This is a genomic window from Clostridium saudiense, from assembly GCF_000577815.1.
Taxonomy (GTDB): Bacteria; Bacillota; Clostridia; order Clostridiales; family Clostridiaceae; genus Clostridium; species Clostridium saudiense.
In genome coordinates, this window is sequence record NZ_CBYM010000015.1 from 1 (window position 1) to 57,671 (window position 57,671).

Annotated in this window: 48 protein-coding genes, 1 tRNA gene and 1 other annotated feature (1 of these 50 running past the window's edge); of the genes, 5 read left to right on the top strand and 44 right to left on the bottom strand. The window is 28.6% G+C overall.

Annotated elements, in window-relative coordinates; translation table 11 throughout:
- Positions 1-93 precede the first annotated feature (93 nt).
- The 12 genes from TY07_RS08975 to TY07_RS09030 form a co-directional block, all read right to left on the bottom strand.
- On the bottom strand, positions 94-681 hold the full coding sequence (locus tag TY07_RS08975) for a protein kinase family protein (protein WP_042398394.1): 588 nt from the start codon (positions 679-681) through the stop codon (positions 94-96).
- A 247-nt stretch (positions 682-928) separates the two neighbouring features.
- Entirely contained in the window at positions 929-2,107 is a 1,179-nt protein-coding gene (locus TY07_RS08980; protein WP_042398397.1) for a glycoside hydrolase family 130 protein, read from the bottom strand.
- A gap of 3 nt (positions 2,108-2,110) precedes the next feature.
- Entirely contained in the window at positions 2,111-3,283 is a 1,173-nt protein-coding gene (locus TY07_RS08985; RefSeq protein WP_042398400.1) for an AGE family epimerase/isomerase, read from the bottom strand.
- Between the two features lie 245 nt (positions 3,284-3,528).
- Positions 3,529-4,470 carry a glycoside hydrolase family 113 gene (locus TY07_RS08990; protein ID WP_042398402.1) on the bottom strand — a complete coding sequence of 314 codons (942 nt, stop codon included), beginning with the start codon at positions 4,468-4,470 and terminating at the stop codon, positions 3,529-3,531.
- A 15-nt stretch (positions 4,471-4,485) separates the two neighbouring features.
- Positions 4,486-5,088 (bottom strand): hypothetical protein, encoded by a 603-nt coding sequence (locus TY07_RS08995; RefSeq protein WP_042398405.1) that lies wholly within the window; start codon positions 5,086-5,088, stop codon positions 4,486-4,488.
- 157 nt (positions 5,089-5,245) lie between these two features.
- Positions 5,246-6,136, bottom strand: coding sequence for a carbohydrate ABC transporter permease (locus TY07_RS09000; RefSeq protein ID WP_242833246.1), 891 nt, complete (start codon positions 6,134-6,136; stop codon positions 5,246-5,248).
- A complete protein-coding gene (locus tag TY07_RS09005; protein WP_042398408.1) occupies positions 6,126-7,010 on the bottom strand; it encodes a carbohydrate ABC transporter permease in 885 nt (294 codons plus the stop codon). The genes TY07_RS09000 and TY07_RS09005 overlap by 11 nt, the downstream gene beginning before the upstream one ends.
- 130 nt (positions 7,011-7,140) lie before the next feature.
- Positions 7,141-8,439, bottom strand: coding sequence for an ABC transporter substrate-binding protein (locus TY07_RS09010; protein ID WP_042398411.1), 1,299 nt, complete (start codon positions 8,437-8,439; stop codon positions 7,141-7,143).
- Positions 8,440-8,895: 456 nt separating this feature from the next.
- Positions 8,896-9,606: a GntR family transcriptional regulator gene (locus TY07_RS09015; protein ID WP_042398414.1), complete on the bottom strand. Its 711-nt coding sequence runs from the start codon at positions 9,604-9,606 to the stop codon at positions 8,896-8,898.
- Between the two features lie 38 nt (positions 9,607-9,644).
- Positions 9,645-10,562: an ROK family protein gene (locus TY07_RS09020; RefSeq protein WP_042398417.1), complete on the bottom strand. Its 918-nt coding sequence runs from the start codon at positions 10,560-10,562 to the stop codon at positions 9,645-9,647.
- An 83-nt stretch (positions 10,563-10,645) separates the two neighbouring features.
- Positions 10,646-11,938, bottom strand: a complete 1,293-nt coding sequence (locus tag TY07_RS09025; protein WP_042398420.1) for an ABC transporter substrate-binding protein — start codon at positions 11,936-11,938, stop codon at positions 10,646-10,648.
- Between the two features lie 9 nt (positions 11,939-11,947).
- Positions 11,948-13,216: a response regulator transcription factor gene (locus tag TY07_RS09030; RefSeq protein WP_042398422.1), complete on the bottom strand. Its 1,269-nt coding sequence runs from the start codon at positions 13,214-13,216 to the stop codon at positions 11,948-11,950.
- A gap of 99 nt (positions 13,217-13,315) precedes the next feature.
- Between TY07_RS09030 and TY07_RS09035 the strand changes: the two genes are divergently transcribed.
- Complete coding sequence (locus tag TY07_RS09035) at positions 13,316-15,082, top strand: sensor histidine kinase (protein WP_042398425.1); 1,767 nt, start codon at positions 13,316-13,318, stop codon at positions 15,080-15,082.
- 79 nt (positions 15,083-15,161) lie between these two features.
- On the opposite strand, the gene TY07_RS09040 is transcribed toward TY07_RS09035, so the two are convergent.
- The 4 genes from TY07_RS09040 to gpmI all read right to left on the bottom strand — a co-directional run bounded on the left by TY07_RS09040 (position 15,162) and on the right by gpmI (position 23,889).
- The gene (locus TY07_RS09040; RefSeq protein WP_052330667.1) at positions 15,162-18,608 is read right to left on the bottom strand and encodes a CIA30 family protein; all 3,447 of its coding nucleotides are present in this window, start codon (positions 18,606-18,608) and stop codon (positions 15,162-15,164) included.
- Positions 18,609-18,928: 320 nt separating this feature from the next.
- Positions 18,929-21,115, bottom strand: a complete 2,187-nt coding sequence (locus tag TY07_RS09045) for an alpha-galactosidase (protein ID WP_042398427.1) — start codon at positions 21,113-21,115, stop codon at positions 18,929-18,931.
- 233 nt (positions 21,116-21,348) lie between these two features.
- Positions 21,349-22,215, bottom strand: coding sequence for a DegV family protein (locus tag TY07_RS09050; protein ID WP_042398429.1), 867 nt, complete (start codon positions 22,213-22,215; stop codon positions 21,349-21,351).
- A gap of 141 nt (positions 22,216-22,356) precedes the next feature.
- Positions 22,357-23,889, bottom strand: coding sequence for a 2,3-bisphosphoglycerate-independent phosphoglycerate mutase (gene gpmI / locus TY07_RS09055; protein ID WP_042398437.1), 1,533 nt, complete (start codon positions 23,887-23,889; stop codon positions 22,357-22,359).
- Positions 23,890-24,197: 308 nt separating this feature from the next.
- On the opposite strand from gpmI, the gene TY07_RS09060 reads away from it, so the two are divergent.
- Positions 24,198-25,259: a CHASE3 domain-containing protein gene (locus TY07_RS09060; RefSeq protein WP_042398439.1), complete on the top strand. Its 1,062-nt coding sequence runs from the start codon at positions 24,198-24,200 to the stop codon at positions 25,257-25,259.
- A 51-nt stretch (positions 25,260-25,310) separates the two neighbouring features.
- Here the strand turns inward: TY07_RS09060 and tpiA are convergent, their stop codons facing one another.
- The 18 genes from tpiA to TY07_RS09150 form a co-directional block, all read right to left on the bottom strand.
- On the bottom strand, positions 25,311-26,057 hold the full coding sequence (gene tpiA / locus TY07_RS09065; RefSeq protein ID WP_042398442.1) for a triose-phosphate isomerase: 747 nt from the start codon (positions 26,055-26,057) through the stop codon (positions 25,311-25,313).
- A gap of 134 nt (positions 26,058-26,191) precedes the next feature.
- On the bottom strand, positions 26,192-27,370 hold the full coding sequence (locus TY07_RS09070; RefSeq protein WP_042398445.1) for a phosphoglycerate kinase: 1,179 nt from the start codon (positions 27,368-27,370) through the stop codon (positions 26,192-26,194).
- Between the two features lie 152 nt (positions 27,371-27,522).
- Complete coding sequence (gene gap, locus TY07_RS09075) at positions 27,523-28,536, bottom strand: type I glyceraldehyde-3-phosphate dehydrogenase (RefSeq protein ID WP_005211699.1); 1,014 nt, start codon at positions 28,534-28,536, stop codon at positions 27,523-27,525.
- 105 nt (positions 28,537-28,641) lie between these two features.
- On the bottom strand, positions 28,642-29,676 hold the full coding sequence (locus tag TY07_RS09080; RefSeq protein ID WP_042398448.1) for a sugar-binding transcriptional regulator: 1,035 nt from the start codon (positions 29,674-29,676) through the stop codon (positions 28,642-28,644).
- Between the two features lie 304 nt (positions 29,677-29,980).
- Complete coding sequence (locus tag TY07_RS09085; protein WP_042398451.1) at positions 29,981-30,817, bottom strand: DegV family protein; 837 nt, start codon at positions 30,815-30,817, stop codon at positions 29,981-29,983.
- Between the two features lie 20 nt (positions 30,818-30,837).
- Positions 30,838-31,299 carry a tRNA (cytidine(34)-2'-O)-methyltransferase gene (locus tag TY07_RS09090; protein ID WP_042398454.1) on the bottom strand — a complete coding sequence of 154 codons (462 nt, stop codon included), beginning with the start codon at positions 31,297-31,299 and terminating at the stop codon, positions 30,838-30,840.
- A gap of 184 nt (positions 31,300-31,483) precedes the next feature.
- Positions 31,484-32,320, bottom strand: coding sequence for an HAD family hydrolase (locus TY07_RS09095; protein ID WP_042398594.1), 837 nt, complete (start codon positions 32,318-32,320; stop codon positions 31,484-31,486).
- A 188-nt stretch (positions 32,321-32,508) separates the two neighbouring features.
- The gene (locus TY07_RS09100) at positions 32,509-33,978 is read right to left on the bottom strand and encodes a VanW family protein (RefSeq protein WP_070098860.1); all 1,470 of its coding nucleotides are present in this window, start codon (positions 33,976-33,978) and stop codon (positions 32,509-32,511) included.
- Positions 33,979-34,519: 541 nt separating this feature from the next.
- Positions 34,520-35,461: a glycoside hydrolase family 25 protein gene (locus TY07_RS09105; RefSeq protein WP_042398457.1), complete on the bottom strand. Its 942-nt coding sequence runs from the start codon at positions 35,459-35,461 to the stop codon at positions 34,520-34,522.
- A 327-nt stretch (positions 35,462-35,788) separates the two neighbouring features.
- Positions 35,789-36,700 (bottom strand): D-alanine--D-alanine ligase, encoded by a 912-nt coding sequence (locus TY07_RS09110; RefSeq protein ID WP_042398460.1) that lies wholly within the window; start codon positions 36,698-36,700, stop codon positions 35,789-35,791.
- A gap of 196 nt (positions 36,701-36,896) precedes the next feature.
- Entirely contained in the window at positions 36,897-37,538 is a 642-nt protein-coding gene (nth, locus tag TY07_RS09115) for an endonuclease III (RefSeq protein ID WP_042398463.1), read from the bottom strand.
- 64 nt (positions 37,539-37,602) lie between these two features.
- A complete protein-coding gene (locus TY07_RS09120; protein ID WP_042398466.1) occupies positions 37,603-38,307 on the bottom strand; it encodes a lysophospholipid acyltransferase family protein in 705 nt (234 codons plus the stop codon).
- 64 nt (positions 38,308-38,371) lie between these two features.
- Positions 38,372-39,346 (bottom strand): tRNA epoxyqueuosine(34) reductase QueG, encoded by a 975-nt coding sequence (gene queG, locus TY07_RS09125; protein ID WP_042398469.1) that lies wholly within the window; start codon positions 39,344-39,346, stop codon positions 38,372-38,374.
- On the bottom strand, positions 39,347-39,940 hold the full coding sequence (gene epsC / locus TY07_RS09130; RefSeq protein ID WP_042398473.1) for a serine O-acetyltransferase EpsC: 594 nt from the start codon (positions 39,938-39,940) through the stop codon (positions 39,347-39,349). It abuts the gene before it with no gap.
- 53 nt (positions 39,941-39,993) lie between these two features.
- The gene (cysK, locus tag TY07_RS09135) at positions 39,994-40,902 is read right to left on the bottom strand and encodes a cysteine synthase A (protein WP_042398477.1); all 909 of its coding nucleotides are present in this window, start codon (positions 40,900-40,902) and stop codon (positions 39,994-39,996) included.
- Between the two features lie 54 nt (positions 40,903-40,956).
- Positions 40,957-41,198 (bottom strand) — a binding site (T-box leader).
- 76 nt (positions 41,199-41,274) lie between these two features.
- A complete protein-coding gene (locus TY07_RS09140) occupies positions 41,275-42,528 on the bottom strand; it encodes a magnesium transporter (RefSeq protein ID WP_042398480.1) in 1,254 nt (417 codons plus the stop codon).
- 252 nt (positions 42,529-42,780) lie between these two features.
- Entirely contained in the window at positions 42,781-43,200 is a 420-nt protein-coding gene (locus TY07_RS09145) for a hypothetical protein (protein WP_052330668.1), read from the bottom strand.
- A 288-nt stretch (positions 43,201-43,488) separates the two neighbouring features.
- A complete protein-coding gene (locus TY07_RS09150; RefSeq protein WP_042398483.1) occupies positions 43,489-44,379 on the bottom strand; it encodes a YegS/Rv2252/BmrU family lipid kinase in 891 nt (296 codons plus the stop codon).
- A gap of 219 nt (positions 44,380-44,598) precedes the next feature.
- On the opposite strand from TY07_RS09150, the gene pssA reads away from it, so the two are divergent.
- Positions 44,599-45,120: a CDP-diacylglycerol--serine O-phosphatidyltransferase gene (pssA, locus tag TY07_RS09155; protein WP_042398486.1), complete on the top strand. Its 522-nt coding sequence runs from the start codon at positions 44,599-44,601 to the stop codon at positions 45,118-45,120.
- A 50-nt stretch (positions 45,121-45,170) separates the two neighbouring features.
- Here the strand turns inward: pssA and TY07_RS09160 are convergent, their stop codons facing one another.
- The 7 genes from TY07_RS09160 to recQ all read right to left on the bottom strand — a co-directional run bounded on the left by TY07_RS09160 (position 45,171) and on the right by recQ (position 53,244).
- The gene (locus TY07_RS09160) at positions 45,171-45,569 is read right to left on the bottom strand and encodes a hypothetical protein (protein ID WP_042398488.1); all 399 of its coding nucleotides are present in this window, start codon (positions 45,567-45,569) and stop codon (positions 45,171-45,173) included.
- A 167-nt stretch (positions 45,570-45,736) separates the two neighbouring features.
- The gene (locus TY07_RS09165) at positions 45,737-46,129 is read right to left on the bottom strand and encodes a hypothetical protein (RefSeq protein WP_042398490.1); all 393 of its coding nucleotides are present in this window, start codon (positions 46,127-46,129) and stop codon (positions 45,737-45,739) included.
- A gap of 13 nt (positions 46,130-46,142) precedes the next feature.
- Complete coding sequence (locus tag TY07_RS09170) at positions 46,143-46,685, bottom strand: rubrerythrin family protein (RefSeq protein ID WP_042398491.1); 543 nt, start codon at positions 46,683-46,685, stop codon at positions 46,143-46,145.
- A gap of 116 nt (positions 46,686-46,801) precedes the next feature.
- Complete coding sequence (locus tag TY07_RS09175; RefSeq protein WP_042398494.1) at positions 46,802-48,172, bottom strand: SpoVR family protein; 1,371 nt, start codon at positions 48,170-48,172, stop codon at positions 46,802-46,804.
- A complete protein-coding gene (gene yhbH, locus TY07_RS09180; protein WP_042398497.1) occupies positions 48,172-49,347 on the bottom strand; it encodes a sporulation protein YhbH in 1,176 nt (391 codons plus the stop codon). Before yhbH ends, TY07_RS09175 begins: the two co-directional genes overlap by 1 nt.
- A 5-nt stretch (positions 49,348-49,352) precedes the next feature.
- On the bottom strand, positions 49,353-51,275 hold the full coding sequence (locus tag TY07_RS09185) for a PrkA family serine protein kinase (RefSeq protein WP_042398500.1): 1,923 nt from the start codon (positions 51,273-51,275) through the stop codon (positions 49,353-49,355).
- Positions 51,276-51,489: 214 nt separating this feature from the next.
- Entirely contained in the window at positions 51,490-53,244 is a 1,755-nt protein-coding gene (recQ, locus tag TY07_RS09190) for a DNA helicase RecQ (protein WP_042398504.1), read from the bottom strand.
- A 126-nt stretch (positions 53,245-53,370) separates the two neighbouring features.
- On the opposite strand from recQ, the gene TY07_RS09195 reads away from it, so the two are divergent.
- A tRNA-Leu gene (locus TY07_RS09195) sits at positions 53,371-53,457 on the top strand.
- 27 nt (positions 53,458-53,484) lie between these two features.
- Here the strand turns inward: TY07_RS09195 and TY07_RS09200 are convergent.
- Positions 53,485-55,443: a sensor histidine kinase gene (locus TY07_RS09200; RefSeq protein WP_052330669.1), complete on the bottom strand. Its 1,959-nt coding sequence runs from the start codon at positions 55,441-55,443 to the stop codon at positions 53,485-53,487.
- A gap of 100 nt (positions 55,444-55,543) precedes the next feature.
- Positions 55,544-56,380 carry a PHP domain-containing protein gene (locus TY07_RS09205; protein WP_042398508.1) on the bottom strand — a complete coding sequence of 279 codons (837 nt, stop codon included), beginning with the start codon at positions 56,378-56,380 and terminating at the stop codon, positions 55,544-55,546.
- A gap of 253 nt (positions 56,381-56,633) precedes the next feature.
- Here TY07_RS09205 and fba point away from each other — a divergent pair, with 253 nt between their 5' ends.
- Positions 56,634-57,497 carry a class II fructose-1,6-bisphosphate aldolase gene (gene fba / locus TY07_RS09210; RefSeq protein ID WP_042398511.1) on the top strand — a complete coding sequence of 288 codons (864 nt, stop codon included), beginning with the start codon at positions 56,634-56,636 and terminating at the stop codon, positions 57,495-57,497.
- A 42-nt stretch (positions 57,498-57,539) separates the two neighbouring features.
- Here the strand turns inward: fba and TY07_RS09215 are convergent, their stop codons facing one another.
- Positions 57,540-57,671: the 3' portion of a hydroxyethylthiazole kinase gene (locus TY07_RS09215; protein WP_042398514.1), read on the bottom strand. 687 nt of this gene lie beyond the right edge of the window; the window shows 132 of its 819 coding nt (coding positions 688-819); its start codon lies off the right edge, out of view — the gene reads right to left on this strand; the stop codon is at positions 57,540-57,542.

Genomic DNA, 57,671 nt, shown 5'->3' on the forward strand with positions numbered 1-57,671 from the left:
TAAAAAAAGCTAAAGTTAATAACTCTTACAATTTTAATCTACATATATTTTTTTACAAGAAAAAGGGGCTTAATAATTAATAGCCCCATAATTTTATATCCTAATTTTCTTAAAATATTGATCTATTTTTTTATTCCATTCTTGTGCTGTTTTTTTATCAATACTATATATCCCACTTAAAAATATTTCCAAACAATCTATTCCTTCAAGCCCTTTCATTAAATGCCTTGGATAATCAACCTTTCTTTTATAGCATTGTTTTGGGTCTATTACCTTTACTCTTTCATTTTCATTTACATATATATCTCTACATCTCGCATCAAGCTTTGTAAACTTTAAAGCTTTAAATTCATTAATTAATCTATACAAATTATAGATTAATTGCTGACTTAATCCATTTTCTTGAATGTAGTGGTCAAGCCTTTTACCATTTACCATTTCTCTTAATATATAATACTCCCCATTTTTATATATCCTAGGAAAATACTTAGACTTTTTGACTTTATATAATATATCTGCTTCGCTTTTACAAATATTTTTATCAGTAAATATTTTTATTGCTTTATTTCCTGGCACTTCATAAACAATACCATTATGACCTTCACCTAATAACTTAGCATCTTTAAATAGACTTTCTAACTCTTTATCAAAGTCTGCTGAATATGCATATGTCCTAGCCATTGTCCCCTACCCTTTATTAATATTTATACTATTATATTAATTAGTGTATGCATTTATAACAACTATTGCTAGTTACGTATTTTCACCTTTCAAATTTATAACGAAATAAATAATAAGTAAAAATAATTAAATAAAATTTTCAATTTTATTTTTCATTATCCATTACTATTTATATATTCATATTTAACTTATTACAGAAATAAAGGCAACTCCATTTCTGTAATCGCCTTTATTTTTGTTAGATATATTATTTTTCATTCTTTAGCAGCTCTTCATTTTTGTTTATAAGCTCCTGTCTTTGTGCTGTACAAAGAAGTGCTCTATAAGGATCTGCTGGTGTATTGAATGTATAATCTATTAATTTATCTACTGTAGTTGTAGCAACATGTAATCTAGTATCACTTGATGCATAGTAGATATTTACATTATTATTTTCATCAACTGTAAGTCCATTACAGAAGATTACGTTAGAAACATCACCAACTCTTTCATCATCATAAGGAGCAATAAAATGACCTCCTGGTAATGCAATAATCTTTGTTGGATCTTCTAAATCTGTTGCAAAAGTATAAAGAACATATCTTAATCCTGCAGCAGTATTTCTAACGCCATGTCCTACATGTATCCATCCCTTTTCAGTTTTAATTGGAGCTGGGCCTTGTCCATTTTTCACTTCATAAACTGTATGATATTTCTTCTCATGCATTATTTTTTCTTCACTAACAACAGGATTAGTCATATCATCACAATATCCGTAAGCAATTCCTCCACCTGATCCTGTAGAAATAAATCCATCTTGTGGTCTAGTGTATAAAAGGTATTTACCATTTACGAATTCTGGATGTAATACAACATTTCTTTGTTGTGGAGATGGAGTTTTTATATCTGGTAATCTTGTCCAAGTTTTTAAATCAGTAGTTCTTACTAAACCTGCTTGGGCCACTGCTGAAGATGTATCTCCTGGTTCTGCATCTGGATCTTTCCTTTCAGAACAGTAAATTCCATAGATATACCCATCTTCATGTTTAACAAGTCTCATATCATAAATATTAGTTTCTTCTTTACAGGTATCTTCCCATTGTATTAATGATTCAAATCTAAAATTGTCTAAACCATTTTCACTTGATGCTAATGCAAAAATAGATTTTCTATCTAAACCTTCAGTTCTTACAACTAAATAATATCTTCCATTTAAATAAATAGCTCCTGCATTTAAAGTTGCATTTACTCCTAATCTTTCCATGAAGTAAGGGTTAGTTTCTTTATTTAAATCAAATCTCCATTCAACTGGTACATGATGTCTAGTTATTACTGGATATTTATATCTATCATAAACACCGTTATACCAAGTTGTATCTATCTCATTTTTTCTTGTTATTAATTTTTCTTGTTCTTCCTTTAATGCATAATATTTTTCATGTATCATTTCTTATTCTCCTATTCTCTTCATAAATTCTAAACAAAATCTTCCATTGTGATAAGGTGTTTTCCAAGGTTCAATAACACTTCTTTCAGTTGGCTTACCATTTGGTTCTATAGACCAATACCATTCTCCACCTTCTCTTGGATCAACCATATTTTTCATAGTATATGTCATTAAATTATTAACTATATTTAAGAATGATTCATCATGAGTTCTTTCATAAGCATTTAAATATCCTACCATAGCTTCAACTTGAACCCACCAAACTCTTGTATAATCTTTAACTCCATTTTCTGATTCATTAATTAAAGAACCATCCTCTTGAATTTGTGCTTTAATGTTATAAGCTATGTCAATTATCATTTTTTCAATAGATTCATCTTTTAAATTTAATGCCTTATAAGCATCATCTATAAGCCAGCTTGCCTCAATATCATGACCATATGATTTAACATCAATAATTGTATTCCATTCACTATCAAAGAATATCTTTAATAGGTGTTGCTCTTTATCATAAATTTTATTATAGAAAGTATATATAAGTTCCTTTAATCGCTCACCTACAACTCTATTATTAGTTACAGAATAAAGATTAGTATAACCTTCTAAAACATGTAAATGTGTATTAGTTGTAATTTCAGCGATGACACCATTTTCACTTAACATTTCATTTGGAGTTATATTCCACTCTCTATCAAACTCTTCTAAATACGCTGAATTTTCTTTATTGAACCCAATATTTTCAACTAATGAGAATAAATTCATTGCTAAATCTAAGGCTTGTTTATCTTTTGTTGCTTTATAATATTCACTTAACGCATATATAGCAAATGATTGACAATATACATGTTTTCTAGTGTCTATAGGATTTCCTAAGTAATCAACCATCCAATACACACCTTTGAATTCTTTATCTATTAATTTATCTCTTAAAAATTCGTAAGCATGTGTTGCAGCTTTTTTATATTCTTCATTTTTTGTTGCACAATAAGCCGCTGAGAAGAACCATAATATTCTTGATGTTTGAATTCCACCTTTTTCACTTGTCTTATTAACTTTAAGATCATAAGTTACTTCTCCGTAGAATCCACCATTTTCATTATCAATTAACTTAAGCCAAAATGGTCCTAAATTATTTAATAATTCTTCTTCTGCCTTCTTCCTTAAATCGTAAATCATTTAAATATCCTCCACTTCCTATATATTAATTTTGAAATAATTTTCTTTCAAAATAAACTCACTATATAGTGGGTTACACAATTATAATATGTTAACATTTTCATCTATTCAATTAATCTATATTAAAATCTTATTAATTGCTAATTTTTAATAATATTTGTATGTTTTTTATTTTTTATAAATAAAAAAAGCTATAAAATCAAACCTGTTTATTGATTTTATAACCTCCATACTATTATATTAATTTATTCACTAAAATACTGAAAAATCAAATTTTCAGCTTTCTTAAACTTAACATTATAATCTTTTTCATATTTATCCTTTGCATTTTGAGGTGACTTAATTGGCCAATCCCACAAACAAAAGCCTTTGATAAATCCTCGTCTAGAACTTTCTTCAAAAAGTTCTTTAAAATAATTATATTGATTTTCTTCACAAACTTCTCCTGTTTCAATCAAAAACCAATCATTAGGCATCTTCGAAGCACCTTTAACTGATGGACATCCTGCCTCTGTAAATATAAAAGGTAGGTTAAATTTTTTACATACTTCTTCAATTCTATCTAATTCCTTAGAAATTGTACCTACTGGATAATATCCCGATGATGAAATATAATCTAATGCATCCCACCATTTAACATTATGCTCCTGATATTTATCACAATTATATGTTAATGCTCCATTATATATTCTCCTTATATTTTTCACTAAGGATTTCCATTCATCACACCTATGATCAGTTCCTACTAACTCACAACCTATTATTAGAATATCAACATTATTCTTTTGACAAAATTGAGCATAATGAATTATATACTCACCATAACTTTTAAACCACTCTTCCCATTTTGGTTCACATGGAACATCCTCATCAAAAAATCTAATATATGCTCTCCAATATCCATCAGAAACATTTAACATTGGCTTAACTAATGTCTTTAATCCCTTATCTTTAGAGTATTTAATTAGATCTTCTAACTGATTATCATTAGGCATATGACTGCCTGTCCAATCTATTGTTGTTGAATAACAATGATCTTGCTGTGCTGCAAAAGCAAAAGTTACTGCATTTATATTACAATTTAAAATTTGATAATCTATTTCTCTCTTTGCATCTTCTAAATTAAAATCATTCTTCCAATGCCATGTTATAAAGTTAAAACTTTTTATGTCAAATTCTAAGTTCATAAAAATCTCCTTAATTTATCTATTTATCTTTACTGCATCTATAGTACTTCTATTTATTTTTACAAACATAGCTGAAATAATAGCAATAGCTAAAATAACTAAAAATTCTTTTCTAAATATTCCTACTGCCATAAATAAAGCAAATAAAACTGTTGTTGTAAATAATTTTTTAGGTTCCATAAACATTATTGCTAATGCATCAATATATTTAATAGGTCTTTCTTTCGCAATTACATATAAAGAATAATATCCCCAGTACATCGCTATAACTATATATAAGTATACAAAGAAATAATTTAATGTACTTGCAATCGGTGAATCTATTCTTCTTAACATAAATATTGCAATTACTAAACTCAATGTGTATAAACCTGTTATTATTGCAGGTTTTTTATTCTCTTTAAAATATTTTTTCATTCCTGTGTTAAATATTTTTAAAACACCTGAATATCCATCAATTTCATCATTGAATAACATTATTGAAATTTCTATGTTAGTAAAAACTACTGGAACTATTGTTAATGCAAATAAACCTATTGCAAGATAGCATATAGATATTATATTGGTTATTAGTAAAACATATAAAATATGAACGAATCTAAATGTCTTTTCCTTCACTGTTATCACCTCTAAAAATTAGTTTAGAGTTAGTAGTTTTTAGTTAATAGTTAAGGATGAAACTACTAACGCAGTTTCTAAAAATATATTTTTTCTAAATTCAGCTAAAGCTAAATTTACCCCTTAACTACTAACTCCTAACTCCTAACTATCAAAGCTATTTTACCGCTCCTGCTGTAAATCCGTTATAGATATATTTTTGTAATGATAAGAATACTATCAATGTTGGAATCATAATTAAGATAACTCCTGCACAAATAACATTCCATTGTCCACCATATGGTCCCATGAACTTATAAAGTGAAGTTGCAAGTGTTCCCATATTATCACCTGGCGCATATAAGAAAGGTGTATAGAAGTCATTATAAATACCAACTCCACGAATTATTATAATTGTAGCTATAGCTGGCTTTAATAGTGGAACTATTAACTTTCTAAATATATAGAAGTATGATGCACCTTCAAGCATTGCTGCTTCATCATTTGAATATGGAATAGAATCCATAAACTGCATCATTATGAAAATACTCATAACATCTGCTCCTAAATATAATACTATTGGAGCCCAAAGACTATTATATAATCCAAGTTTACTCATTATTTGGAATGTAGCAACTTGAGTAGTTACCATTGGTAAAAACATTGGTACCATGTAAACAAGTAATATTGCTTTCTTTAACTTAAAATCAAATCTATGCAATACATATGCAACCATTGCTCCAAGTAAAATTGTACCTGTTAATGAAATTACCATTATGAATGCTGTATTAAAGAAACCTCTCATCATTCCACCTTGTATGAATGCAGTTTTGAAGTTATCTAAATTTAAAAAACTTTGTGGTAATGCTAACTTGTTTGAAGAGTAAAATTCATTATATTCCTTAAATGATGCTAAAAATATAGTTACTATTGGAAGAAGAAATACAATTGATGCTACTATTAATGATAAATATTTTAATGTTTTAAAAAATATACTTTTTGCTCTTAAAGCAAGTACTTCCTTATCCATCCTTGCTTTTGTTGCATTTATTTGAGTGCTACTTTGCATACTCTTTTTCCTCCTTAAAGAATATATTTTGAATTAATGCTACTGCTGCAACTATAAGCATTACTATAACAGCCATTGCTGATGCTTTACCTACTTTATTATAAGTAAACGCTGTCTTAATTGTTTCAATAACAAATGTTGAACTTCCATTTGATCCACCAGTCATAATATATGGTATTTCAAATACTGAAATTGCTCCTGAAATATTTAATATTAAGTTTAATTGAATAATTCTCTTAACTGAAGGTATATAAATATATCTTATTTTTTGCCAATCTCCTGCACCATCTAGGTCTGCTGCTTCTAAAACTTCATCTGAGATTGATTGTAAAGCCCCTAAGAATATAATAAAGTTATACCCAAAAAATCTCCAAATTGATGTAAATGCTAAAGAGAAATTAACATAATGAGCATCACCAAGCCATTGTCTAATTATACTATCTAATCCTAACATGCTAAGTACAGTATCTAATGTTCCATTCGGTTGAAAGAAGAATAAAAACATTAATGATATTGCAACACCATTGATTAAATAAGGGAAAAAGAACAATGATTTAAAGAAACTTTTACCTTTAATTTTAGAATTAATTATTACTGCAAAAACGAATGCTAAAGCTAACTGTATTAAACCACCAACAAAATAATATAAACTATTTTTTAATACTGAAAAAACTTCTGGATCACTAAATATATTTATATAATTTTCTAGTCCAATAAACGTCTTAGCTCCATAACCCTTCCAATTAGTAAAACTGTAAGATATCATATTTATTGCTGGTAAATATGTAAATACAAACAGTAATGTAAGTGGAATTAGTAAGAATAGTGCTATTATAAATTTCCTTTGTGTTTTGTAACTTACATTTTTAAACACAGTTTCTCCCCCTTTACGACTTCTTTCCTTTAATATTGCTACTCTCTATTTACATTAATTTAGAGACTTTAATATATAAACAATTTAATAATTAGAGGGGAAATCCCCCCTAAATTATTTATATAAATTATTATTTAGATAATTTTTCTTTGTTAGTATTCCATTTATTGTTATAATCTTCAATAACTTTATCGAAATCTGCTCTGCTCTTCTTAGCAGCTATTACAGCATTTTGAATATATTCACCAACCCAGAATTTAGTTCCTGATTCATTAGCTATTTCAGTAGTTAAATCGCTTGCTGCTTGATCTGCTTCTGCTGGATCTGCAAACATTAATTCAACACCAGATTCTTGATACTCTTTAACAACTGGATTTCCAGAAGTAAGATTTTGGTTAGCAGGAATAAATCCACAGCTATCTAAGTAATCTAAAGAGTTAGCAAAGAATATAGCAAAATCTTTAGCTTCTTCTTTATGTTTAGAATATTTGCTTACACCTAAATAGTTATCTGGACCCGCACCAGCTTTTAATTCTCCTGAGTTAGTTGCTGGGAATGGAGCAATTCCAATATCATCAGCATTTGCTTCATTTGCTTCTTGAATTTGTGATACTGCCCACATACCTAAAGTCATCATACCTATTTTACCGTTAGCCATATCAACTTTTGATTGTTCCCAGTTAGTTGTAGCTAAATCTTCTTCAACCCAACCTTCACTAACAAACTTATAAAGGATTTCTAACATATCCCCTGTTGGCTTTCCAGCTGAGAATGGACTTTCCATTTTTCCCATATCTCTATAGTAATATGGATTTCCGTAAATTACTGAAGAAACAGCATCATATTGGCTTAATGGCCACATATCAGCTGAGTTAATAGCTACTGGAACTACACCTTCTTGTTCATTAATTTTTGCTAATGCTTCATATAATTCATCTAAAGTTTTTGGGAATTCATCATATCCAGCTTCAGCAAATACTTTTTTGTTATAAACTACACCATCTGCTCCTAATCCATTTGGAATACCGTAAACTGTATCAGTATTTAAATCAGCTCTTTCACTTACTCCAACATAATCACTATAATCCTCTAATGATCCTAATGGTTCGAAGAATTCTCCTAATTCTTCAGCTTTGAAAGCTGGTAATATATTTAATACATCTCCGTAGTCTTGAGTATTCATTCTTGTTTGAACTATACTTTCATAATCAGTGATTGCTTCCCACTCTATTTTTACACCTTTTTCTTCATAGTACTTATCTGCAACTGTTTTTAACACAGTATCTTTTATATCTGTTCTATGTGTTAAAACCTTTAAAGTAACTTCACCTTTTCCATCTCCACCATCAGAAGCTGTTGATGAACAACCTGCAAAAAGTGATGTGGCTACTACACTTGCACAAATAACACTTAATAATCTTTTTTTCATTGTAATTCTCCCCCTCGAAAATTTATCTTTTTCTTATCATTTAGCAAACGTTTTCCTGTTTACATTCTTTATTTTACAAACTTTTAATTCACTATTCTATGTTTTTGCCATTACATCATAATTTTGATTTATAAATCGTATAATTTATTTATAATTAAATATTTATCTATTAATTTTTGTTAGTTTTTCTAATAATTCTATTTTTATATGTTTTCAAATCACTTTTAAGTATAAAAAAATAGGTAGAACTTATAATTCTACCTATTTTTATAACAACTCAACTCGTTTTAGTCGCTGAGTACACTAAAGTGTACCTTCAACTAACTAAATCTAAGATTTAAAGTTTCAGGCAAGTTCGATTAACTAAATCAAGATTTAGAATCTATTTTAAGGAAACTCGACTCCTTTCAGTCGCTGAGTAAGTTCGATTAACTAAATCAAGATTTAGAATCTCACTTATATGACTGTTATAGTTTTAAATTCGTATTTATCATATCTATGTCTTGCAAAAGAATATTCAAAAGCCTTTCCATTTTCTAAATAAGCAACTCTTTCAACCTCTATAACTGGTTCATCACTTTTTAGCCTCAAATAATTTCTATCATTTTCATTACTTTTATCTGCCCTAATAGTTGAATGTGCACTTTGTATTTTTAATCCTAGCTTATTTTTAATATATGAATATATTGATCCTTCAACATCATCAATTTTTATACCTGGAATTATATTTATTGGCATATATGTTTTTTCAATAACTATTGGTTCGTCATCAACATACCTAACCCTATTTATTAGATATACAAAACTGTTCTTTTCAATCTTCAACATATTAGCAATCTTATTATCAGCATTAATTACTGTGAATTTTAATACCTTACTTGTAACCTTATGTCCTATATTATTATATGTTAATCCTGAAAATTGCTTTTTATCCATTATTCTATTTATCTCTTTTTCAGTAATATCCTTAATAAAGGTACCAGATCCTCGCCTTTTAACAATTAACCCTTCAGAAACTAATAGATCCAAAGCCTTTTTTACAGTCATTTTACTTACATTATATTTTTCACATATACCTTTTTCAAATGGTAATCTTTTATTAGGTTTATATACACCTTTAAGCATATCTTCCTTAATATCAATTGCTATGATTTCATATTTATTCATTTAGCACTTCCCTTGTAATTATTATTTAAAATAATACCTTATTTAATTTCAATAGGTAGTTCCTGCTTTTGAAGAAAGTTATATAAAGCCCCTAACTTGTTAGCATCATTTCCATAGATACATTTTCTTATTACTGGTATAACAGTTGCATATTCATTAGTATCTAATATCTCTTTAACCTTATTTGTAATATCATCAATTATACCTTTTCTTTCAGAAACTGCTCCACCTAAAATTACAGTTTCTGGATCATATGTGTATTGTATATTAATTATCCCTATAGCCATATAAGTAAAAAATTTATTAACTTCTTCAATGGCAATTTCATCTCCTGAATCATATAATTCAAATGCTTTTCTACCATCAAAGTTATTAATATCTAACCCTTTTCTTTTTGCTATTGCCTTAGCTAGTGCAAAAGTTGATCCAACATCGCTCCATACTAAAAGCTTATTTTTATCTACGTCACAATCAACTATACAATATCCAAATTCACCACCGTGCATATGTGCACCTGTATGTATTCTTTTATTTTTTACAATAGCACCACCAATTCCAGTTCCACAAACAATAAATGCAGAATCATCATTATCTTTAGCTGCACCTAACCAACATTCACCTAAAGCTGCACAATTTGCATCATTTTCTATTTCAACTTTTAGCCCTGTTTTTTCTTGTAATACTTCTTTAAAGTTAATTCCATAAATATATGGTATAGCACTTTTACTCTTTATGCTTCCTTCTACTGAATCAACAGCACCTGGTGCACTTATTGCTATACCTTCTAATAAAAATTGTTCTTTATAAGTTTCAACTAAGGACGCTAATTCTTCAAAAAACTCCTCTAGAGTTTTAGAAATTCCAATTTTACCACTAATCAATATTTGTCCTAAATCTGTTATTACTGACCATTTAACAGCTGATCCCCCAATATCATATACCATATAATTTGCCATTTTTATCCCTCCATAAGTAAACGAAATCATCAACTTCCTTTAATAAGTATATACTTTATTTTTATCGTTGTCTATACTTTTGTTTATTTGTTTATTTGTTCATTCCATTTCAGATTAATTTCATTTATCAATCTATCTATATCGTCTTCAATTATAAATTTCTGAACAAATGCAGCATCTATTCCACATTCTTTTTTTATTTGTAAAAACTCATCTTCTAATCTAGCTACCTCCATTGATTGCTTACTGATATAATCTGAATAAGTTATTATTGGAATATTTAATTCACCTAGTTTCTCTAATACTTCTTTTGCCTCCTTATCTTCTTTCAAAGGAGACATTATGTTAACTGCATTTGCATATCTATTGTTTTCAAATATAAATTTTAAAAATGCCTTTGCTGTATCTGGATTATCAGTCGTATTAGAAACAGCATACATATAATCGCCATAAACTTTTATAGTGTTAGTTTCTGGTATAGGAAACATCCCTAATGAATCTATATTCATACCCATATCTTCTAACTGATATATAAAATCTGAATTCCAAATTGCCATTGCAATTTTTCCTTCACTCATATCATTTTTAAATTGTTGCCAATCATAATTAAATAGATCTTCTTCGGCATACCCTCTATTAACAATTTCACGTACTAAACTTAAAGACTTGTACAATCCGCCATTGCTATCCATTATCTGCCTATTTTCATTCATAACATCATTTGATAAATTATTATCAAACAAATGTGGTATAATATCTGTCCATAAATCCATAGTCCACGACTGTCTGTAATTAATAGCAATAGGAGTTATGCCCAACGCCTCTATCTTGTTACATGCTTGAAACAATTCATCTATTGTAGTTGGTAATCTATCTATATTTGCCTGTTTAAAGATATCCTTATTGTAAATTATCCCTTGCCATGTTATAGATGTGTTTAAGCAATACAAACTATAATCATTACCAGTTCCCATAAAATAATTATAAATATTAGAATCATTAAATCCTAAATCATCTAATGCTAAAAAATAATTTCTATATTCATTTTTTGAAATTGTTGATGGAACTAATGTTACATCTGGTAACTCACCAACCGATGCTTTTCTTTGTAATATAGATTGTGCATCACCAATTAGCTCTAGAGTTACATTAACCTTTGGGTTAATTTCCTCAAATTCTTTTATTAATGCTTCAATTTCTACACTCTTATCAGTTCTATTGCTTACAAAGGTAATATTCCCTTCTAAATTATCACTTACTTTAATTTCAGTGTTAAAATTCATTCCTATAAACAAAACACCCATTCCTATTATTGGAATCACCAAAGCAATTAATATTAAAATGATCATTTTTTTATTATTGCCCATATTAATCATATCTCTACCCTACCTTGCTATACTCTTCTCTCTAGCCTTGTTATTTCTGAAGTTATTTGGTGTTGTTCCTGTAATTTTCTTAAAAGCTCTTCCAAATGTAATAGAATCATTATATCCAACGCTTTCAGCTACTTCATATATCTTTAAATTTGTTGTAACTAATAATTCCTTTGCTCTTTTGACTCTATAGTTTGATAAGAATTCATAAAAACCTTCTCCAGTTTCTTTTTTAAATAGTTCTGATAAGTAATTTTGACTTAAAAATACTTCATCAGCTACATCCTTTAAGGTTATATTATTATTGAAGTTCTTTGTTATAAATTGAATTGCTAATTTAATTGATGTTGCACTGTATAAATTTTTATCATCTTCTAATATATCTGATAATTCATTTAAATCATCAACATAGTACTTTTTTGAATTTTTATTGTATAACATTTTCTCCTTAACTTTTCTAACTAATTTAGAATGCTCTCTTACTTCCCAAATTTTATTAGTACATTCTAATATAAATACGCTTATTCCATTTTCTATAAATACATTAGATTTCTCATCAATTAGATTTGTTACATCGCTAATATTACTTATTTCATTTCCATTAAAATAGAAAACTATATAAACGTTATCATTATAAAGAAAATATATATATTCAATTTTATTATTATTAGAAACTTCTTTAAAATAACTATTTAATAATTTATTATTAAACTCTTTTTCTTCTTTATTTATCGGAAGTACGACCATTTGATAGTAATAACCTTCATCTAATTGAATATTTTCTAATAAACTTTTATCTGTTCTTATATTAATATCTGAGTTTGAAAATAATAAATGTTTAAAAAAATCCTTCTTTATGACTTCAATAGATTTAGTCATAATTTTATCTTTTTTCTTTAATTCTTCAATTTTTATTTCAACTTCTTCTACAACCTTTTTTAATTCATCCTTTTTGATTGGTTTTAATAAATAATTAAATGCTCCATATTTCATAGTATCTCTAACATATGTAAATTCATCATATCCACTTAACACTAGAAATATTGGTGGATGCTTTAATTCTTTATTAGCTTTTTCTACGAATTGTATTCCGGTCATAATTGGCATTTTAATATCAGTTATTACTAAATCAACTTGTCCATCATTTTCCTTTAAATATTCAAATGCTAACAATCCATTCTGAAAATCTCCAACTATTTCATGATTTTCAAATAATTTATTCAATATTTTTATTAAACCCATTCTAATAATTTTATCATCATCTACAACAATTATTCTCATAAACCCTCCTAATATTGAATATTTTTGAAATTTCCTATATATTTAAATTAACACAAAATTTATGATATGAAAATATTTTTTTTAATAATAGGGGATTTTATGATTTTAGATAAAAATTTATCAATAAAAAAACTTACAATTTTAACATTTATTATTATGTATTCTTTATTTTTTATAATGACTATAATTAATCTCTATTCATATTCACGCTATGAGTTTAGTAAAAATGATAAGCTTATTAAAAATTTTAATACAACTCTTAGTCAACAGCTTTACGAAAAGTTTAATAATCTTTCTGAAGTATCAAAATACCCTTTAATAATACCAGAAATAGATAAGTTACATTCTACTTTAACTTCAGATGAAAAATATGATATAGCTGATTATAATTATTTAAATTATCTTTGTGAAATGATGCTTATTCAAAGCAAATCAATAAATGGTGCTTTTATTTATAATTTATCTGGTGAAGGTGTTTTTTCATCTAGAAATACAACTAATTCTATAATAAAAAATGCCTCTTCAGAAGAATGGTTTTCTAATGCTTTAAATGATTCTAATGCAATTACATTTTTACCAAATATGAAATCAGAAGATATTTTTCAATATACTTCATCTAATAATAATTCATTAATTGGTGTAGCTCGTCAAATAATTAATTTAAAAACTCAAGAAATTACAGGTATCTTATTATTAACGCTTCCTATAGATGAGCTATTGGATATATTAACTAAAGATTTACCTTATGATAATCAAATTCTTTCTTTATATACTCCTAATGGTGATTTAATAATATCAAATAATTATGAAATCAATTTCACTCAGTATTTCAAAGATTTTAATTTCATTAGCAATTCACCAGTTATTAAAACAATTACTAATATAGATCCATATGTAACTACATCTAATACAATACCTTTAACTAATTGGATACTATTAAGTGCAATACCTAATACATCTGTATATACTATTAACAGTTTATATATTTTCTCTTTTGTTACTAACATTGTATTTTGTTCTATATTGTTTTTAGTTTTATACAATTTATTTATTCAAAGAATATTTAACCCTATTAATTATCTCATAGATAATATGGATAAAAGTAATATTGAAAGTAATTTATCATCCGAATTGTTATATGAAAGAGAAGATGAAATTGGTATTTTGGTTAAATCCTATAATGAAATGAAAAGCCGTATACATGATTTAATAAATATTAATTATAAAAATAAAATAGAACAAAAAGATTTAGAACTGAAACAACTTCAAAATCAAATTAATCCACACTTTATTTACAATACCTTAGAATCGATTCATATGATGGCTGAACTTAATGATGATGAAGAAACGTCTATAATGGCTGAATACTTTGGTTCAATCATAAGATATAGTATGAATAGAAAAGTTAATACTGTTAAGCTTAGAGAGGAACTTAATATAATAGATAATTATATTTACTTACAAAAGATACGCTTTGATCAATTATTTATTATTGAAAACTTAATTACTGAAGATGTAATGGAATGTGAAATAATAAAAATGATTATTCAACCACTTATTGAAAATGCAATTTATCATGGTTTGAGTGAGTGTAGTAGTAATGGAAAAATAATTATACAAGGACAAAAAGTATGTAACCAACTTCTTTTAACTATTTCTGATAATGGAATTGGTATAGACACTGATACTCTTAAAGATTTAAATGACTATATAAATGATAAAAACAATAAATTTAAAGGCATTGCTTTAAGGAATATTAATAGACGTTTAAAGCTTAATTATGGTGAAAAATATGGACTTGAAATATTTAGTGTCTTAGGTAAAGGAACATCAATGGTTTTAACTTTACCTTATATTGTTAAATAAATTACTTTAAAGTTAAAATAAGCTGAGAAAATAAATCTTCTCAGCTTATTTATATATTATGAAATTTTTATGATCTTACTTAATCATTTTTCTTTCTTTTTGTTAACCCAATACCTCCAACTAAAGCACCTAAAGCTGCTACTACAGCTATAGCACTATTTACTCCACCTGTTTGTGGCAATTTATTATTTCCATTCCCATTGTTTCCATTGCCATTATTACCATTATTTCCACCATTATCTGGTTTTACTGGCTCTGTTGGTTTATTTTCATCTTCATCTGGTGTTGGTACTGTATCTTCAACTTTGCTTGAATCAACAGCTCTAATATTATCGAAATAAATTGTTGAATCAACGTCGGCATTATCTACTGTATTACAATAAATTGCAAATCTTTCAATACTACTTGGATCAAAGATTGCTCCTTCATTTTTAGGTGTTAGCTCTTCAAATTTTAATGTTAATTCTTTTGCTTCATTACCAGCAACAAAATCATTTAAATACCATTCAAAGTCTTGTCCATATGATCTTACTTGAATTACTAACTTTTGTCCTTGTCCATCTGGATTAATCCATAATCTTAATGCATCATATTGTGACCAATCATTTTCTAAGTTTTTAGTAATACCTGCATACCCTTCTGAAATCTTCGAAGTGTTAATTTTATAATTAAATGCTAATCCATATGTGCCGTTATTGTGCTCATTTAACTCTGTAGTAAGTGTAGGACTTACTGAACATCCTGCACCTTGATCAGTTGTCCATTTTTGCTTTAATAAAGCTTCCTCTCCCATGTAACTTTCAAAATCATCTACTAAATTTACAGCCTCTTCTGATTCTTCAATATTGAATATAACATTAATAGTATTTAATGGTTCTTTTTCCTTATTACCTACTAATTCAATAGTCCCAATAGTTTCACCAATTTTATCTAATAATTTTTGATCTATATCAGCTTTGAAAACTCCATCTTCTTCTACAGCCTTTAAAGTTTTAATTTTCTTACCTTCGCTGTCTCTTATTACAAAACTTATCTTCTCATCAACATTTTTAACACTTGCTGTTATTGTCGTTGGGTTTAATACACGACTTCCTGATGTAGGAGAAGTAATAAATCCATAGGAATATGCTTCTTCTACCGAAGTATTAGCCTCTGCAAAGTTAGCATTGCCATCTGCAAATATTGATGAATCTTCGTTATAGTAGTCAATAAACTCGTTAATCATTTCATGACCTTTTGTTTCACTTACCATATATGGTGCAAAAACATTTCCTTCATCAAAATTTGCCCATGACATAAAGTATGGCATTGATGATTCTCCAACAATATCTGATACATTTTGGAACCATTGTTTATTTGCATTTCCACTTACAGGCATACATCCATAATTTATTCTTATACCTGTTTCTGATAAAGCAGCCAACTTACCTTTTTCATCTGCAATACCTTGTACAAGTTCTATTGTTTCTTTTAACGTGCTCATCCAAGGATCAGTAGAAGCATCTTCTGATGGATTATCATGATACATATCAAAAGCAATTATATCTATAAATTCATCCCCTGGATATCTTGATAAATAATCTGCCTCATCTACAAATGGCCCATTTGGAGAATAAACATATAAGAAATTATTTATTTCTTTATCATCTCTTAAATATTCAACAGTATATCTAAATAGATTTTTATAAGCTTCTTCATCACAGAATGCTTTACCCCACCAGAACCAACTTCCATTGTTCTCATGAAAAGGTCTAAATAATACTGGAACATCTTCTTTTGCTAATTCATGTGCATATTCTGCTATCATATCTAAATATCCAGTATAAACTTCATTTAAATCCCCACCTGGCATAATTCTTGCAACTACGTTACCTGTCGTAACTCCTGGTGTATATCCATAGTAATCATAATCTCCATTTTCATCCACACCTTTTTCTGCTACTAAAGCAAAGTTTGGCATATGTGCAGACATTGTTATAATTGATCCTTCTTTTGCCGCTTCTGCATTTAACTTAGCTGCCTTTTGTGGCAGAGTAAGTCCTGCAGCTTCCTCTTCTTCAGTTAATTGAAGTTCATTTCCTGTTAATGATAATGTATCTATACCTATCATACCTGAAATTGATCCTGTTAAATCTTTTGTATCAGAATTTGTTAATTTATCCTTTAACACAGCTTTATGATGAGTATCATTTTGATGTCCATAAATTACATTTTCAGTTTTACCAATACCTTTTAAATATGAATATAAATCTGCTGTTGTTTCACTAGCATTAGAATCTACTAACTTAACAGAAGATTTTATATCTAAATCTGAAAGATTTAATTTCTTTTGTTCTGTTGTGACTGCAGTTTTTTCTACATACACCTCATCTTTTTTTACTTGTCCTAATTCTATATTATCAATATAAATATTCCCTTTATAATCTGTATTAGATCCAATAACACTTAATGTTATTCCATCAATTTCAGTATTTTTTGCATTAAATTCAATAGTTACTGGAATTTTACTTAATCCATTACCAATATCCTCTGCAAGTTCCCTGTCCACCTTACCTTCATCATTAGCTACACCATCAATAAATAACTTAGCCTTAAATAATCCAGATATCATTTTATCTGTTTCATAAATTAAATCAAAAGTTATCTTATTATATCCATTAAAATCAAGTTTTTCTTCATTATATTTCTTTTCAATTTTAACTTCACTCCAGCTTAAAGACTTATATTCAGAAAAATCTAAGGCCATTTTTAAAGAACCATCACCTACAGTAGTATCATGTTCTACTTCAACATCTTTTTTATAATCCCAAGTTCCACCAAAATTCCATCCATCTAATCCGTCACTAAAATCAAATTTTAATTTATTTACTTCTGGAAGTGGTGTTTCTTCACCTGAACTAACTTTTCCTGTTACTTTGAAATTATCTATATAAATATAATCACTATAACTACTTGGTTGTCCAATAATAAGTATTAATAACTCTCCAATACCATCAATTTTTGTCTCTATATTTCCTGTAAATGTATATTTAGATAATCCATCACCATTGTCAACAAAATTATCTGCAACAACTGTAGCTATATCTGTTTCTTTCCAATTATATCCGCTATCACTTACTGTTCCTCTTAATTTTAAAGTTCCAAGTGTATCTAGTTTATCTGTTGGAATTAAAACATCATAACTTACAGTAGCTCCTACTAACTTTTCTTCACTATTATATCCAAATTTTAATACCTGCCTATTTTCATCCCATTTATCATCACCTGTAAATGCTGGTTTGAATTTTAACATCTCATTTTCAATCGAGGTTTCTATCTCATCATCAAAGTTTACTGTTGCATTATATGGCTTCATACTATCAACAGAAAAATCATTAGTATAAATTATTTTTCCTGCCTCAGATTGAACCTCATAATTATTAACATTTAAACTATTAGTTGCATAAACTACTGTTTGAAATTGACTTACTGCTACTGAAGTTGCTAATACTAAAGCTGCTAATCTTTTATTTATCGTAAATTTCATTACTTTCTCCCCCTATTTTATGTGTTACTTTAACCCCATATTAAAACGTTATCAAAGATTATGAATAATTATCTATCTATTAAAGATCTACACCTCCCCCCTAAATAATTAGGGTTATATTACTTTAATTCTATTTTCTTATGTAATTATTTACAATCTCAATATATCTACAAATGAATTATCGCTAATAATTAATAATAATTGTTAATAATTCATAAAATTTAAAGCTATTTAAATATTAGCATTATTATTGAAATTTATAATCATCAATATAAGTTTCTAATATATTAAATAGCTTTACTTGTAATTTTTATAATCTCTTATTCAGCAGTTAAATGTATTAACTTTGATGAATAATCTCCATATAAAGAAACATTAATTCCAGCATACATTAATGCTCCTCCCGAAATTACTTCACCACTTTCTTCAACTTTATACATTTTATCTTCCACTAAACCTTTTAGTTTAATTCTTCTACTGTGATAATTTGGTCTTCCAAGAACTTGTACACAAGTTACTAATACTTCATTTTTATCTTTAGATACAACTTCCCAAGCATCAAAGCCATGATTTTCTGAGAAGTTTTCTATACGATAATAATCTCCTCTTCTTATTAAATCATTATACTTATGATACATTTTAACTTGAGACGGTATCATTTCTCTATCTTTTTCTGGTATTCTAGTTACATCTAATTCATATCCAAATGTTCCTGCTAATGCCACATGACCTCTAGTTTCAAAAGGTGTAGTTCTTCCTACTGTATGGTTAGGACAATCACTTACATGTGCCCCCATCACTGAAAGTGGATAAACCATTGAAGTTCCTTCTTGAATTTTTAATCTTTCAATAGCATCGGTATCATCTGAACACCAAATTTGTGGACTATAGTATAGCATACCTGGATCAAATCTTGCTCCACCACCAGAACAATTTTCTAGTAATATATGTGGAAAATCAGTAGTCAATCTATCCATCATTTCATAAACTGCCAACATATATCTATGGAATAATTCACCATGTTTTTCTGGTGACAATGCTAAACTTCCTAAATCAGTTAACTGCCTATTCATATCCCATTTTACATAAGTTATATTTGCACTTGAAAGAACCTTTTTTATACTTTCATATATATAATCTACTACCTCTTGTCTAGATAAATCTAATACATATTGTTCCCTACATAATGCTGGCTCACGGCCTTCAATATGAATACACCAATCTGGATGTTCCCTAAATAAATCTGAATTTGGTGAAATCATTTCTGGTTCAAACCATATTCCAAATTCCATTCCTAATTTATTAACTTCATCTACAAGATTCTTTAATCCACCTTGAATCTTTTCTTCGTTAACTATCCAGTCACCTAATGAAGAATTATCACTATTTCTCTTTCCAAACCATCCATCATCCATAACAAGCATTTCTATTCCTAATTTTGAAGCTTCTTTTGCTATAGATAATAATTTTTCTGTATTAAAATCAAAATAAGTTGCTTCCCAGTTATTTATAAGTATTGGTCTTTTCTTATCTTTAAATTGCCCTCTAATTAAATTATTTCTATATAAATCATGGAAAGTTCTTGTCATCTTTCCTATACCTTTATTTGAATATACCATTACTACTTCTGGTGCTACAAACTCTTGTCCTTCTTCTAAAACCCAAGCAAAATCTTCTGGATTTATTCCCATAACTACTCTTGTTGTATCAAATTGACATCCTTCAACTTGAGTAAGGAAATTTCCTGAATAAACAAAATTAAATCCATAAACATTTCCACTTTCATCAGTAGCATCATTATCTAAAAGAGCTATAAATGGATTATCTTGATGACTTGATTCTCCTCTAATACTAGATACAGCTTGTTTACCATAGCTTATCTTCTTTCTTGAAATATGTCTTTCTCTTGCCCATGATCCATGAAGAGAAATCATATCATAATTTACTCCATCAAAATCCACACAAGTTGATAGCACTTTAGTAAGAGTTACTGGATTATTAGAACAGTTCTTTACTATTATACTTCTAGTTATTACATCTACACTTTCAAATGTTGTATATACTAAAACTACTTCTAAATTTAAATCTTTATCTAAACATGTTATTTCTAAAGTTGTACATTCATTTTCATCTCCAAAAGTAGCAGGAAGTCCTTTTAATGATTTCTTTCCTTTAAATATTTCATGAGATACGTATTGCAGTTTACAAGCTGTATGTCCATTATTATCTCTTACTTGCAAACATGATTCTCTAAAGTCGCCTATACCATGTGTTGAATATTCCATTGGGAAGCTATCATAAAATGATACTCTATCTCTATTATTTTTTGATGGTACATATGGCGGCTCATCTATACGCAATAAATAATTAACGTTTTCATCAACTATCTTATTTCCAAAATAAACATGTCCAACAAATTGTTCCTCATCTACTATTGCTATAATATAAGATGTATCTTTTGAATCTAATTTAAATACTTTATGTTTTTCTATAAATCTTATACTCATACTCTTCTCCCCTAATTATTATATATTATTATCACAAAATTAATTTTCAACTCTAACTTATTATAGTTACCTCCTTAAATCAATATTATTTAAAATCTTATTAATATTAATCGATATTACTGATTTTTTGTTTATATTACCACCAAAAAGCCATTAATAATACCATAATAATTTCATTAAAAACATAAAAAAACTGTATAAAAACTACTTATAGTTTTTATACAGTTTAACTTTTATCTATTACTTCCTAAAAATACTGCTGCTAAAACTCCTGGGCCTGCATGAGCACCTACAACATTTCCAACATAATTTATAATTACATTCTTAAATTTTACTTCTTCTAAAATCATATCTCTTAAAGTTTCTGCTTCTTCTAAGCAATCACCATGACATATATATAATATTTCATTTTCAGTATCTACAGCTTTTTCTCTAACTTCATTTACTAAAAATCTTAATGCCTTCTTCTTACCTTTAATTTTTTCACCTTGAATCAATTTACCTTCATCATCTAAAAATAAAGTTGGCTTAATATTTAAAAGACCTCCAATAGCAGCAGTTGCACCTGAAATACGTCCACCTCTTTTTAAATGATTTAAATCATCTATTAATATGGAATGTATTACTTTTCTCTTATTTTCTTCTAGCCAATTAACTATTTCTTCAGCCCCTATTCCACTATCTCTCATTTCACATGCTTTAGCTACTAGTAACCCTTGACCAACAGAAACACTTAATGAGTCAACTAAATAAATATTTGCATTTGGATATTCATCCATTAAATTATTCTTTGCTATATTAGCACTATTAAATGTCCCACTTAAATTTGATGATAATGATATATATATAATTGAATCTCCATTTTTTATATATTTAATAAATTCTTCTTCAAACTCATGAGCATTTATTTGAGATGTTGTCGGTGTTGCTCCTTCTCTCATCTTATTATAAAAATCTTTATAACTTAAAGTTTCACCTAAATCATCTTTTATTGCTTGTCCATTTAAATTTAATATTAATGACAATAATCCTATATTATTATTTTTTATATAATCTCTTGTTAAATCACATGCTGAATCCGTTATTATCTTTATTCCCATAATTTTAATCCTCCACTAACTTTATAATAGCTGTGTTTTGTTTTGTAAAGAAATTATATATGTAAATATTAAAATTGTCAAATGTTTTGATATTCAAACTATATGCACAAAAAAGAGAGGGATTCCCCCTCTCCTAAAATACTATTTTATTAAAGATTCACCTGACATTTCAGCTGGAACATCTAATCCCATAACTGTTAACATTGTTGGTGCTATATCAGCAAGTTTTCCATCCTTTAAAGACTTACCTTCTGTGTGGTTAGATACCCATACAAATGGAACTGGATCAGTTGTGTGAGCTGTAAATGGATTTCCTGTTGTTAAGTCAATCATAGTTTCAGCATTTCCGTGGTCAGCAGTTATAAATACTGTTCCATCTAATTCTAAAACTTTATCAACTACTCTTCCTAAGCATGTATCAACAGCTTCAACAGCAGCTTTAGCAGCTTCCATTACTCCAGTATGTCCAACCATATCTGGGTTAGCATAGTTTAATATAATCATGTCATACTTATCTGAATCTAATCTCTTTATTAATTCATCAGTTAATTCTGGTGCACTCATTTCTGGTTTTAAGTCATAAGTTGCAACCTTTGGAGATGCAATAAGAGCCCTATCTTCACCTTCGTTTTCTTTTTCAACACCACCGTTGAAGAAGAATGTAACGTGAGCATATTTTTCAGTTTCTGCTATTCTTAATTGATTTAATCCCTTAGAAGCAACATATTCACCTAAAGTATTAGTTATTGCTTCTGGTCTGTAAGCAACTTCAACACCTTCTAAAGTCTTATCGTATTGAGTCATTGTTACAAATACTAAATCTAAAGTTTCTCTTTCAAATCCAGCAAATTCTTTATCGTTTATAGCTCTAGTTATTTCTCTAGCTCTATCAGGTCTGAAGTTAAAGAATACTACTGAATCCCCATTCTTTATTGTTCCAGTTGGAGCTCCATTTTCTTCGATAACGCATGGTAATACGAACTCATCTGATTTGTTATCAGCATAAGATTTTTCCATACATTCAACAGCAGATGTAGCAGTTTCACCTTTTCCAAGTACCATTGCATCATAAGCTAATTGTACTCTTTCCCATCTGTTATCTCTATCCATTGCATAGTATCTTCCTGAAATAGAAGCAATTTTACCTACTCCGATTTCAGCCATGTAGTTTTCTAATTCAACAACGAAGTCTTTTCCTGAACCTGGAGCAACGTCTCTACCATCCATAAAGCAGTGAACATATACATTTTTAACTTCTTGTTCTTTAGCTAATTTTAATAATCCTTTTAAGTGATCTATATGAGAGTGAACTCCACCATTAGATAATAATCCCATTAAGTGTAATGCACTATTATCTTTTTTAGCATTTTCCATAGCTTTTAATAATGCTTCATTTTTAAAGAATCCACCTTCGTTTATTTCTTTAGTTATTCTTGTTAATTCTTGGTATATAATTCTTCCTGCACCAATATTTAAGTGTCCTACTTCTGAATTACCCATTTGTCCATCTGGTAATCCAACAAACATTCCGCTTGCTTGTAATTCTGAGTGAGGATAGTTTGCAACTAATTTATCAAAGTTTGGTTTATTAGCAGCTGCAACTGCGTTTCCATCACCTTCTGGAGCAATTCCAAATCCATCTAATATCATTAACATTACAGGTTTCTTAGCCATAATTCCCTCCAAATATATAAATACTTTTTAGTTTCAAAAAGACTTATAACCTTGTGAGTTTCATCATATAGCTTAAGTCCTCTCTGAATCTCACTCGTCATTAGTATTCTTATTGAACCATTTTTATTATACTATAATTATTATTTCTAAACAATATAGATACTTTTTTGTAAACGATTGTCTAAAAAATTTTCTGATAATTTATTTTTAGCATTTTTATCAATAATTATTTTATTATTTATTAAAGTCACTTAATATTTATTTCTTTTCATATAATGAATTAGAATATCTACAAAGGATGGTTTATTATGAAAAAGCTTTTAATTTATATTATAATTCTAGCAATAACGCTAATTGTGACATTAAATCTCTTTGTATTTTATAACAATTCTTCGCTATCAAATACTTTAAATAATTCAGATAATATTAGGAATACAATAACTGAGCTTGATAACTTTAAAACTACAATAACTGAAATGAGTGATTCTCAAGAATCTTTTATAGTAACAGGCAATTCAAAATATAAAGATGATTATGAAACTAACTTAAACAATGCTTATGATTATTCAGATACACTTTTAAATAATGGAATAATATCAACAGAAGATAAAAATACACTTGTTGATTTAATTAAAGATTATGATTCCATAAATCAAACAATTTTTGATAGTAGTATAACTTATCCTGCTTCAAAAGATTTTGAAACCCTTGTTACCAATTCTAATAATGCTAAGTTAAAAATTCTTCACTCTGTTAGTAATCTTATAGCTGCTCATAGGGATTCTCTTGAAAAATCATCAAATAATATTTCGCAATCCATTGGTAATCAAAAAACTTTTATAAGTTGGATTAGTAGTATCTTTACTGCTTTAATGGCTATTCCTCCACTACTTGCAAAAAAATTCATAAATAACTCTAAGAATATTAGTAATAGTTTTACTTCCTTAACATCAACTAATACAACTAATTCTAATAGTAATGATGAATCTTCAACTTTATCTGATTCAATTAGTACATTAGAAACATTTTTCAACTTTCAAAATAATGCTGAGGAAATAAAAGAAGTACGAAACCAATTAATTCAAAATGCTACATTAATTAATTATTTGAATGTTGTCGACTTTAACAATTTAGAAATGTCAAAAAACTATAATGATTGTAAAAATGAATTATCATCAATCATTAATGAATTTATTAATATTGAAAAGAAATGTTTAGAGAATTCATCAATAGATATATGTAATGAAATAGAATCAATAAAATTAGCCTTAGATCAACTTTCAAATTCTATAAACAATTTATATAACTATAATGAATATATGATTAATATAAGTAAAATACTTCTTAAGAAAACTATTGATTCTAAATAATTTAATAAAAAAAGAAATCCCTAGCAGAGGATTTCTTTTTTTTATTAAATTCTAGTAGTTTACGATTTGAGCAAAATCAGTAGCAACTAAACTAGCTCCACCAACTAAAGCTCCATCGATATCAGATTGAGCCATTTGAGCTTTTATAGTTCCTGGCTTAACTGATCCACCATATTGGATTCTTACTTTGTTAGCAACTTCTTGACCAAACATTTCAGCAACAACGCTTCTTACAGCCATTATTGTTTCGTTTGCTTGCTCATCTGTAGCAGTCTTTCCTGTTCCGATAGCCCAGATTGGTTCGTAAGCTATAACAACTTTTTCTGCTAATTCTGGTGATAAACCTTCTAAATCAGCTTTGATTTGAGCTCCAACAACTTCGTTAGTTGTTCCATTTTCTCTTTGCTCTAAAGTTTCTCCACAGCAAAGGATTGGAGTTAAGTTGTGAGCGAAAGCAGCTTTAACTTTCTTGTTTAAAGCTTCATCAGTTTCGTTGAAGTATTCTCTTCTTTCACTATGTCCTAAAACAACATAGCTAACTCCCATAGCTTCTAACATTCCTGGAGCAACTTCACCAGTGAAAGCTCCTTTTTCTTCAAAGTGCATGTTTTGAGCAGCAACTTTGATGTTTGATCCTTCAACTGCTTTTAATACAGCATCTAAACAAACAAAAGTAGGGCAAACTACTACATCACAAGTAGCATCCTTAACTAATGGTTTTAATTCATTTATAACTTTAACAGCTTCTTCTGGAGTGTAGTGCATCTTCCAGTTTCCAGCGATAATAGCTTTTCTCATTGTATTCACCTCTATAAAAAATTTTTCAAAATTTTAATTAATAATTAAGTTAGAAACTGCTAATGCAGTTTCTAAAAAATATATTTTTCTAAAGTCAGCCAAAGCAGACTTTATTACTTAACTATTAACAGCTCTTATTTATCGTTTAAAGCAGCGATTCCTGGTAAAGTTTTACCTTCTAAGAATTCTAATGAAGCTCCACCACCTGTAGAGATGTGAGTCATTTTGTCTCCGAATCCTAAGATGTTAACAGCAGCAGCTGAGTCTCCTCCACCGATAACTGTTGTAGCATCTGCATCAGCCATAGCCTTAGCAACAGCAATTGTTCCTTTGTTGAAGTTTTCGAATTCGAATACTCCCATTGGTCCGTTCCAGATAACAGTCTTAGCATCTTTAATTGCGTCAGCATATAAAGCTTCTGTCTTAGGTCCGATATCTAATCCCATGAATCCAGCTGGAATGTTTTGATCTTCAGTAACTGTAGCTTCAACATCCTTGAATCCATCAGCAATTCTGTGGTCTACTGGTAATAAGAATTTAACACCGTTAGCTTCAGCTTTAGCTATCATTTCCTTAGCGTAGTCCATTCTATCATCTTCACATAAAGAAGTTCCGATTTCATATCCTTGAGCTTTTAAGAATGTGTAAGCCATTCCTCCCCCAATGATGATTGTATCAACTTTTTCTAATAAGTTGTTGATAACAGCTATTTTATCAGAAACCTTAGATCCACCTAATATAGCAACGAAAGGTCTAACTGGGTTGTTTACAGCTTCCCCTAAGAATTTTAATTCTTTTTGGATTAAGTATCCGCATACAGCTGTATCTACAAACTTAGTAACACCTTCAGTTGAAGAGTGAGCTCTGTGAGCAGTTCCGAATGCATCATTAACGTAGATATCACATAAAGAAGCTAATTCCTTAGATAATTCTTCTCCGTTCTTAGTTTCTTCTTTTCTGCATCTAGTGTTTTCTAATAATACAACGTCTCCGTCTTTCATATCAGCAACAGCTTTTCTAGCATTTTCTCCAACAACTTCTTCATCTCTAGCGAAAACAACTTCTTTACCTAACATTTCGCTTAATCTTACAGCAACTGGTGCTAAAGTCTTAGAAGCATCTTTTCCTAAGTGAGAGCAAAGTATAACTTTAGCTCCATTTTCAACTAAGTACTTGATTGTTGGAAGAGCTCCTACTAATCTATTTTCATCAGTGATAACTCCATCTTTTAATGGAACGTTAAAGTCACATCTTACTAAAACTCTTTTACCGTTAACTTGAACATCTTCAATTGTTTTCTTATTAAAGCTCATTCTTTTCACCTCATAATTTATTCATAATTTTATCTATAATTTTAAAATAGGCCCGGTCTTATAAGTATGCCTTAGAGACCGGACCCATTTTAGGATCTTATAAGAGTGCTTTTGTAAGCATCTAATCCGTATATATAATTATCTATTAAAAATTAAGCTAATTCAGCGAAGTATTTAATAGTTCTAACCATTTGGCTAGTGTATGAGTTTTCGTTGTCATACCATGAAACAACTTGAACTTGGTATAATCCTTCTCCGATTTCAGATACCATTGTTTGAGTTGCATCGAATAATGAACCGTATTTGATTCCGATGATGTCTGAAGAAACTAATTCTTCTTCAGTGTAACCGAATGATTCGTTAGAAGCAGCTTTCATAGCAGCATTGATTCCTTCTACAGTTACATTTTCACCCTTAACAACTGCAACTAAGATTGTGCTTGATCCAGTTGGAACTGGTACTCTTTGTGCAGAACCGATTAATTTTCCGTTTAATTCTGGAATAACTAATCCGATAGCTTTAGCAGCTCCAGTTGAGTTAGGTACTATGTTAACAGCCCCAGCTCTAGCTCTTCTTAAATCACCTTTTCTTTGAGGACCATCTAAGATCATTTGGTCTCCAGTGTAAGCGTGGATTGTTGACATTATTCCTGATTGGATTGTAGCGTAGTCATTTAAAGCTTTAGCCATTGGAGCTAAGCAGTTTGTAGTACAAGATGCAGCTGAAATTATGTTATCTTCAGCAGTTAATATATCTTGGTTTACGTTGAATACAACTGTTGGAAGGTCGTTTCCAGCTGGAGCTGATATAACAACTTTCTTAGCACCTGCTTCAATGTGAGCTTGAGATTTAGCTTTTGATACGTAGAATCCAGTACATTCTAAAACTACGTCAACGCCAATTTCTCCCCAAGGTAATTTAGAAGCATCAGCTTCAGCATATATTCTAACTTCTTTTCCATCAACAGTGATAGAATTTTCTCCAGCAACAACTGTATCACCTAAAGCGTATCTACCTTGTGCTGAATCATATTTTAATAAATGAGCTAACATTTTTGGGCTTGTTAAATCGTTGATAGCAACTATTTCATACCCTTCTGCTCCAAACATTTGTCTAAATGCAAGACGTCCTATACGTCCAAAACCGTTTATTGCAACTCTTACCATTACAATTACCTCCTAAAAATAGATATTATATATTTAAAATTAAATTTTAAATCGTAATTAATATGTTGAAATATCTTAATTAACAAACTTTATTCTAATTAAGTATTATTTATTTAACTTAATTAATTCAGCAATTTTTCTTCCTGCAGCTTCATCTGTTACTAAAACAGCATTTGAATTATTCATTTCAGCTGCAATAATAGCTTCCACTTTATTTTCTCCTGCAGCCACAGCAATATGCGTGTTAATTTTTTTAGCATCATTAATATTTATTCCAATTGGTGTATTTTCTGAAACAACTTCTGAATTTTTATTAAAATAACATCCAAAAGCTTCACCAACTGCTCCTAACTCTTGAAGTTTACTTATATATTCTTCTGACAATCCACGCTTTTTAGCCATATGAATTGCATTACCTATTCCATAAATTAAAATATCAGCATTATGAATAGTATCAATAACTTCTTTTATTTGTTTTTCTTTAAGAAGTCCTTCTAATACTTTATGGCTTACATTTTCAGGAATGTGTAATAATCTATAAGTTCCATCAAGTTTATTTGCTAACGATGCTGCTAGATAATTAGCTTGACTTTCAACTTTTCTTCCCATTCCGCCTCTAGCAGGAATAACAAGAACATCTGAAACATTATTTACCTTTGGAAAAGCTTCAACCACTTCTTTAATTGTGCTTCCTCCAGTTATGGCAATTATATCTTTATCTTTAATAAGATTCTTTATATAGTTAGCTGCTGCTCTACCTAGTTCCTTAATGGTTTCTGGATTTTCATAAACATTTCCTGGAACTATAACAACATCTTTTACGCCTAAAAATGATTTAATACATTGCTCAATATCGTTTAACCCTTTAATTTCATAGATAAATTCTTTTAATCCATCTAATACTTTTTGTCCATCTTTTGTAACTGTCATACCAGGGGTATTAATTTCTATTAAGCTTTGTGATTTTAATAAATCAATTTCATTTCTAACTACTCTTTCGCCAAGATTAAGTTCATTTGCTAGCATCCTTCTTCCAATAGGTTGGTTATAATAAATTGTCCTTAAAACATTATATCGCTTTTCCAGGACTTCCACTAGCTCAGGAACTATCTTTCTTTGCAACTCTAATATTTCCTGCACCACAGACCCTCCTTTGGACTAAAAACGTCCCAGCAATGACTTTTATGTCCCACATTTATTATTATAAAACAGATATCTAAAATTTGAAAGTCTTTCTAGTAATTTTTTTTATATTTTTTTCTTTTTTTTGCTTATAATGAGTTTTTACTCTCACCAAATCTATGTTTTACCAGCTTTCAAAATCATCTTTTATAAGTTTACTATTATATTTTATACTAATTATGTATATCTATTCATTAAATTTTTTCCAATTAATATAAAAAAATAAGCAAGAATAACTATAAAGTTATTACTTGCTATTACATTATTTTTCAATAAAGAAAACTCCACATGCTTTAGTCCCTGAATGTATTCCCACCGTACATCCAACTATTCCATGAATATACTCTATATTTTTTTCTTCAAAATACTTTTTAAGTCCTTCATATATTTCTTCATTTAAAATTTCATCTATTACTATTGGAGAATCAAAATCAACATTTCCATTTTCAAAATCAGAAATAACTTTCTTTAAAGCTTTTTTACTACCTCTAACTTTATCTTTGACAGCCATTTGCCCATCTTTTACTTCTAAAATAAGTCTTAACCCTAAAACACTACCAATTGTTCCTGCTGTTTTAGAAAGTCTTCCACCTCTAACTAAGTTTTCTAGTGATTCAAAACTTAAAGAACTCTTAACCTTTGGAATTAAATTTTTAATTTTTTCTTCAATTTCAAAGATATTATCTCCATTATCTCTAAATTCACATGCCTTTAATACTAAAACACCTAATCCAGATGTTACATTCCTAGAATCAATTACAACTATATCATCACTTTCTAACATATTTTTTGCTATACATGCTGATTGATATGTCCCACTCATTTCTGATGATAATGTTAATGTTACAATCTTATATCCTTCATCTAAATATTTTTTAAATGTTTCTTCAAATCTGCTTGGTGTAACTTGAGCTGTTGTAGGAAGAATATTTTCCTTCTCTATTCTTTCTAACATATCATGTGTATTTATTTCTACTCCATCTAGGTAACTTTCTTCTCCAAAGTTAATTAATAAAGGTAAAACTTCAATTCCCTTTTCCCTAACAAGATCTGCTGGTAAGTCTAAAGTACTATCAGTAATGATCTTAATTTTTTCCATACAAGTACCCCCTATTATTATTATTTCATATTGGGAAAACCAATCTGTTTTAACGCCTCATAAGCTACTATTGCTACCGTATTTGATAAGTTTAAACTTCTTGTGCTAGTTTGTATCATAGGTATTCTTATTCCCATATGTGCATTATGTACTTCATTAGGAACACCTGATGATTCTCTTCCAAACATTATAAAATCTCCCTTTTGGAACTTTTCATCTGAATATATATTTCCTCCGTGAGTAGTAGCTAGAAATATTCTCTTATCTCCATATTTAGCCATGAATTCTTCATATGATTCATGCACTTCTAATTTTAAGTCTTTCCAATAATCTAAACCTGATCTTCTAACAGCCTTATCATCAATACTAAACCCTAAAGGTTTTATTAAATGAAGTGTTGAATCTGTTAAAACACAAGTTCTTGCTATATTTCCAGTATTTTGCGGTATTTCTGGTTGATATAAAACTATATTTAAATTCAAAGATTTCACCTTCCAAAACAAAAAGTAAGATGATATAACATCTTACTTTACACTATTTATATATACTTTATGATACTATATAGTCTTTTAATAGTCAAAGCATTTTACAGTTTGTTAATTTTTGAATAGATAATTATTATTCTTTATATTATATATTATGCTATTATTATAACAATTATTTAAACTATTTTTCTTTTAATATAAATTTATTAATAGCCTTTGCAACTCCATCATTCCTATTAGTATCAGTTATATAATCTGCTATATTTTTAATCTTTGGAATTGCATTCCCCATTGCTATTCCTAGTCCTGCTAATTCAATCATCGACATGTCATTTTCATTATCTCCGATGCAAATCAACTCTTTTTCACTAATATTATACTTATCTATTAATGCTTTAACTGCATTTCCTTTTGATGCATTTCCATAATTAATTTCTAAGCTATGTCCTCCTGATGAAAAACTAACAATATCGTTCAAACTATTTATTTCATTTTTAATTTTTAATATAGTGGACTTAAAGGGGCTTATAACAATGGACTTATCCATATCCTCATTATTAAATATTCTTATCCATTCCTCCTTACTTCTAACATTTATATATTTTACATTTAAATGTTCACAACACACTTGTTTTGTCATATAACACTGCGTCGATACTTTAGTTAACCAATTATTACAGTAAATAGTGTCTTTCGTATTAAATTGAAAGAAAGTATTATATTTTATTAATATCTCAAGTATTTTAATACATTCTTCCTTAGGAATAGAACATTCATATATAACCTCATTAGTTTTTTGATCTATAACAATAGCACCATTAGCTGCTACTACAGGAGAATCTACACCTAAAAATTTCGAAAAATACAATGCATTATTATATAATCTGCCTGTAGTTACAACTATTTCAACTCCCATATCATGCGCTTCTTTTATTGCTCTTTTATTTTCTTCTGAAATTCCCTTTCTTCTCCCTAACAAAGTGCCATCCATATCTATGCATACCATCTTATATTTCATATAAAACTCCTTACCTTCCAACTTTACTCCTTAAAACCATACATTATATTTTATAACTTATACTTATAAAAGGTTTTTTATTTTATAAAAAAAAGTCATAATATAATGTTATTGACTTATATTTCGTCCCTAACATATATTATGACCATTTTATAATTTACAATATTTTATTATGTAAATTTTTTTATTTAATTTGCTGGTGTTTCTTCAGTTGGCTGTTCTGGTGTTGTTTCTGCAGGTTGTTCTACTTGAGCTTCAACCTTTTTCGTACCAACACTAACAACTTCATTTCTTGCTGAGTAAACATCTGTAGATATAAGCTCTTTATTTATTTGAACTCCATTTTCATAAGTTACTAAGTATCCACTTGCCTTACATCCATTTGCTCCTGCTGATTTAACAATTCTTGTTCCTTCATTTAATGAAGCATCTTTAACTTCTTCTGTACCATAATTGTAAGTTTCTAATATTTCATTAACAAGCTCATAAGTTTTTCCACCCATAGCTTCCTTATTCCCAAAAATATTAAATACTACTTGATTTCCTGATAAGTACCCTTGAATATAAACTGGGAAATCATAAGTATTTACAAACTTATAATCTATGTATCCAGCTGCAACTGTGGCATCAAGTCCTGGCTTAGCATATCCAACTGTCATTGAATGATTTCTTCTTTCAGTTGATCTTATATTAGCTTGTATTACTGCTCTATATAGCGTACTTGATACTTGACATACACCTCCACCATATCCTGGGACAATTGTTGCTCCTACATATGTATTTGCTTCTTTATATCCTCTTTCTGGAGTTGTTGGTCCAATAGTATTATTATAACTAAATTCATCACCTGGCATTAATAATGTTCCATTAATATATCCAGTAGCTATTCTTAAATTTTCAACTCTTCCAGAATCTGCTTGGCTAAATGTACTTGAAAATGATGACATTATTCCATTAATTTTATTTAATGCCTCCGCTGTAATCCTTGGAGAATACTCTTGTAACTCAACACTTACTTCTTCTGCCTTTTCTGGATCTGGGTCTATACAACCTTTTATCTCATTTATTAAACCCTCTACATCTATATGCTTTCCATTAGTCTCTTGAGTAACTGATATATTGCTGCCACTAATCGAAATAGTTGCATCTACTGCCTCAACTTTAACTTGATTATTAACGTTGTTTGCAAATTCATTAACTTTTTCTTCATCATAGCTTAATACAGTATCAACATTAACCTCTACACCATTTTCTATCATTTTCTTTTTTTCAAATAATTTGGCATCTTTTCCATATTCTAAAGCTTCTTCCACAGTCTCATCTGCACTTACTGTTGGATTAACATCTGAATATTTTAATTCAAATGAATTATCACCAACTGAAACCTTTATTACTTTATCACCAATTAAAGAAAGTAGTTGAGTATTAATTAAATCTATTGCTTCTTCTTTTGTTTTACCACCTAAATCTATTCCATAAGCTTGTACACCAGGATATATTTTATCATTCCATGCTTCAACTTTGTTTTTGACACTCAAAACATAAGCACCACATATCCCTGTAACCAATACTACAATACTTGCTATTATAATTATTAGTTTCTTATTTTTAGACATAGCAGCTTTTAATTTACCATCTTTCGATTCTTCAGTGTTCACGCCTTCACTCCTCCCACAAAAAATATCTATAATTGCTTATAATTGCATTATATATTAATTATATTCCATTATTTAATTTAATACAATTAATAAAATCATTCCAATTTTTTTAATATAATAAAAAACAACAATAAAAATGGCTTTATTTATCGTTTTACATTCATTTATTATTTGTAAATTCTATTTTTATATGCAAAACAATGTGAAAGCCATTCTTTTTTTAAGGAAAGCTCCTCCTTAACCGTGGGATGAGTACACTAAAGTGTACTTTCAGCTGGCCAAATTGAAAATTTGGAGCTTCAAGCAAGTTCGCTTAACTAAATCTAAGATTTAGAAGCATTTTTCAAATGAAACTCCTCCTCCTAACCGTCGGATGAGTACACTAAAGTGTACTTTCAGCTGGCCAAATTGAAAATTTGGAGCTTCAAGCAAGTTCGCTTAACTAAATCGAAGATTTAGAAGCATTTTTCAAATGAAACTCCTCCTCCTAACCGTCGGATGAGTAAGTTCGCTTAACTAAATCGAAGATTTAGAAGCTCACTTATATTGTAAAACTGCTTCTATTTTTTGATGTTTCACCATCTTTATCAAAGGCTTCAATACTTATTTTTATTGTTCCTTTTACGGTAAATGGTAATTGATTTATATTAATTGAAAAACTAGTATCCTTTGCATCTACTGTTCCTATCCAGTAATTATTTGCAAAAATATTATATCCAACTAAATCAGTGTCAGTATTCTTTTTCCAACTAACATTTAAAATATTTCCTTTTCTACTAACAGTAAGTCCTGCAACATTTCTAGGCTGAGTTAATAAATCTATACTATCTGGTCCCCAATTGGCATCTACTTTACTAGTAACTCCTCCTACTGTAGCTGATTCACTATATTGCCATACTCTCCATCTTGTCCATCCCCCTACATCAGGTGGAACTGGTGCATTGCCAGGAATTGCAGTATAATGAGCAATCCATAAAATCATATTCTTTAATGGATATCCTTCATTAGGTATATAAAAATTATTATACATTTCCACAAAGAATACACCTGTATAAAGCATCAATCTTCTTCTAGTCTTTTTCTCGAATCTTTTTCTAAATCTATCAATCCAATTTATCAATGCTGATGTAGAAATTGAGTTATCAGTAGGTGTTTCAACATCTAGTACTGGAAATAAATCTCCATAATCTTTTTCTCCAAATCCCTCTTGAAGTATATTTATAAAATCATCACATTGAGAATCAGCTGTAGTTAGATCATAACTAGGTACTCCAAAGTGGTATGCTCCAACTGGTATTTTTAAATTTCTAGCTTTACCTGCAAATTCTAAAAATTTCTTATCAACTCTAAACCGTCCTGAGGCTGACCCTGAAGATCTTAGGTATAAAAAGTCTATAGTTGTTGCAAGAACAGAAAAATCCACCCCTTGTGAATATTCATTAATATCTATACCAAATAGACTTTTATCAGTTCTATTTTGCATAAGCCCTCCAATAAATAAAATTCCTTAGTATTATACTATTTTAAAATTTATTTATTGTTACAAAGTTTTGATAGTTAACAGTTAATAGTGAATAATTAATAGTTAAGGTATAAACTCCTAATGGAGTTTTTAAAATATATATTTTTTAATTCAACTTATCTAAATTTACTCATTAACTACTAATTTAAAACCCATCTACCTTGGCCGCTAGAATCTTTCCGGAACCACAGGTCTGACCTGTGGTATTCTAAATACAATAAAAAAACTAGAATCATAAAAATATGATTCTAGTTTTTTTACTTAATTAACTCAAAACTATTAACTATCTTAATGACTTCTTTTTACTTTCATAGATGTTTCTATAATCTTATCTAATAATCCAGAATAACTAATATTTATTGCTGCAGCACTCTTAGGGAAAAGACTTGCTGGAGTCATTCCTGGTAAAGTATTGACTTCTAATATATATGGTATTCCATTTTTATCTACTATCATATCAACTCTAGCATAAACTTGACATTTTAATGCCTTATAAGTATCTAATGCCATTTTCTCAACTTCTTTATGAAGATTTTCTTCTAGTTGAACAACAATTTCATCTGCTCCATCTGCTGCGTATTTTTGAGTATAATCAAAGAAATCTGAATGTGGTTTTATTGCTATAACAGGCCACATTTCACCATCAAATACAGGACAAGTTATTTCTTCTCCTTCAACAAACTCTTCAATCATTACTTCACAATCCCATTTTAAGCCTTCTTCAACTGCTGCTCTTATTTCACTTTTTTCTTTTACTTTAAATGTTGCAACACTTGATCCTCCATTAGTAGGCTTAACAAATACAGGATATCCCATTTCCTCAATCTTATCATAATCAATTTCATCAACAGACGAAACATTTATCCATCTAGCTGTTCTAATATCATTTGCTTTTAAAACTCTCTTTGTAAAATCTTTATCCATACATACGCCTGAACTAATTGGTCCACATCCTGAATATGGTATATCTAAAGTTTGAAGTACAGATTGAACAGTTCCATCTTCTCCAAATTTTCCATGAAGAGCTAATAAAGCAAAATCAAGGCCTTTAACTTTTGTTATTATATCTTCTTTATTATCTATTACTACAGGTATTACCTCATATTTAGTTTTATCTATTTTTTCTACTATAGAATTACCGCTTTTAAGTGAAATTTCTCTTTCTGATGAAATTCCTCCCATTATTACTCCAACCTTCATTCATTTCCTCCTACAATTGCATTTAATTTAATAATTATCTCTTTTAGAGCAAAATATATCTTTCTGATTTTATATAAAATTTTATATATTATAAAACATATTTTTGAATTCTAAAAAGAAAATAATTCTTTAATAATTATATCATATAAAACTTTTTATAATTACAAAGCTTGTAATCAATATATGCTTATAACATTTAATGTTTTTTTGCTTTTTGCTCTTTAAAATATTTGCATCTATTAGTAAATGGACACTCTCCACACTTTGGATTTCTTGCTATACACATTCTTCTACCATGAAATATCAACAGATGATGCGTAAGACTCCATTCCTTTTTAGGCAATTCTGCTTGTAATTGCTTTTCAACTTCAAGTACATTATCTGAATCTGCAAGTCCTAATCTATTAGACACTCTAAACACATGAGTATCAACAGCAATTGAAGGAACTCCAAATGCATTTGATAAAACTACATTAGCTGTTTTTCTTCCTGCACCTGCTAAACTCGTTATTTCATCCATAGTTCTTGGAACTTCCCCATTAAACTTACTTTTTAACTGATTGCACATAATTAATATATTTTTTGCCTTACTTCTATAAAGGCCTATTTGTTTGATTTTATTTTCTAACTCATCTATCGATAAAGTTAAAAATGCATCCACGTCTGGATACTCCTTGAATAAATCTTCAGTAACCTCATTTACCTTCTTATCAGTTGTTTGAGCTGATAAAATAGTTGCAACTAATAATTGAAATGGAGTTTCATGATTTAATTCACACTTTGCATCAGGATACATTTTTTTCAACTCTTCTAATATTATTTTAGTCCTTTGTTTCACCTTTCATTTCCTCCATTAATCTATAAATTTCTAGACTTAATAATCCACATATTAATATCTATAATTATTTATAAACGCCTCTATATTTCTCTGGAAGACCTTTTGCTATAGACTTCATTAAATAATTCAAGCATCTCTCATCATAATCATGCTTAGATTCTTCCTTATCTTTTTTAGGAATAATTACAGGCTCACCTATATTTACATTTACAACGGCATTATTCCATTTTTCTTGAGACATATCACCCTCTTTATTAATAGGTAATAATTTTTCCGTCCCACTTAATGAAATCGGAATTATGTTAGCTTTACTCATTCTAGCAACAAGTATAACTCCTTTTTTGGCTTCGATCATACTTCCAGTCCTACTTCTTGTTCCTTCTGGAAATAATACTAAATTCTCGCCATCTTTAAGAATTTTTATCATTCCCATTATTGCATCTTTATCTGCTGTATTAGGTTTTATTGATATATGTTTAACTACTTTTGTCCCTAAATTTGTTACAGGATCATTACTTAGCTTTACTCCAGCTACAAATGTTGGATCATAATCTTCCTTCAATACCTTTTCTAATATAAATCCATCTGAATTACTTAAGTGATTACAAATAAATATTTTAGCCCCATCTACTTTTTTAATATTTTCATATCCATTAACTTTTATCTCTGAATATTTATCTAAATATCCATCTATAGCTTTTCTAGCTATTTTAAACACTACTTTGTCTGGTAAAAATCTCATTAATTTTGCAGAATTTTTAGAAATCACATTTATTCCCCCTCACATAATCACTACTTATATTATATTTTATATACTAAAACTAAACAATTCTTTACTTATTTAATCTTTCAATATAATCATTTAAATAAGGTGAATCCCCTTTATATTTCTTTATATCTCTACCCTCATTATGTAATCTTATTATAGCATTTCTTTTAATTATATTTTTCCCCCTCCATCCACAGGAAGTAATTAATATATTTTCCTTAAATGCTTTATTATTAATTCCTGCATATATCTCACAATTTGATTCTTCCATAAAATCTAAAGGCTTAAATTCACCTATATTAGAAAACTTTACATCTTCATTATATGGACATTTATTTTGACACATGTCACATCCAAATATTTTTCCTTTTAAAAGCTTTATTTCTATATCTGAAAGATCCTTCTTTTGAGTTATATAAGATGAGCAAATATTTGGATTCTTTTTTATTTCATTTATAGATTTAGTTGGACATTCCTTATAACATATATCACATTGCCCACATTCCTTAAATTTTTCTATTTCATTAAAAACTCTTTTGTCTTTATCAAACAAAGTTAAATCTGTTATTATTTCTCCTAAAAAAACATAAGATCCATAGTCCTTAGTTATTATCATATTATTTTTTCCAATAAATCCAATACCAGCTAAATATGCAATATATCTTTCTGGTAATGTATTACTATCAACAAATGAAATTGCTTTCCCACCATTTTCACTTATCAACCTGCAAATTTCATCTAAATATTTTTTTACAACCCTATGATAATCAAGACCCTTTGTATATTTAGAAAATCCATTTTCAATATAGTTATCAACCCAAAGATAGGGAAAAGCTATTGAAATAATAGTTTTCCCCTCACTCATATACCACTTTGGATTTATTCTTTTTTCTATATCACTTTCTTCAAATTCATTTTCAAGCTTGTTATTTTTTCTATAATCGTAGAAATCATATAATTCATCAAATCTTCTACACTCAATAAATCCTATATTTTCTATTCCTATAGAATTACAATATCTTTTGATTTGTTCTTTCACCTATATCACCATATCATTATATATTTCTTTTTTTCTTCCTCTATAATCTTTGATTTCTATTATTTCTGATTTTTCTTCTTTAATTTTGATAATATTTTTAGCTGGAATACCTACTGCTGTTGCTCCTTCAGGCACATCCTTTAGTACTACAGAATTTGCCCCTACCTTAGAGTTACTTCCAATATAAATTGGTCCTAACACTTTTGCTCCAGCCCCAATAACAACATTATTACCAAGAGTAGGATGTCTCTTTCCTTTATCTTTTCCAGTGCCACCTAATGTTACTCCATGATATAAAAGAACATCATCTCCTATTTCTGCAGTTTCTCCTATTACTACTCCCATACCATGATCTATTACTAATCCTCTACCTATTTTGGCCCCTGGATGAATTTCTATACCAGTAAAAAATCTTGATATTTGGGATATAAGCCTAGCTAGGAAAAATAGTTTTTTAGTATAAAAATAATGTGCTATCCTATATGCAATTAGTGCATGTATTGTTGGATAAAGCAAGAAAACTTCAATTTTACTCCTAGCTGCTGGATCATTTTCCATTACTTTATTTAAATCATATTTTAAGTTTTTAAACAATATTTGCACTCCTTTCTTTCGTTAAAAATATTTGCAAAGCCTCTTTTAAAATATTAATCATAAATTCCCATAGAAATATACTTTTCTCCTCCATCTGGAGATAAAGCTAAAACTTTTTTTCCTTTTCCTAACTTTTTAGCAATTTCTATTGCTGTATATATTGCTGCACCTGAAGATATTCCAACTAATATTCCTTCTTTTTTAGCAAATTCTACTGCTGTTCTTATCGCATCTTCATCTGTAACAGGAACTACATTATCTACATACTCGGCTTTGTAATTTTGTGGTATAAACCCAGCTCCTATTCCTTGTATCTTATGAGCTCCTGGCTTCTTTCCTGCAATCACTTGTGAATTACTTGGTTCTACAGCAACTACTTGTATACCATTTATTTTTTCCTTTAATCTTTTTCCAACACCAGTTGCTGTACCACCAGTTCCAACTCCTGCAACAAATACATCTAAATCATTAATATCATTAAATATTTCATCAGCAGTTGTTTCATAGTGCTTTTCTGGATTAGCTATATTTTCGAATTGTTGTGGCATAAAATATCCTTTGTTTTTAACTAATTCATTTGCCTTCTCTATGGCTCCTTTCATTCCTTTTGACCCTTCAGTTAATACTAATTCTGCTCCATAAGCTTTTATTAAATCTCTTCTTTCTTTACTCATAGTTTCTGGCATTACAATTACTACCTTATAACCTTTAAGTCTTCCTATCATTGCTAAACCAATACCTGTATTTCCACTTGTAGGTTCAACAATTACTGAACCTTCTTTTAATATTCCTTCTTTTTCAGCTTTTTCTATCATTCCTAAAGCAGCTCTATCTTTAACACTTCCACCTGGATTAAATTTCTCTAATTTTACATACACATCTGCACAATTTTCATCTACCATGCTTTTCACCTTTAATATTGGTGTGTTTCCTATTAATTCAATTGCTCCATTATAAATCATTTCTCTGCCTCCTAGAATTTAATTTTTAATAAATAAAAAAACTCCGTCTCTATATATAGAGACGAAGTATATTCGCGGTTCCACTCTAATTAAACCATCATAATAACAATGATTTCACTCATTCTACGGTACAATTAATACCTGAGCGCTATAACGGGCGCTACCGTAAAACCTTACTATTATTTCAGGCCTAAACTCCAAAGGGCACTTCATATAAATTACCGGTGAAAAGATCCCAGCTTCCTTTTCTCTCTGTAACCATCCTTTATACTACTTTCCTTTTTCATAGTTTTAATTCCGAGTATTTAACTAAACTTTATAATATAATTATATGCTTATCCCTGAAAATGTCAACAGATAATTTGAAATTTTTTACTTATTTTTCTTTTTCCACATTGGATATAGTACTTCATCTATTAAGTCGTGAGTATTTACAACTCCTATTAATACATCACTATTATCAACAACAGGAATAGCCATCAAATCGTATTTTGATGCTATTTCAACAGCCTCATTAATAGATTCATTATGCTTAAGTATATTTATATTTTCATTCATTACTTCTTTAGCTTTAACATTTGCTGAATTTAAAATAAGATCTTTTAATTCTATAATTCCAATTACCTTTTCATCTTCATCCTTAATAAAAATCGAATTTAATTCTTCATCTTCCGGATTACTTTCTCTTAATATATCTATTATTTCACCAATTGTTATATCTAAGTTAAAAGAAATAAAATCTTTACTCATTATACTTCCAACTGTTTCGTTTTCATATTTAAGAAGTTCTTTAACCTCTTCAGCATCTTCTGTTTCTAAGTTAACTAATATTTTTTCTCTTTCTTCATCATCTAACTCATCTAAAATATCAGCAATTTCATCATTAGGCATATTCTCTAATACCTCAACAGCCTTTGCTTCACTTAAATCTTTAATGATACTACTTTTATACTCTGGTTCAATTTCCTCTAAAGTATCTGCAGCTAAATCCTCATCTAAAGACTCAAAAATTTGTTTTCTAGAGCTTGCATCCAAGTTTTCTAATATATCCGCTAAGTCTGCTGGATGCAATGTTGATAATTTTTTATATGGTACTGAAATTTGAAGATTTTTATTAACCATTTCTAATGACTCAACATCATCCCACATTAATACTTTATCTTCATAATCCTTATTTATAATTTTATAAAAGAACTTACCTAATCCTTGACAATTCATCCTTCTAAATTTAGCAAGTGGTCCAGTTTCAACTGCTATTACTCTGTATTCACCTGCTATTTCAGCTATTCTTAAATCATCAACTCTAACAACTTGCTTACCATTAATATCAACAATTTTCTTATCTAATAAATTTCTTGATAATAAATACGAGTAAGTTCTTGGTAGTATTTCTTTGCTTCCTCTAGTCATAATCTTAACTTTATTATCATCACTATAAAAGCCTATACTCCTAAATTCATAGTGAAAAGTAACTCCATCCCTCTTGACTTTATAACCAATTACCCTTGGATAACCTTGCTCTGTTGTTACATAAATGTCTTTTAATTCCCCTAGTACATCATCGAATTCATCATATATCTTCTTTCCTAATATACTAGTAAACAAAAACACTGATAATCTTTGCATAAAAATCCTCCTCAACTAATAGAGGAGATTTAAAATATTAAATGTGTGTTTCCCCTCTATTACTTCTTATATTCAATTTTCTTAATTTAATACTCTGAGGGACACCCTCCATTTAATCTCACCACCATTTTTTGTATAAATTATAACTTTTTATTCGCAATAAAAAAGCCCTTCTTCGGGCATTATTATATATACTAATATTATATTAATCTCCCTCTAAAAGGCAATACTTTATATGATTATTATTTAATTTTATTTCTTAAAAGTTGATATAGCTTTATATGAACAACCAATCATTGCAAATTCACCCAATACTGGGTAAGGGAAAAGCTTTATTCCGCCCAAAAATAGTATAAATTCTACCACTGTTATCGCTAAAGAAATTAATAAAAATACCATTCCACTTTTATTACTATACGGCTTATCTAAAAATAATAGTGTCACAACCACCATTGATGACATTATTATTAAGTAAATCAAACTTGGAATTAACATATCTTTATAACTTACTATAAACCCAAATGTATTATCTACTCTTATATCTAACTTATAAAATAAATTAATTACTATATAAGTAAAGAATAAAATAATCATAAAGCTATAATTATAATCGAATTTTCTATTCTCATCTCTTAAAAATATATAAAAACTTGCTAATGCTAGCAACGGCATTCCAACAAATGTTAATTGCGTTAACTCCTTAATTATATATATGATTCGTTGATGCTGTACTATCCATAATGATAGCAATGACAAATATCTAATAACAATTATAGATAAGGTTATAAAATAAAACCTCTGTATCTTTACTGGACATTTTTTAGAATTTATTGATATTAAATACAAAGAAAAAATAATTATAAATAACAATATACATAAATAAATAAAGGCAATCACATCTTCTCTCCTTTACAAAAATACTATTATTTATAATTATTAATTGAATTTTATATTTATTCTTTAATTTTCTATATTAACACCTAAAATTTTCACTCCACCTTTTATACATTTTATATCAAGTGGAAAATCTGGTCCCTTTTCTCCATCAATATCAGTAACTATATCTTCGTTACATTCAACATATAAGTGTTTTGTTTTAAAATATATTACCTTATCAGAATCTAAATGCTCACCTTTTAATACCTTAATAAATAGAGGTATTAACTCATAAATTTGTACTGCTTTAAATACTATAACATCTAACATTCCATCTGTTGCATCTGCTCTAGATGCTAAATTAAAGTTTCCTGCAGTTTTACCATTAAACACTAACATAAGATACATATTACCTTCAAAATTAACTTCATCAGATTTTATGTTAACCTTAAGTGGTCTAAAATTAGGTAATTCTTCTATTCCTTTTAAGTAATAAGCTAACTTTCCTATAGTATTTTTTAAATTTACGTCTGTTTTTTGTGAAACGTCAGTAAAAAGCCCTGTACTAGCAACATTAACAAAGTATTTATCATTAATACTTCCTAAATCCACACTAGTTATACTAGAATTTATTATTTGCTTGCAAGCTTCTTCTACATCAAATGGTATTCCTAAAAACTTTGCAAAATCATTTGCTGTTCCTACTGGCAAGATACCTATTGGTAATGAAACTCCCTTTCTAGCCATAGCATTTACAACTGAATCTACAGTTCCATCTCCACCAGCAACTAAAATATATTCATATTCACTTGGTATAATGTCATCAAAAGCTGCATCTATGCCACATTCTTTTCTAATTCTATATGGTACTATAGTCATACCAGCTTCCTGATGTATATTAATTATTTCATCTAACTTAGATAAAATAACATTTTCTCCAGAATACGGATTATAAATTAATTTTACCTTTTTCATTGTACCCCTCCTAATTATATAAAAAAATTATACCACATAGTTTTAAATTAACCACCACCCGATATATCTTAGTTTTCTATATATAAAACCTGTTTATACCTTAAATATATAAGTATATCTCTCTTAATCTCTAGTTTTCTCTTTTCAATACAGTATTGTTAATTTTTTATAAAATTTATGCTATAATGATGATGTTAAGATTAACTTAGGAGTGATTATATGAGAAAAAGCAGTATTCCTAACATCTTTACTTTTATTAATTTATCATTTGGTATTTTATCACTATTAGCTACCTTTGAAAGTAACTACCAACTTGCTTGCATTTTTATATTACTTGCAGCTTTAGTTGACAGATACGATGGTAGAATAGCACGTTACTTACAGGTTTCAAGTGATTTAGGAAAAGAACTAGATTCTTTAGCTGATTTAGTTTCATTTGGTGTAGCACCATCTATATTAATATTTTTATTATTTGATTTTTATACACTAGGTCCTTCTAAAATATTTGGAATAATTCCACTATTATTATTCCCAATCTGTGGTGCTTTTAGGTTAGCTCGATATAATGCAAGTGAATTTAATGGAGTGTTTACTGGTGTTCCAATTACTGTTACTGGAAGCTTCTTAGCTTTATTTTGTTTATTTACTATTAATAAAAACATATCTGCACTTATTCCTTTTTTATTATTGTTATTAGGTTCTTATTTAATGGTAAGTACTTTAAAGCTAAAGAAATTTTAATTATTAAAAATATGGGCTATAGTTTTCTAATGAACTATAGCCCATAACTTTTAATCTTCAAACTCTTTTTGATGCTCTTCTTTATATTTTTTTAAAGCTTCATATTCTTCTCTTACAGATGCATCTTGAAAAAGTAATTCGTTGTCAACTTCAGTTAAAATCACACTACTATCTGTATTTTTTAATATATGATCTCCTACAAGAGCAATATATTTAAAATAGCTCTCCCCACATTCATCTAGTAATTCTATTACATTATCTATTATTTCACCTAAATTATCAGCTCTTTTTACTGCTACCTTAACATAGCTACTTCTTGCTTCATTAATATTATTTAGTTCAGCTGCCCCAGCAATTAATAATCTATATGAATTGACCATAGATTGTAATAATTGATTTAAATTACTTAAATCACCATAATACTGTTTCATTAATTGTTGGTATTTCATTTAATACCTCCATATATAAATTCATTAATACTCTATGGTTGTAACACTTCCCTACATTTAGGTAGGAATGTTACAACGGACATGCTCCTATACTAGGTCCCCTTTGGACATAACGAATTCTAACCTTAAGGTGAAATTAAAACTCCAGCTTAAGATAAAGATTCCATTTATTTTTCTTCGCACCCCTTAATAACTATATTATCTATAAATTCATCATCTATCTCTGAAAATATCTTTCCATTTTCTTTACACATTTTATATTCATCTTCTTCTTTTTTTAATGACATATAAATAGTGTTGTCTTTTTTTTCAATAGGCTTAATAACCTCTTCATTATTTCCACATTCACCCTTGCTCATTTCCACTTGTAGTATATCTTGTTTTTCATTTGCAGATTTACTATTTTCCAAAGTTTTACTCATGCTTTCACCTTTTGTTTTGCCTGTACTTTCTCTATATGAATTTGTGTCAAATTCTAAGTGATTATTCTCTTTATTTAGTATAAAACTATCACTAAATACTACTGGTACAAAAAACTCTTTAGGTATTGATATAAACATTTTTCTCCTCCTCTTATAAATCCTCTATTTCACAATAAGGTTTAAAATAAGCTCTAGGATATCCACATAATGGACATTTTTCTGGAGCTTCACTTCCTTCATGTATATATCCACAATTCATACAAACCCACTTTGATTCCCTTGGCCCAGCAAACATTGTTCCATCATCTAATTTGTCATACAACTCTTTAAATCTTTTTGCATGATCTTCCTCAACTTCTCTTAGTTCTTTAAAAAAATTAGCAATATCTATAAAACCTTCTTCTCTTGCTTCTTGTTCAAATTTTGCATAAATATTTTTAAATTCATCTGTTTCACCACATATAGCATCAACTAAATTTTCTTTTGTATTACAAACTAACTTTAAATAATCCTTATATACTCTTCTAGCATGAGCTAATTCGTTTAATGCTGTTAAATCAAAAATATTACCAACCCATTGATATCCTTCTTGTCTTGCTTTTTCTGCATATAAACTATATTTATTTCTCGCCCTGCTTTCCCCTGCAAATGCTCTATATAAGTTTTTCTCAGTTTTACTTCCCTTTAAATCCATGATTTTCTCCTTAAAAATATTCCTTATACTAAACTATTCAAAACATATAAAAATGATGAATTAAATCTGATAGTAATTCCTACTCCTCATCATTAATTCATCATTTTTTACACTTTTTAATTTACTGTAACTCTTCTGTCATTATCGCATACTATTTCTATACTTCTACCTTCTTTAGTTTTAGTATTCAATATTACTTTATGACCCCAAAGATCAAATAAATATTTAATTGTTTCCTTAGCATAAAGTAATTCTAATTCTCTTCCATCAAAAACATGCTCTAATGTTAAAGTTCCATCTCTTTTATTTAAGTCAGTTATTCTTATATAAGGTATAGATCCAACTCCACATGAATCAGACATAGTATCCCTAATACTCTTCCATCCTTGCTCATCTGATACTTCATCAACAACAAATTCAAAGCTCTTTTTAGCATATTGGAACAATCCTAATTCCTCGCATAATTCTTGTGTTAAGTACTTACGTAAAAATGAATTGTCTCTTTCAATATATCTAACTTCAAAAATCTTATCTCTTCCATATCTCTTTTCTATATCCTCAAACACCTTAAAACCAACATAATATGGATTTAATCCACCTAAAGCTGGAGCAATTACATCATTATGACGTTTTATAAACTCAAAATGTAAACTTTGTGGTAATTCTAAGCTCTTTAAAATATTATAATGACAATAGCTTGCCCAACCTTCATTCATTATCTTAGTTTCTATTTGCGGAATAAAGTATTGCGTTTCCCTTCTTACTATTTTAAGAATTGATTTCTCCCATTCTTCTAAAGAACCATATTTAATGATAAATCCAATAACATCATCACAAGGCTCAATTGGAGTTTTACTTAAATCTGGCAATTTTATTTCTTCATCCTCATTTAAAGCATCCCTATTTTCAATTTTCCTATTATATTCATCTATTAAATTTGATTTTATCTCCTCATCACTTAACTCTTTAACTCCAACAACTCTTGGAATTTGGTATCTAAGTGCATGAGCAGCATCAAGTATTTTTTCTACCTTAGCATATCCTATACTTGGATCGTTAATATATCCTCTTATTATATCTGCATCTAATTTAAACATCTCTAAAGTATAATAAGCCTTAGTACCTTCTCTAAATAACCTATTATTCTTAAAGAAATCATTATGTCCATAAACATGAGCCATAGTTAATATCTGCAATAATAAGGTATTCTCATTCATTAAATATGCTAAAGATGGATTTGAATTTATAACCATTTCATAAGGTAATCCAGTTAAATTTAATGAATATAATGTTTTACTCTTTTCATATGCCTTACCATAACTCCAATGTGGATACTTTGAAGGCATTCCAACATATGCTTCATAAGCTAACATTTCATTAAATCCAACTATTTCAAATTCCTGAGGATAATAATCAAGCCCAAATTCTGTAGCTTTCTTTTCAATCTTCTCATTCCACTCTTCTAAATCTTTTAATGTGTACTCCATTATTCATCCTCCCTTAACTCCTTGCTAAGCATTAACTTAAGAGCATCCCATAAATTCTTCTTTTCCTTTACAATAACAGAGACAAATTTCTTATCTACTATTTCCTTATTGAATCTATAATACATTGTTGTTGAATAAGTTGATGGTAAAAGTTCAGCATAACCAAACATATTACTTACTTCACAAAGCTTTTTAACTGATTGAATTGCCTTTTCATTATCCTCAGACCAGTTATCTCCATCACTAGCGTATATAGGATATATATTCCATACTTCTGGTGAATACTTTTCTTCAATAAGTTTTAACGCTAAATTTAAACCACTTGATATATATGTTCCTCCTGATTCTGCTTTGTGGAAAAATTCATATTCGTTAACTTCTTTAGCAACTGTTGTATGAGAAATAAATTCAAAAGCAATATTGTTATACTTTCTTTTTATAAAAGTTGATAAAACAAAGAAAAATGATCTTGCTAAATACTTTTTAGTACTATCCATTGAACCTGATACATCCATTATAAAGAGCATAACAGCATTACTTTCTTTCTTAGGCTTTGTTTTTACTCTATAATATCTAATATCATCTTCTCTAAATGGAAATCTTTCTAATTCAGTATCTAATCCTGCTTCTTTTAAAGCTCTTATCTTCCCCTGCTTACGTGCAGTCTTTGCCATAACAGTCTTTTTCTTTGCAAGCCTTGGATTAATTCCATGCTTTTGATATCCTCTTTTTCTACTTGCACTTTCACTAATAATTTCAGAATACTTCTTTTTATCTAAATTAGGTAAATCCAAATCTTCAACTATATAATCCATCAATTCTTCTAACGTAATTTCTGTTTCATATACATCGTCGCCTTCAGAGTTACCTGCACCTTTATTTCCTTTTTTACCACTAGATTCAGCTGAACCTAATTTATCTCCACGTTTTTCTTCACCAGTACCGGTAGCAACACCTTTATTGTTGCTACCAAATACAAATTGATATTCCTTTATTCCTCTAATAGGAATTTTAAACTTTTTATTTTTAGTTTCACCTACTATACTTTCTTCTGAAAGTATATCTCCTAAGTTTTCTTTAATGGATTTCTCTACCAACTGCCTATGTCTTCTTCTATCTTCTATGCTTCTATCATGCTCAACAGGATTTGTTGTATTATCTCTAAATATAGCCATCCTTATCAATCCTTCCACAAATTGTTTGCTGCATATTTAAGAATTACATCACAGCAGTGTTGGCAATATCCATTCCTTTTCATTTCTTCAACCATTGCATTGTATTTTTCTGTTTGTTCTTTATCTCTAACTCTTGATTTAGTAACAATTCTAGATAAATCTTTAACTGATGCTATAAGTTTCTTTTCTATAGCCTCTTTTAATGGTTCATAAGACTTATAATCAATCTTAGATCCATTTCTTACTAAGTAGAACATATATGAAGTAACATCAGCTCTAAATCCCTTGCTTGATGCTTCAGATACTCCTATTTGTTCTTCTATACTTCTCATAAATTCTTCATCAGGATTTAATTCCTCACCTGTTTGTTCATCTTTTATTCTAGTCTTATTCACAAAAGCTTCTGCATTATCTATATAATTATTAAATAAGCTTTCAGCTTGTTCTCTAAATGAATGAATAAATGCCTTTGTAATTTCTTTTTCAAGTATCTTATTATACTCTTTACGTATTGTATCTTGAATAAAGCCTAAATATTTCTTCTTATCATCAGATGAAATATCCATATCTTTAACTGATTTGATAATACTTTCCATTATGCTTAAAGGATTAATACAATCAAACTCTGAATTAGAAAGAGCATTATCAATTGCTTTAATAATAAATCTTGTACTAATTCCCTTCATACCTTCATATGGGCCAGCCTCTTCTCTAAGCTCAACAATATCAACCTTCTTAGTTGTTCCCTTTTCAACTAAATCTTCACCATTATAAATCTTAAGCTTAGTAATAGGATCAACCTTAGCTGATGGTGTTAATCTAGAAAGTATTGCAAACATAGCTGCAACTTCAATAGTATGAGGTGCAATATGTGCACCAAAGTTACTCTTCTTTAAAATCTTTTCATAAATTTTTATTTCTTCTTCAAGCTCTAAACAATAAGGTACTTCTACCTTAACAATTCTGTCTAAGATTGCTTCATTTGTATGGTCTGATTTAAATTTATTCCATTCAGCTTCATTTGAGTGAGCTATTATAAGACCATCAAAATAAATCATTGAACCTTTACCTGGTGATGGTATAGATTTTTCTTGTGTAGCAGTTATTATTGTATGCAAATACTCAACATCATTTTTAAATACTTCGATAAATTCTACTAAACCTCTATTACCAACATTAAATGCACCATTTAATGAGAATATTCTTGGGTCATCTTCTGGATACATATCCATCTTTGAAATATCAACAGAACCAGTTAATATTGATGTATCTTGGTTATTTGGATCAACTGGTGGAACAACACCAATTCCTTTTCTTGATCTTATAGAAAATCCCTTTCTCTCAACTGGGAAATTTTCATATTCACCATTAAACTCATGAAGTAATCTATACTTACAAACTGGACATAAGTCACCTTCTATTTGTGTTCCTAACATTTTATTAAATTCATCTCTTAAATGATTTGGAACTAAATGTAAAGGTTCTTCATGCATAGGGCATCCTTTAATTGAATATATAGGTTCACAATGAACTAATGCACTTTTTAGTGATTCAACTAAAGAAGATTTACCTGCACCAACTGGCCCTACTAAGTATAAAACTTGTCTTGCTTCTTCACCCTTCATAGATGCAGAATGTAAGTAATTTACTATTTTCATTATAACTTTGTCTATTCCAAAGAAATCATCTTTGAAATATCCATATTTTTTAATAGTTTCATTACCATATATCTTTCTTACTCTTGGGTTTTCATCTGCTTTTAATACCTCAACACCTTTACTCATAATAAAATCATATAATCTCTTATGAGAAAGTTTTGCTACGTCTGGGTTTTTCTTCACTATCTCTAAGTAATCTAAAAATGTTCCTTCGAATTTTTCACTATTTCTATTTTCTCTATCTGTAATTATAAAGTCCTTGAAGTCCATAAACTCATCCCTCCCCTTAATTTAATATATTAATGACTTAAATAGTTATATTCCTATTTTTTAAAATTTACATTTCTCTATATTTTATATGTTTAAATTTCATAATTATTATTAAATTTAAGTATTTTTATTATTTTATTTATCTTACATAATAAATAAAAGCTCATGTAAATTTTTTAAATTTACACAAGCTTTTACATCTTTTATTAACTAATTATTTATTTAATAGATTTAATAAATCGCATCCATACTTTTTAAACTTCTTTTCTCCCATTCCCCTTATATCTAAAAGTTCATCTTCATTTTTAGGGTTTTTATTACATAATTCAATTAACGTTGCATCTGAAAAAATAATATATGGTTTTACCCCTTCCTTTATAGCCATTTCTCTTCTCCATCCTCTTAACCTATTAAACAATTCACTATTAATTACCTTTTCTTCACTTTCAGATGTTAATTTTAACATTACCTTCAATTGAGACTTTAAAATTTTATATGACTTCTCATTTAATTTAAGCATTGAATAAGTCCCATCTTTCAAACTTACATATCCATATTCAATTAGAATCTTTATAAAATCTCTTATAAATTTACTACTATAATCCTTCATTATTCCATATGTAGTTAATTCATTTAATTTATCATTTATTATTTTAGGTCCAGTCATCCCGCGAAGGATATCTATTAAAACTGATATTCCATACCTTTCTTTTGTTCTATATACGCAAGATAATACCTTTTGTGCTTCTATTGTATAATCTCTAAGTTCATCATTATTTAAACAATTACTACAATTAGTACAATACTCTCTAACATTTCCTTCACCAAAATACTTTAATATAAAACTTCTTAAGCACTCCTTGCTTTCACAAAAATCTATCATTTTTTGCAACTTTTTAATTTCAATTTCTTTCCTATTTAGTTGGACTGTTGTGTGAATTAAATATTCTAAAGTTCTTATATCTCCCCTATTAAATAACAAGTGACATTCTGATGTTAATCCATCTCTTCCTGCTCTTCCTATTTCTTGATAGTAACTTTCAATATTTTTAGGAATTGTAAAATGAATTATATATCTTACATTTGATTTATCTATTCCCATTCCAAAAGCATTTGTTGCTATCATTACATTTGAATTTTCATTTAAAAATTCATCTTGATAATATTCTTTTTCACTATCTTTTAACCCACCATGATATTTTAATACATTATATCCTAAATCTTTTAAGTAATAATATAAGCCATCAACCTCTTTTCTTGTGGCACAATAAATTATACCTGCCTCATTTTCCTTTTCTCTTATAATATCCTTTACTAACTCAAGCTTATCTTCCTCAATATGTAATTTAATTTCTAAATTTTCTCTATCAAAGCTGCCAATATATATGTATGGATTTCTTAAGCCTAGAAGTTTAATTACATCTTCTCTTACTACTTCAGTTGCTGTTGCAGTAAAAGCTGTTATTATTGGTCTTACTCTTAAACTATTTATAAATTCAGCTATTAAACTATAGCTTTTTCTAAAATCATGTCCCCACATTGATACACAATGTGCTTCATCTATAGCTATTTGACTTATATTGAGAGCTCTTAATTTTCGTTTAAAAAACTCATTTTCTAACTTTTCTGGAGCTATATATAAAAGCTTAACCTCTCCTCTTTTGCAAAGTTCTATTATTTCATCACTTAATTCTAATCTTTGAGTACTATTTATATATCTTGCATTTATACCATTTGAATTTAAATTATCCACTTGATCCTTCATTAAAGAAATTAATGGTGAAATCACTATTGTAATACCTTTAAATAATAAAGCTGGTATTTGATAACAAATAGATTTTCCTCCCCCTGTAGGTAAAATACAAAAACTATCTCTACCTCTTAAAATATTGCTTATAATTTCATATTGACCTTTTCTAAAGGTATTATATCCATAATATTTATTAAGTACTTTAAAAACTTCATTCATTTAACTTCACCAGCTTTCTTAAATATATTAAAATACTATCACTTTTTATTAATACTAACATAAATTTTATTATTTTTAAATTTTCTATTGACATATTTATAAAATAATATTAAAATAATCTTGCTTGCTGAAGTGGCGGAACAGGCAGACGCACAGGACTTAAAATCCTGCGGTAGCGATACCGTACCGGTTCGATTCCGGTCTTCAGCACCAAAAAAGACTGTACTTAAGTACAGTCTTTTATTTTTTATCTATATCTGAAAATTCCATTTCAAATAAATATTCTAATGACGAATCTACAATAAATTCATCATTTTCTTTCTCATTAACAAGCCTTATTGGAAGTGTAATAATTATTTTTGTTCCCTCATTTAATTTACTTATTATATCAATAGTTCCATTATGTAACTCTATTAATCCTTTTACTATAAATAATCCTAAACCACTGCCTTCATTTTGTCTTTTTAACCCCTCATTTACATCTTCTCTTTTAAACTTTTCAAACAAATGTGTCTTAAACTCTTCACTCATTCCCATTCCTTCATCAGATATTTCTATAATTACACTTTCTTCTTTTTTCTTCATATTTACAAATATACGTCTGCCATTCTTGCTAAACTTAATAGAATTAGATAAAAGATTTAATATTACTCGTTCTATTTTTAAAGTATCAATAGCTGTTATTATTTCCTCTTCCTCAGTATCAAAGATTACATCTATATCAAATTTTTTAGCCAAATCTACTATAGCTAATGTTACCTCTTCAACTATATTAACTATATTTTGATTTTTTAATTTCACGTCCATATATCCCATTTCTAATTTACTTACATCAATTAAATTATTTATATATCTTCGTAATCTATTTGAATTTTTCATTATATATGTTAATCGTTCTTGAAAATACTTAACATCAATATTATCTTCCTTTAACTTAATCATCAATAAATTAGTTGCATTTATAATAATATTAAGAGGAGTTCTTAATTCATGTGATATTGTAACTATAAAGTCTGTTTTTATTTTTTCTCTTTCCATAGATTCAAGTAGCAACATTTTGTTTTTTCTTGCTACTTTTTTATTTACGATTGAAATATAAATTAATGAGCATACACCTAAAATAATAATAAATCCAACAAACCATACCACAGCAATCCACTTTTTTGGCAATAGCAAATCATAAGGTTTCTTATTAATATATACTGTATTTTTAGGCAATTTTAATGGATTTATATCATACTTACTCATAGCTTTATAATTAAAAATAGGTATACTAAATGTATCATGTGCTGGAGCTGCAGAAAATATATTACTACCAATTATAAGATTGTCTATAAGTGAACACAGCACCTCTCCTAACTTATAACCATCATTAACAATCCCTCCTATAGCCCCATCGTAAATATACTCTTCAAGCTTAGTGTAAATAGGCATTGAAGTTATTTCTTGCAACTCATCAATTAAACTTTTTGATGATACGACTCCATCGTCTACATCTTTTTTGTATGTTCCACATAAAAATATTGCTGCATTTTCTGGACTGATACCTTCAATTTGTTTCTTTATATCATCCAAATATGCCCCCTGGATAATATGATAATTAAAAGGTACTACTGCAACATCCTTTAAATTTTCAAAATTTTCTTTTACTGTTTTACAAAATATACTTTCATCTAAAAGTAAATAAATATCATTTACTTTGTTACCTGCCGTTAAAATAGTATTTATCATTTCTAAATTATCTTGAATTTCTAATATTCCTTTTATATACTTACTTTCCTCATTAGAAAGAGTTACATAATTATTTACTCCCGCAAAAATGATATTCTTTTCATAAATAAATGACTGATTATCAAACAATTTACTTCTAATTAATTGAAAAGCTTCATCATCCAATGTAACTATGTAATCAATATTACTGTCTTTATACTTTACATTCAAAAAATTTATAAAACTTTCTTCATATCCTTCTTCTTCAAAGCTTTCACTATCTAAAAATTCAGCCTTAACTGTATATCTATCTTTTCCAGCATCCCAAAACCCTTTAGTTATAGAAACCTCCCATTTATTTTTCGGTGAATATGATCCAATTATAAGAATCTTTTTATTATTATCATTTGCATAACATAAAATAGGATTTATAAATATAAAAATAACAGTACTTAAAATTAAAAAAATTAATATTATCTTTTTATACATAGCTTTTACTCCAATTTAATCTATTTGTTTATATACTGTGTATTTTTTCTTAAAAATATGAAAAAAGTTATGGAATCATCAATTCCATAACTTTTGAATTTTATAATAATTTATCTATTTTTAACTCTTCACTATCCTTATTTATAGCTCCAATATAATACTCTATTCCCTTACTTACGGCACCAAAATCCCCATGACCATCTGAACCAGCTGTTATTAATAAATCATTGTTTTCACAAAACTCAACACAGGTTTCTGTCATTAATTCTGAATTTGCTGGATAATAGCACTCTACTCCATCAATTCCTAATCCTTTTAATATTTCTAACTTTTCTAATATTTCTTCTTTGCTTTTATTGCTATAATAATTGCAAGGATGAGCTAAAACCACATATCCTCCAGCCTCATGAGTTATATTACAAACTTCCTCAACACTTGGAAATGCAAATTTTTCATGTCCACATTCATATTTTCCATAAAGCCTCATTCCGTCAAATAATCCTTCTGTCACCTTTCTATCATGAAGATAGTGTATTCCCTTCCAACCACCTTTTCTTCTTTCATATTCATAAGAATTATAATCATCTAATGATATATTTTCATAATCTTTTTCCATTCTTCTTATAAGTTCTACACTTGTTTCTAATAATTGTTCCTTTGCCTTATCAACTAATTTAAAGAAATTTTCATTATCCTCAAATTTATATGCTAATAAATGAACTAAATGTCCTTCAAATATTGAATCTATTTCTACTCCTCTTATAGCAATGATTCCTGCTTTTTCAGCTTCTTTTTTTAATTCTTCATAAGAATCTAATACATCATGATCTGTTATTGCTATAATACCTAAATTTTTCTTTTTAGCTTCTTCTACGACTTCTTTAGGAGACATAGTTCCATCTGAATAATATGTATGTATATGTAAGTCAACTAACATTTTCTCTTCTCCTTAATGTAAATTAATTTTTTCTTTTACTATTTTACATCAATTCTTAAAACTTTTCACATCTATTTTTTACTATTATTTTCATTTCCTTCTGCATATTATAGCATTTTTTTGTTTTCATTCTTATAAATTTGGGGTATAATAACCAATAGAGAATAAATTGATATACATATTTGTTAATTTTATAACACTGAATGTTTTTTTATTTCTCTTATAAAAAATTGAAATATACGGAGGTATTGCCATGTTAGTTTCAGCTAAAGAAATGTTAAACAAAGCAAGAGAAGGAAAATATGCTGTTGGTCAATTCAACATCAACAACTTAGAATGGACAAAAGCTGTTCTATTAACTGCTCAAGAAAACAACTCACCAGTAATCTTAGGAGTATCTGAAGGTGCTGGAAAATATATGTGTGGATACAAAACTATCGTTGGAATGGTTAACGGTATGTTAGAAGAGTTAAACATCACTGTACCAGTTGCTCTACACTTAGACCACGGTAGCTACGAAGGATGCTACAAAGCTATGGAAGCTGGATTCTCATCAGTTATGTTTGATGGATCTCACTACCCAATAGCTGAAAACATCGAAAAGACTACTGAATTAGTTAAAGTTACTGCTGAAAGAGGATTATCTTTAGAAGCAGAAGTTGGATCAATCGGTGGAGAAGAAGACGGAGTTGTTGGTAAAGGTGAAGTTGCTGATGCTCAAGAATGTAAATCAATTGCTGATTTAGGAGTTACTATGTTAGCTGCTGGTATCGGAAACATTCACGGAAAATACCCAGCAAACTGGCAAGGACTTGCTTTCGACGCTTTAGAAGAAATCAATACAGCTTGTGGAAACATGCCATTAGTATTACACGGTGGAACTGGAATCCCAGAAGATATGATCAAGAAAGCTATATCTTTAGGAGTTTCTAAGATCAACGTTAACACTGAATGTCAATTAGCATTCCAAGAAGCTACAAGAGCTTACATCGAAGCTGGAAAAGACTTAGAAGGAAAAGGATTTGACCCAAGAAAATTATTAAATCCTGGATTCGAAGCTATCAAAGCTACAGTTAAAGAAAAAATGGAATTATTCGGATCAATAAACAAAGCTTAATTCCTTTTAATATAAAAAGAGCACTTTTGTGCTCTTTTTATTTTATCTTTTAAAATAATATTCTATATCGCCATATTCCTTAATTTTTTTAGCATCTATTTTTGATATTTCTTCTAATAGATATTCATTTATTAATTTAATATTATTTTCATAGTTACTATTATCAAGCTGTTT

Excerpts from the sequence above, each read along its gene's own strand:
- TY07_RS09105 (WP_042398457.1), bottom strand. The coding sequence starts at position 35,461 with ATGCAAAATAGAACTGATAAAAGTCTATTTGGTATAGATATTAATGAA.
- gpmI (WP_042398437.1), bottom strand. The coding sequence starts at position 23,889 with ATGGCTAAGAAACCTGTAATGTTAATGATATTAGATGGATTTGGAATT.
- TY07_RS09070 (WP_042398445.1), bottom strand. The coding sequence starts at position 27,370 with ATGAGCTTTAATAAGAAAACAATTGAAGATGTTCAAGTTAACGGTAAA.
- TY07_RS09140 (WP_042398480.1), bottom strand. The coding sequence starts at position 42,528 with ATGCAAAGATTATCAGTGTTTTTGTTTACTAGTATATTAGGAAAGAAG.
- fba (WP_042398511.1), top strand. The coding sequence starts at position 56,634 with ATGTTAGTTTCAGCTAAAGAAATGTTAAACAAAGCAAGAGAAGGAAAA.
- TY07_RS09050 (WP_042398429.1), bottom strand. The coding sequence starts at position 22,215 with ATGGGAATAAAGATAATAACGGATTCAGCATGTGATTTAACAAGAGAT.
- TY07_RS09010 (WP_042398411.1), bottom strand. The coding sequence starts at position 8,439 with ATGAAAAAAAGATTATTAAGTGTTATTTGTGCAAGTGTAGTAGCCACA.
- TY07_RS09015 (WP_042398414.1), bottom strand. The coding sequence starts at position 9,606 with ATGAATAAATATGAAATCATAGCAATTGATATTAAGGAAGATATGCTT.
- TY07_RS09035 (WP_042398425.1), top strand. The coding sequence starts at position 13,316 with ATGATTTTAGATAAAAATTTATCAATAAAAAAACTTACAATTTTAACA.
- TY07_RS09200 (WP_052330669.1), bottom strand. The coding sequence starts at position 55,443 with ATGTATAAAAAGATAATATTAATTTTTTTAATTTTAAGTACTGTTATT.
- recQ (WP_042398504.1), bottom strand. The coding sequence starts at position 53,244 with ATGAATGAAGTTTTTAAAGTACTTAATAAATATTATGGATATAATACC.
- TY07_RS08985 (WP_042398400.1), bottom strand. The coding sequence starts at position 3,283 with ATGATTTACGATTTAAGGAAGAAGGCAGAAGAAGAATTATTAAATAAT.
- TY07_RS09040 (WP_052330667.1), bottom strand. The coding sequence starts at position 18,608 with ATGAAATTTACGATAAATAAAAGATTAGCAGCTTTAGTATTAGCAACT.
- TY07_RS09175 (WP_042398494.1), bottom strand. The coding sequence starts at position 48,172 with ATGGAGTACACATTAAAAGATTTAGAAGAGTGGAATGAGAAGATTGAA.
- TY07_RS09025 (WP_042398420.1), bottom strand. The coding sequence starts at position 11,938 with ATGATTAATATGGGCAATAATAAAAAAATGATCATTTTAATATTAATT.
- TY07_RS08975 (WP_042398394.1), bottom strand. The coding sequence starts at position 681 with ATGGCTAGGACATATGCATATTCAGCAGACTTTGATAAAGAGTTAGAA.
- TY07_RS09160 (WP_042398488.1), bottom strand. The coding sequence starts at position 45,569 with ATGAAATACCAACAATTAATGAAACAGTATTATGGTGATTTAAGTAAT.
- pssA (WP_042398486.1), top strand. The coding sequence starts at position 44,599 with ATGAGAAAAAGCAGTATTCCTAACATCTTTACTTTTATTAATTTATCA.
- TY07_RS09030 (WP_042398422.1), bottom strand. The coding sequence starts at position 13,216 with ATGAGAATAATTGTTGTAGATGATGATAAAATTATTAGAATGGGTTTA.
- TY07_RS09060 (WP_042398439.1), top strand. The coding sequence starts at position 24,198 with ATGAAAAAGCTTTTAATTTATATTATAATTCTAGCAATAACGCTAATT.
- TY07_RS09170 (WP_042398491.1), bottom strand. The coding sequence starts at position 46,685 with ATGGATTTAAAGGGAAGTAAAACTGAGAAAAACTTATATAGAGCATTT.
- TY07_RS09000 (WP_242833246.1), bottom strand. The coding sequence starts at position 6,136 with ATGCAAAGTAGCACTCAAATAAATGCAACAAAAGCAAGGATGGATAAG.
- TY07_RS09020 (WP_042398417.1), bottom strand. The coding sequence starts at position 10,562 with ATGGCAAATTATATGGTATATGATATTGGGGGATCAGCTGTTAAATGG.
- TY07_RS08990 (WP_042398402.1), bottom strand. The coding sequence starts at position 4,470 with ATGAACTTAGAATTTGACATAAAAAGTTTTAACTTTATAACATGGCAT.
- TY07_RS09110 (WP_042398460.1), bottom strand. The coding sequence starts at position 36,700 with ATGAAGGTTGGAGTAATAATGGGAGGAATTTCATCAGAAAGAGAAATT.
- TY07_RS08980 (WP_042398397.1), bottom strand. The coding sequence starts at position 2,107 with ATGATACATGAAAAATATTATGCATTAAAGGAAGAACAAGAAAAATTA.
- cysK (WP_042398477.1), bottom strand. The coding sequence starts at position 40,902 with ATGATTTATAATGGAGCAATTGAATTAATAGGAAACACACCAATATTA.
- TY07_RS09150 (WP_042398483.1), bottom strand. The coding sequence starts at position 44,379 with ATGAAAAAGGTAAAATTAATTTATAATCCGTATTCTGGAGAAAATGTT.
- tpiA (WP_042398442.1), bottom strand. The coding sequence starts at position 26,057 with ATGAGAAAAGCTATTATCGCTGGAAACTGGAAGATGCACTACACTCCA.
- TY07_RS09095 (WP_042398594.1), bottom strand. The coding sequence starts at position 32,320 with ATGAAATATAAGATGGTATGCATAGATATGGATGGCACTTTGTTAGGG.
- gap (WP_005211699.1), bottom strand. The coding sequence starts at position 28,536 with ATGGTAAGAGTTGCAATAAACGGTTTTGGACGTATAGGACGTCTTGCA.
- TY07_RS09085 (WP_042398451.1), bottom strand. The coding sequence starts at position 30,817 with ATGGAAAAAATTAAGATCATTACTGATAGTACTTTAGACTTACCAGCA.
- yhbH (WP_042398497.1), bottom strand. The coding sequence starts at position 49,347 with ATGGCTATATTTAGAGATAATACAACAAATCCTGTTGAGCATGATAGA.
- TY07_RS09185 (WP_042398500.1), bottom strand. The coding sequence starts at position 51,275 with ATGGACTTCAAGGACTTTATAATTACAGATAGAGAAAATAGAAATAGT.
- TY07_RS09045 (WP_042398427.1), bottom strand. The coding sequence starts at position 21,115 with ATGAGTATAAGATTTATAGAAAAACATAAAGTATTTAAATTAGATTCA.
- TY07_RS09145 (WP_052330668.1), bottom strand. The coding sequence starts at position 43,200 with ATGCCGTTGCTAGCATTAGCAAGTTTTTATATATTTTTAAGAGATGAG.
- TY07_RS09165 (WP_042398490.1), bottom strand. The coding sequence starts at position 46,129 with ATGTTTATATCAATACCTAAAGAGTTTTTTGTACCAGTAGTATTTAGT.
- TY07_RS09205 (WP_042398508.1), bottom strand. The coding sequence starts at position 56,380 with ATGTTAGTTGACTTACATATACATACATATTATTCAGATGGAACTATG.